Origin of the sequence: Pseudomonas sp. 3-2 (genome assembly GCF_019710535.1) — a bacterium.
Lineage (GTDB): Bacteria > Pseudomonadota > Gammaproteobacteria > Pseudomonadales > Pseudomonadaceae > Aquipseudomonas > Aquipseudomonas pharyngis.
Window position 1 is genome coordinate 6,332,892 of the sequence record NZ_CP081200.1, and the last position, 57,671, is coordinate 6,390,562.

Consider the following 57,671-nt stretch of genomic DNA (forward strand, 5'->3'; position numbering starts at 1 on the left):
CCAATCAGGAGATGCAGGTCTGCGCCAATGCGGTCGCGCTCAAGCACGACATCGGACTGGAACTGGGCCGGCGCATGCATGTTTCCTGCTACGGCATCCTCGGTTACGCGCTGCTGACCTGTGCCACCTTCGGTGACGCTTTGCGGCTGGCGATCCGTTATCCGGCGCTGCTGGGAACACTTTTCGAGCTGAGCCTGGAGGACGACGGCGAGCGCGTCTGGTTCGTTGCCGCCGATTACCGCGAAAGCCCGGCAATGGCGGTGTTCAATGCCGAGTTCTGCCTGGTGTCGTTGAAAGTCATCTGCGACGACCTGCTCGGCCATCCGCTGCCATTGCTGGCCGCTCGCTTCGAACACGCTGCGCCGGACTATCGCGACAGCTACGCCGAGCACTTCAAGGCGCCCGTGCATTTCGGCGCCAAAGACAACGCCTTCGCCTTCGACCGACGCTGGCTAGACCAGCCGCTGCCACTCGCCGACATCATCACCCATCAAGCCATGGCCGAGCGGTGCCGCAAGCAGAACATCGAGTTCACTGGCCGTCAGGCGTGGCTCGGGCGGATCCGTCAGTTGCTCAGCGCACAACTCAACGCCGCGCCGGGGCTGGAAGGTCTGGCGCAGCAGATGAACTGCTCGCCGCGTACATTGCGTCGGCATCTGAAGGACATGGGTTGCAGCTACCAGGAGCTGCTCGACGAACTGCGTTTCGAGCGGGCCAAGCAGATGCTTTGCGAGGATCAGTTACCGATCTACCGCATCGCCGAAACCCTGGGTTTCAGCGAGACGGCGAGCTTCCGTCACGCCTTCGTGCGCTGGAGTGGCGTGGCGCCGAGTCAGTTCCGACCACACGGTTAAACCTTCGAGGGGCGATATCAGGTCAGTATTTTTGGCCACATCAATCCCCTTTTGGCCTCTCTGGCCGTTCTCCGATTCGCCCCACGCCGCAACACTGGAGCCAACCGAATCAGCCCCTGCGGAGAACAACAAATGCTGACGATCTACTCTGACGATCACCACCTGCACCATGGCCGCTGCGAGTTGATCGACGGGCAACTCAAGCCTTGCTTCGAGATGCCGTCGCGTGCCGACCACGTGCTGCAACGGGTAAAAAATCAAAACCTCGGCCCGGTCGAGGCGCCGAAGGATTTCGGCCTCGGGCCGATCGAGCGCATTCACAGCCGCGACTACCTCGACTTTTTCAAAGGCGCGTGGGCGCGCTGGACCGAATTCAACACCGACGGCGATTTGCTGCCTTACACCTGGCCGGCGCGCACCCTGCGTCAGATCAAGCCGACCAGCCTGCACGGCCAGCTCGGCTATTACAGCTTCGACGGCGGCGCGCCGATCACCGCCGGCACCTGGCAAGCAGCGTACAGCGCGGCGCAAGTGGCGCTGACCGCACAAGCGGAAATCCAGCGTGGCGCCCGGGGTGCCTTCGCCCTGTGCCGTCCGCCGGGACACCACGCTGCCGGCGACTTGATGGGCGGTTATTGCTACCTCAACAACGCCGCCATCGCCGCGCAGGCATTCCTCGATCAGGGCCACAAGAAAGTCGCGATCCTCGACGTCGACTACCACCACGGCAATGGCACCCAATCGATTTTCTACGAGCGCAGCGACGTGCTGTTCACCTCGATCCACGGCCACCCGGAAGCGGAATTCCCGTTCTTCCTCGGCTACGAAGACGAACGCGGTGAAGGGGCCGGCGAAGGCTTCAACTTCAACTACCCGCTGCCGGCCGGTTCCGGCTGGGATGTCTGGAGCGCAGCGCTGGATCAGGCCTGCCAGGAGATCGATAACTACGGCGCCGACATCATCGTCGTGTCGCTGGGCGTCGACACCTTCAAGGACGATCCGATCTCGCAGTTCAAGCTCGACAGCCCGGATTACCTGGCGATGGGCAAGCGCATCGCGGCCCTCGGCAAACCGACCCTGTTCGTCATGGAAGGTGGCTACGCGGTAGAAGAAATCGGTATCAACGCGGTGAATGTGCTCGAAGGTTTCGAGCAATGAGCCGCTTCAAGTCCGCCACCTGATACCCCGACCCGCACACGCGGGTCTTTTTTTGCCTGCGATATTTATGTACCGCAACCGCTCCCGTCTCGCCCGCTACCTTGCTCGACCCGGCGCCGCTTCCGGCCGCCTGAGGTTCAATCAAGGAGATGGCCATGCCTGAAATCCCGACGCCCAGCGCTGTCGACGTACTGACCCAACTGGTGACCGGTCCGTCACTGTGGGAGGTCGCCACGAATACCTTGCGCCCGGCACTCAAGACCCTGTATCCGGAACTGGAGCTCGACCCGCGCCAGACCCTCGTGGTGACTCCGGTCTGGCAAATCGACGGAGATCGCGTGATTCCTGGCCGAAGCCGCTCCGAATCCCTGACCAATGTGCTGGTGCGTCTCGCACTTGGCGCGACCACCGTCACCTGGATCGATGGGGAGCATTACCTTGTCCGGCGCTCGACGAATGAGCAACCGGTCACGCTGGCGGTCAAGATCGATGCGCTCGCCCGCTTGATCAACGAACTCGCGCCACTGCTGTTCGTGGCTTATCAGGAACAACAGATCGATTACTGGAACGAACCCACAGGCCTGTCGCATCCGCGCTGGTATTCGTTGTCGGACGCCTTGCGTGCACTGTGGGACGTCAAGGATACAACCGACTGGGACGAACATCGGCTGGCCATGGCCCGGGCCGTTTTCGCCGATCCTGACAAAACGCAGCGCCTGCTACGGGACAAGTACAAGACCCGCGCGTACCTGATCGATGTCGACGCGGGTGACGAGGTGCAACGCCGCCATCTCCACGTCCTCGACACCGCCGTGCTGGTCGGCTCGGTAGCCGGGCGCACCCTGATCCTGAGCCACTCACTGCCGCTGGGTTTCCAGCGCTTCGACTCTTTCGAGGAGCTGGGCGAGGCTATCAGGAACGCGTATCCGGCAAAGGCTGTTCCGGTCTCGCTGAACTGGCGGCTGATCGAGCCGGAGGGCAATTTTTTTGATCGCCAGGCCTGCATTCTCATCGCTCTGGAAGCAGACGCCATCGGCGCGCTCGGGTCGCCGCCCTCGACCCGGCCGGGCGTTCTACCGCATCCGGGCACGCTCGGCAGACACACCGCAGAGCTGCCACCGCAACTCCAACCCCAGGCCGAGCACTTGCGACCACTGCTGCCGTCCTGGCTGGACCAGGCCAGGGCCGATGACCAGACCTGCTACAGCCGCCACCTGCTGGATCTGGTGCTGATACAACACCAGAACGCCGGCAAGACGTTCCAGAACGAAGTCCCCGACCTGCGCACTTTCACCCTCGAAGCCCTGAGCGCACAGATCCGCAGAGAACAACCCCAGACAAACGATGTAAGGGTCGACAACCTCGAAATCAGCATTACCAGCCTGGTGGTCTGGGGCACGTTCATGTGGCCGGGCAATACCGAGACCCTCACGCTGTCCCTCACCGATCTCGCCTTGCAGAATCTGGCCGGGCTGCCGCCGGGCAACAAAGTCGTGCGCTGCAAGGACGGCACTCCGGTGCCTGACTGGATGAGTGCCGATTATCTGGAAAGGCTCGTGACCACCGTCGACATCGGGGCCCGTTACCCGGCCATGCTGAAACGCTGCCTGGTCGAGGACAGCACGCGGGCCTCCACCCTGCAGCAGCTTTACACTCGACAGTTATCCGCCGAGCTGCCACTGCTGGCGTTGCAACACAAGATCCGTGGCGAAATGGATATCGACGAAAGAGGCTATCGGTACATTGTCGCTGCACTGGCCGACACCGCCAGCGAACGGCAAGTGGATGGGCAGCAGATCGTTGTCCGCCCGCTGGCTTTCATTGTCGGCCAGCGTCCGCGTGACATCGTTGCCAATATGTTCATCATCGGTCCGCGTCAGACCGATCAGGGCCCCTGCCTGCTTTACCGGCCTCTGCTCGATCCGCCACTGATCCAATACGCCAGCCCCGCCAACCTGCTATACGCAATCAAGCATTCACGCTCGATTCGCCAGGCGGTACTGGCCTGGTTGCCTGACGACGTGCGCTTCAATTACGAGCAGTACGTATTTCCCGCCAGGCTGCCTTCGATCTGGACGATTCCCCAATCGCTGGTCGATCCGAGCGCCGCCCTCGATATGAGCGGTCCTGTTTCGTTGGCCAGCGACGTGATCGAAGACCCGATTTTGCCAGCCCTGTTCAACGCCAATGTGCAAGCCATGCTCACCCAGTCGGACCGGCAGTCGGTATCCAACGCTGAAGCACGCTGGGCTTCGCTGAAGAATGGTGGCTGGCGGATTTTCAATGCGGCGCTGCCGTTCCTGGGGCGCAGCGTGGGGACGGCGGCGTGGATCTGGCAGATCATCGATGACTTGCAGGCAATGAATGACGCCGCCAATGAGGCTCCGGCCCGACTCGACTGGAGCGCGCTGGCCGACATCCTCCTGGCACTGGGCATGGTACTGGCCCACAGGGCCGCTGTTGGCAGAAGGCCGGTCCATGAATCACCGGCGTCGCCGCAAACCGTCGTTGAAACACCTGCCCGAACGCTATCCCCGGCCATCAAGGTGCTGCGCCTGCCGGACATCGGCGACCGCGAACTGTCCGCCAGCCATGACATCTCGGTCAACGCTATCGGCGCTCTGGACCGCTCGCAACCGGGGCTTGGCTCGCTGCTCGACAGCCTCCAGGTCCCCAGGCCCGAAGGCCTGGGTGATGCCCAGGGCGAGGGCCCGTACCAACACCTTCATGCCCATGGGCACGCCTGGTATGCAGCAGTCGGTCAGCGCTGGTTCGAGGTGATCGTGAATGACGACGAACGTGTCCAGATCAGCGATTCGCGCCAGCAGCCTGCGCGTACCGGGCCGCTGCTGACTCACAATGCCGACGGTCAGTGGTTCGTCGATCTTCGCCTGCGCCTCAACGGTGGCGGCCTGCGCAGCCGGCTCAGGAAACTGCAGGACGATAACCGGGCGCGGCTGATTCAGATGAAGGCAGCGCTCACCGACTTCGACGCCACCTTGCAGGCCAAACAGACCCAGCTCAAAGAGGTGCGTGAGGCCATGCTGCAGGCCACCCCCGATAACCGTCCGAGCGCCCGGGAGCAGTTTCTCGACACCCTGGAGGTGCAGATCAGGGCGTACGGTGAGCATATCCAGCAGCTCAAGGCCATGAACGTCGTCGAACCTATCCCCAATTACCGTACCGCCATGATCGAGCGGTTATCACTGCAGCTGTTTCTGGTGCAATCCTGGCTCGACGAACAATCGTCCGAATTCCGCAGCAGCCTGAGCACTACCCTGGCGTTGCTTGACGAGCCCTCGGCACCCTTGTCGGCAGAGCGCAACGCGCCTTTTACCAAAGCCAGTGACATGACCCAGGGCATGATCGACAAGATCGAATACGCCCGTAGCCGACTCGATGAACTGAGCCTGCTGGGCAGGGACGCCCTTGAAGTCACGCGAGACTACAAGGCGAAACTCCCCCGCTACACGATCGATGACCTCAAGCTGCTGCAAATCACGCTGGAGCAGGAGCTGTGCATCAGGCCGGACCTGACACAAGAGCCGGTCGATGCGCGGCTGGCGCTGGAAAACCTGATCGATGATGCGGCGCTGAACATCCAGAGTTCTCTGGAAGTGAGCAACGAGGAGAGTCTGCAAAATCTGAGTCAGCGGATCGAGACGATGAGCAATCTGGCCGAACAGTTCGTCGCTGTCGATCAGCGCTTTGCAGACCTGCTCGTCGAGTATCCGGAGCAACTGCTTGCCGATCGCATCGAACAGGTACGCCGGCGCGTTGCCGGATTTGCCGACAGGACGGTCGACCGGCTGGTGAACCTGCTGCGCGACAAACGACAGTTCGATCCCGTACCGGGCCCTTCGAAACCATCGACGGCGTCGGCCAAAAAGGTCATCAAGACCCGTTACAAGGGCACGGTCGTCGGTGAACCACGCAAGGACGCCAGTGGCCGGGAAACCGATCTGGTCGACGTGCGCGCGCCCCTGACGGGCAAGATCATCGCCACCTTTCACGAAAAGAGTCCGGGTGTCTGGCTCGAAAGGGTCACACCCAAACCCGTGTCAAAAGGACCGGCACCCAGCCTGCACCGCTGTATCGAGGAAGGCCAGGCACTGATCGATGGCCTGCCTGCCTTTCACCGGCGCGCGGAGGCCCACATCAACCGGGCCGCGCGCATTCCGAGCGAAATTCAGGATCTCTACTACCTGCATGCCGACCGGCTGCGCGAAGCGAGGGATGCAATCGACCGGGCCCTGACCGCGCGCAATCTCACCGATGATCGCAATGCCACGGCCAGCACCCTGAACAGAGAACTCGCCGATGCCGCCACCGCGCTTTATCAACGCGGCCAAAGCGCACGCATCCGGATCATCAAGCAGCAACCACCCACCGCGGCCCGTGTCGAATGGCTCAAGAGCAAGGGCCAGGTAGACATCTCGAAAGCCACTGCCCGGCAGCGGCTCAAGGGCTCCGGGAAGGGTTACCTGGACGAGTACGAGGTGCTCGATCACGAAACCCACGCGGTTCTGTGGTACGCGCACTTCCACTACAGCGGAATCAATGATCCGGTGACCGCCTTCAACGCCGCGCACCTGAAAACCGTAGAGCAACGCCGACTGGGTGGACGCTTCGATCCACGCACCACCGGCAACCAGGAACTCATCGCCATTTACCGCGGTGAAATCAATCGTGCGCAGGCCGCTGCGCTGTTCTTTTCCTGACGCCGGTGCGCCGGTGCCCGCGAATTTGGGGCATCGGCGCACCGGCATATATCTATGCACCGCCCTGCCCGATGCCCGCACGGATAACGTGCGTCGCATCAGGGCCGCCAGCCGCGCTGCCCTTTCACACGGGATCTGAACCATGACTGAAACCGCCGCCGGCACCACGCCTGCCTCTTCCCCGTTTTTGCTCGAACAGAGCCGGCTGATCGATCTGATCAGCCAGGGCCCGACGCTGAATCAGGTGGCCTCGACGCTACTGCAACAGGCGCTGGGAAAGCACTATGCACACCTGCAGATCGACCCCGATCACACCATGCTCGCCACTCCGGTTTGGCGCGACGATGAACAAGGGTTCGCGATCGAGTCTTTCCGGTTCGAATCCCTGACCCACGCGCTCATCCGACAGAGTGTCGAGAAAACCCGAGCGAACCTGATCGAAGGCGAACATTTCCTGACGGTCACGCCGGACGCCCAACCGGCCACTCACCTGGCCGTCGACATGGATGAGCTGACATCGCTGCTCAACGAGCACGCCGCATTCTTTTTCATCGCCTTCGCACAGCAACAACTCGACTACTGGAATGGAACCGGCGCACATCGCCCCCGCTGGCAGGAGCTGTCCGACACATTGAAAACCGCCGTGGACGTGCAATCCGCTGTTGGCTGGGATGCCGACGCCTGCGCCCTTGGGCAGTGGGTGGCCAACCATCCGGAAAAGCCCATGCGTCAATCGACGCTAAACGGATTCAGCCAGATCCGCGCCTGCCTGCTGGATATCGACCTGGTCGAGGGCTCGAACACCACCCACTTGACCATCGCAGGCGCGATCGTGCTGACCGCGACCGTCAAACAGCGCGAACGGTTTTTGATGTACACCATCGGCGCCGGCCACGAATCGTTTTCGTCCCTCGCCGAACTGGGAGAGTCACTGCCCGGACGCCTCGACCTGGACCTGAGCGGGCGCAGCCTCGAGTGGCGACTGGTGGAGCCGCAGGAGAACATTTTCGACAGTTGTACGTGGGCATTGGTGAACATTCAGCTGGACGACATCAAGGCCCTTGATCCCGCCAACCGCCCCGTCGTTCCGACTGCCCTTTCCTCGCCATCGCACAACAGGCATTTAAGCGGCAGGGACCATGCCCGGCTCAGCCAGTTGAACCGGGCCATTCCCAAGTGGCTTTACACAGGATCGATCCGTGATTTTCAGGCTTACACACGCTACATCGTCGAACTCGGAAGGCTTCATAAGGAGGAACCGAGTGATAACGTCGGACAGCCTCTGCTTTCGATCAAGTCCTACGCCCAACAACAGATGCGCGAGGCGATTGTCGCCGACAAGGCTGCCGAAGACGCCGCCTCGCTGCCGCTCGACGATCTGCAGATAACCGTCACTCACAGCTTCGAGGTTGCCGGCCTGACCCTGCCCAACCCGCTGGAGCAGGAACATCAGACCCTCGGCGAGTTCGCCCTTGAAAACACCACGCCGTATCTCGCCAGCGTCGCGTTCACCAATGGCCATGGCGTGCCGGCATGGTTGACCGTCGACTACCTGACGCAGATGGCAGAGCAGGTCGATATTGGAGGCCATTATCCGGCACTGATAAAAAAGGCACTGATCGACGACCCGCAACAGGCCACCCGCCACAGGGCCCGCTACCGGCGCCAGCTGCCGACCCTGTTGCCGCTGTTGGCCCTGGAGTGCAAGCTCCGGCATCGAGGCGATGTCGACGAGCGCGGTTACACGTATATCTGTCAACTGATGGCATCCATCAGCGCGGGGCAGTCCGACACCGAGCCCGGCGTGTACATCCGCCCTTTGGCCTTCAGGCCTCGATTCCGCTTGAGCAACGTGACCGACACGGTGGCCAACACGTTCATCATCGGGCCGCGCGAGCCGGAGCTGGGCCCCTGTCTGCTTTACCGGCCATTGTCGGACACCCCGCTGCGGCAGTTCGCTTCGCCGCAAAACCTGCTCTACGCCATTTATCAGCCTGGAGAGTTGCGAGACTCGGTGCTGGCCTGGCTGGCCAGCCCGTCGCTGAGTTTCGAATACGCCCAGTTTGTTTTTTCCAGCGGCATTCCGTCACCCTGGATCATTCCCCGGATGGCGTTCGAGCCCTTTATCCACTTCGACTTGATCGGCCCGATCGGACTGGACGATACGCCGCTGACCGGCGATATCCTCGACGCCCTTCACACTGCCAACAGCCAGGCGCTGGCCGAACTGGCCGACCGCCAGTCAGTCTCCAACAGCGAACGTCGGCGAGCCTTGCTCGCGAACAGCGGCTGGGCGGTGTTCAGTATCGCGTCCAATTTCATGGTTGGCGCAGCAGGCACCGCCGTGTGGGTCTGGCAAACCATCGAACAGATCCAGCAGGCAATCGATGCCCGGGAACAGGGAGACACACTGGTGGAGTGGCGCTCCGTCGGAGACATCCTGCTGACCCTCGGCATCATCCTGACGCAGCACATCGCCACGCTGCGCAGTCGTACGCCCCTGGCGCTGTTCGAGACCTCGGCTGAACAGACACTGGAAGAGATGCCCGCCGTTTCCGGTACTTTCCCGCCAACGCCGCCGACCATCCGTTTCAACGCAAACGCCATGACCGACGTGATTGCCCCGAACCATCTGTCGAGCGTCGAGCCAGGCACTCTGGTACGCCCGTCGACCAGCGCCGGATTCACGGCCATGCTGGAGCGTTTCCAAATACCCGAACCGGATCTGGACGGACATTCGATTTCCCCGGTCAGCCACCTCTACACCCTCGGCGACCGGCTATGCGCACGCGTGGGAGCGCGCTGGTTTCAAGTGACGGCCCCCGACAATGAACCGGTCTGCATCGTAGACCCGGCCGACCCTTCGCATACCGGCCTGGCCATCAAATTCGATGACACGCTGGGTGAGTGGCACTGGGACCCGAAACTGCGACTGCGCGGAGGCAGCCCGACCGGGCGAATCGAGGCGCTGCGGCGCGCCAAGGCGCAAAACAAGGAAAAAGCCTGGACGGCCCTTCATCAGTTCATGGCGCAGGAAGTGACCCGCAAAAACGCCGTGAGCAGCGCCCTGCTCGAGTTGCCACGGGACGGTTCCTCGAGTGAATTCGAACCCAGGGCCCAACGCTACCTGGCGTTGGCCGAGGCGCTGGGTGACGAATACACCCAGGCGCTCGGACACCTGGAAACCTGGCGTCAGAGCGGAGGCGGTGGCGTGTTCTATCAGTCCCAACTGATGCGCCTGACCGCAGAACAACACCGATGCCTGGGCGGTGCACTGCGCCTGCAGATGCGTGTCTATGCACAAATGACCGAAAAATTCGCCAACAGTGCAAGCACAGATATCTCCCTGTCACGGGACGAACAGATCGATATCACCACCCGAGCCACGGCACTGAGCGACCAGATGATCGCCCGACGGCAGGTTCTGCGTCAGTCGCTGGACACCCTGGGACAACTGGCGGGGATTTCGAGCAAAGTGGGGCACGATCTGGAACGGCTGCTTCCGGCGTTCACCGATCTGGACCTCAAGGCCAACGAAATCAGCATGGCTTACGAATGGTGCGTGCGCGAACAGCCCGGCCCGGCCATGGAAGATGCCCGAGAAGCCGTCAACCTCATCACCGGCAACGCTTCGACTGCCAGCCATGACCTGATCGAGCTGACCAGGGCTGAACCCGTCGCCGGCGGGCAGCGCCAACGAATCGAGCAATTGGCCCGCTTGAACGACCGCTTCGCCAGCCTCGCGCAAGAGATCGAGCAATTGCCCGCCGCCCACCCGGGACTGTTCGTGCAGGCGCGACTGGATCGCATCCATGAGCTGATCGGTGAATTCCATGCGTTGGCCGGAGCGCGTCTGGTCGCAGAACTACCGGAGCGCACCGAGCAGCCGGTCGTGTCCGTTTCGCAGCCGGGACCGTCGACGTCGAGACCCAGGGTGAAGGTCAGCAAGAGCCGCCCTCGTCAGGGCGCCAGCGAATCGTCACGCGAGAGCGAAGAGTCCGGTGCCATCAGGGAAATCCCCTTTATCAAACTGTCGCGTTCGCGGCTCCCCAAAAAATCCGATGCCGTCGATGTCATCGCGCGGGCATTGGAACTGAATCTGAAAATCAACGAGTTCAACCGTACAACCCGGGAAGATGCCAAACGTCCCGGCCGCATTCCAGCGGACATTCGTGACATGTTCGAACAGCAATCGGTCAGGCTCACGCAAACGGCCAGCGACGTCGACGCTGCGCTCGCAGCCCAGCAAAGGGCTGGGCGCCCCCCTCTGCCGGTGGCCTCTCTCAGTCAGGAACTACGCAACGGAGCGCAACGCACCCGGACCGAAGGTATCAGCACCTATGCCGCGATGCTCAAGCAACGCAAACCCCGGGAGGCGTACTTTCACTGGCTGTATGACAACGGGCTGGTGGAGGTGGTCAAGGATGAACGCGGACGCATCCGCACCCGGCAACGCGGGGATTATTTTCAGGAATACCGGATCCTCGACAAAGCCCGCAATAATGAACCGCTCTGGGTGGCGCATTTCCATTACGACGCCCTGAAGGACCCCGACGCGAAATACACCACCGCCCACCTCAAACCCGCCGAGCCCTACTTGCAAACGCTCGACGCGGCGACGCGGCAATCCTTGAGCACGTTCGATGCGGTCGAGAATGCGCTGCGTAAAATTGTCGATCCGGTGGTTCGGGACCTGTTCCTGAAGCCGCAGCCCCGCGACCCGGTCGACGATTGAAGTCACGTCGCAGGCTCACACCCGCCAGGCCCGGCGCAAACGGCCCAGCGCCGAATCGATCGCCGGCTCCGGGACGGCGGCGAAACCCAGCACCAGACCGGCTCGCCGATCGAGCGGGGTCAGCGAGTCGGGCAGCCAGTAGTTACTCAATCCGCTGATCTCAACCTCTATGCTGCGCGCCAGTTCGATCAGCTGGCGCTCGCGCTCGACGCTCTCCACCGGCACCGTCAAATGCAGGCCGGCGGAGACCGCGGGCAGCGGGCCGACACCCTCGACCTCCTGCGGCCAGCCACTCATCAAGGTGTCGCGCCGGCTCAGGGCGGCTCGGCGCATCCTGCGGATATGCCGCTGAAAATGGCCGGCGGCCATGAACTCGGCCATCACCGCCTGAGTGCTGACTTCGGAATGCCGTACGTCTACCGCGCGACGTTGCGAGAAAGCCTCGACCAGGCCCGGCGGCAACACCAGATATCCCAGGCGCAAGGCCGGAAACGCCACTTTGCCGAAAGTACCCACGTACAACACCCGTCCTTGCCGGTCGAGTGCAGCCAGAGGGGCCAGTGGCGCACCGGTGTAGCGGTACTCTCCATCGTAATCATCCTCGACGATCCAGCCCTGAGTGCGCTCGGCCCAGGCCAACAGTTCGAGACGACGGGCCAGGCTCATGACCACTCCGGTCGGGTATTGATGGGACGGCGTGACATACGCCACCCGGCAGTCTTCGGCGGCGGCCAGGGCCGTGCAGTCGATGCCCTCTTCGTCCACGGCAATGCCATGCAATCGACCACCGGCCAGCGCGAACGCATGACCCGCTGCGCGATAGCCGGGATTCTCGATGCCCACCCCGGCGCCCGGTTCCACCAGCAACTGTGCACAAAGGCTGATTCCCTGTTGTGCGCCACTGGTGATCACAATTTGTTCAGCCGAGCACTGCATACCCCGCGAACTGCGCAAATAAGCGGCAATCAGACCGCGCAGGCGCGCATCGCCTGCCGGATCGCCGTAACACAGCTGCTGCAAATCGGGTTTGCGCCAGAACGCCGCGTTCAGCTTGGCCCAGACGTCGAACGGGAACAGATCGAAGGCCGGAACGCCGACCCGGAATGCTCGCGGCGGACCGCTTGGTGGCGTCGGTAAATGGTTCTGTTCAAGCCGCTGCAACGCACCGCTGTGGATAACTTTGCTGGATAAATCACCAGTGGAATCTAACGAAATTGTGGATAAGGCTGTGGGTAAGCCTGTTGAAAACCCTGTGGATACTTTTGTGGATAGTTTTTTCGCGGGCGCCAGCGATTGCGGTAATTGCGCCACGTAAGTGCCGTCCCCGACCCGCCCTTCGATAAAGCCTTCGGCATACAACTGATCGTAGGCACGCACCACGCTGTTGCGGGAAATCGCCAGTGCTGCCGCCAGATCACGGCTCGCCGGCAACCGCGTGCCGCTGGCCAGGCGCCCGTCGAGTACCCGCAGGCGCAAGGCCTGGTAGAGCTGACGGCTCAGGCCTTTGCGGCGGTCGAGTTCGATACCGGCAGGGTTGAACGGCAGCGACAGTGTGGTCGGATCGGGCATGACAATGGACCTATGAAATTGGTCATCAATGGCTCTTACAACAGACCAATAGCCTGCCTACGATGCAGGCATTCGCCAAGGAAGTTTTCTCCATGTACACACCCCGCGCCTTTGCCATCGACGACCTGTCCCAACTGCACGAACTGATCCTCGCCACCCGCCTCGCCATATTGGTCAGCCACGGCGAGCAAGGCTTGCAGGCCAGTCATGTGCCGGTGCTGCTGCATCGTGAACAAGGTCCGAACGGTACGCTGTACGGGCATCTGGCCAAGGCCAATCCGCAGTGGAAAGACCTGCGCGACGGCGCCGAGGCCCTGCTGATTTTCCCCGGTGCCGATGCCTACGTCAGCCCGGGCTTTTACCCGAGCAAGGCCGAGCACGGCAAAGTCGTGCCAACCTGGAACTACGTCGCCGTGCACGCCTACGGTCACGCCGAAACCTTCAGCGATGGCGGTCGGCTGCTGGATATCGTCAGCACCCTCACCAATCGCCATGAAGCGGGCCGCGCCCAGCCCTGGTCGGTCGACGATGCCCCGGCCGATTACATCGACGGCATGCTCAAGGCCATCGTCGGGTTCGCCATTCCGATCGATCGCCTCGAAGGCAAGCGCAAGCTCAGCCAGAACCGCAGCGCCGAAGACATCGCCGGCGTGCGCGAAGGCCTGGCTGCCAGCTCCGACATCAACGATCAAACCCTCGCTCACTTGATGCGTTAAGGAAATCACCATGAGTCAGATCGATATCCGCCCGGTCAGCGCCGCCGATCACGCGGCCTGGCTGCCGCTGTGGCAGGCCTACCTGCGCTTCTACAACACTGAATTGCCGGACGCCGTCAGCGAGAGCACCTGGCAGCGCTTTCTCGACCCGAACGAACCGACCCACGCCGCCCTCGCCTGGGCCGGCGGCAAAGCGGTGGGCATGGTGCATTTCATCTACCATCGTTCGAACTGGAGCATCGAGAACTCCTGCTACCTGCAAGACCTGCTGGTGGAGCCGCAAACCCGTGGCACCGGCGTCGGTCGCCTGTTGATCGAACACGTCTACGCCACGGCCAAGGCCGACGGTTGCTGCAAGGTGCACTGGCTGACCCACGAAACCAATGCCACGGCGATCCAGCTCTACGAGCGCATCGCCGAACGCCCGGGTTTCATCCAGTTTCGCAAAGCCATTTAAGGAGCCACGCGCATGACCATTTCTCTCGCTGACTGGAAAGGCGTGCCGCCGCCCTCGACCACCCTGATCGAAGGCCGCTTCATCCGCCTGGAAAAGCTCGACCCGGCGCGCCACGGCGACGACCTGTTCAATGCCCTGCAAGGCCCCGGCGCCGACCCGAAGCTCTGGGATTACTTGCCCTACGGCCCGTTCCTGGAACGCAGTGCCTTCAATGACTGGCTGAACAACCACGCCGCCCACAGCGATCCGTATTTCTTCAGCGTCATCGACCGCGCCAGCGGCCAGGTGCAAGGCATCCTCAGCCTGATGTCGATCGTCCCGGCTCAGGGCCGCACCGAAATCGGCCACGTCACCTTCGGCGCCCCGATGCAGCGCTCGCCGAAAAGCACCGAGGCGGTCTACCTGCTGGCCAGGGAATCCTTCGCCCTCGGCTACCGCCGCCTGGAATGGAAATGCAACAACGGCAACGCCCGCTCCAAATACGCGGCCGAGCGCCTGGGCTTCAGCTTCGAAGGCGTGTTCCGCCAACACATGGTGGTCAAGGGTCAGAACCGCGATACCGCGTGGTACTCGATTCTGGATTCGGAATGGCCGGCGATTGCGGCCGGGTTCGAACGTTGGTTGAGCGATGAGAATCAGACGGCGGATGGGCAGGTGAAGGGGTTGGTCGAGTGCCGCGGTTGAGCCAGTGAACGTAGAAGAGCGCAGCCTGCGGCATCTCATTCAAGCGATGTCCAAGGCTGCGATTTCGACTCTGCACCACCGTCGGATCTGCAATGAATTGCAGATGAACGTCCAAATCTGAGGCCTGAACTGCAAAAGAATGCACATAGGCCGTACATCATTCTGTAAAAACCCTCCGCTATACAGGACGCCCCCGCTTATAACAAAAAGGACGTTCTGCCCATGCCCTTCCCGCCCCAGCGCCTGTCGCTTGCCATTGCCCTGCTGATCGCCACCAGCGCCGCCCACGGCAAGACCGTGCAGATCGACACCGCCACCACCGCGTCGCAAACATTGGGCGGTAAAGACACACTGACGATTTCGGCGCCGGGCAGCATCACCAACAGCGGCAAGGCTGTGAGCCTCAAGGACGGCACCAGCGGCGTCGGTGTGATCATCAATAACGCCGGCAAGATCATTTCCAGCGGCGGCCGGGCTATCGACAGCAGCGGCGATCTGACCCAGGCACGCAACTACGCGATCTACAACCGCAGCGGCGGGCAGATTCTCGGTTCCAACGACGCGATTCGCATCGACAGCAACTTTGTCAGCGGCAGTCTGTTGATCGACAACAGTGGCACCATTCGCTCGACCACCGGCCAAGGCCTCGATCTGGATGCGTTGCGCAGCGACGGGGTAAAAACCACGATCATCAACCGCGCGGGCGGGCTGATTCGTGGCGACGCCAGCGACGGCATGAAGACCGGCGCCAATGCGACCATCAGCAACTACGGCGAGGTCTCCACCGGTGACTCGCACAACGCCGACCAGAAATTCGACGGCATCGATATTGACACCGCGACCGGCGTCAGCGTGACCAACTACGGCGTGATTTCCGGCGGCCGCCATGGCATCACCACCGACCTGGGAGCGACGCTGGTCAACTACGGGCAGATCACCGGGCGCAACGGCTCCGGTTTCGGCTCCGATGGCGACGGCACGGTGATCAACCACGGCACCATCACTGGCGCGTATTCCGGGCTGCAACCCAATGGCGACGGCGACGGCGTGGACATCGACAAGATCGCCCACATCGAAAACTACGGCACCATCCAGGGCGTCGGCGCCGGCGGTGTGGACAAGGGTGGTTTCGCCAATGGCAGTGAAGGCATTGCCCTGGGCGGCGGTTACATTCTCAACGCCAAGGATGCACTGATCAGCGGCGCCAACAGCGCCATTCTGGTAGATGACGGAAGCGGCGGTGCAGGGCTGGCGGCCACCACGCTGGAGAACTACGGCACTATCCAGGGCCTCAACGGCTTCGGCGTGAAATTCGTCGGAGAGTTCGCCGACAGCGTGATCAACGGCGGCACGATCAGCGGCAGCAACGGCCTGGCGCTGGACCTGGGTGGCGGCAATGACAGCCTGACCCTGCGCAGCGGCAGCCGCTTTGTCGGCGTGGTCGACGGTGGCAGCGGATATGACCGCGTGGTGATGGACGACGCGGCGGGCGGCAGCTTCGGTGCCAGCCGCAATTTCGAATGGCTCGAGATCAAACAAGGCGCCTGGACGCTCACCGGCAGCGGCGACTTCAGCGACGGCGGTGCCGTGCGCAACGGCGCCACTTTGGTCAACCAGGGTGGCATCGCCGGCAACCTGACCGTGGACGCCGGTGGTGTGTATGCGGGTGGTGGTTCGGTGGGCAACCTCAACGTCAATGGCACGTTGCGCACCGACACCCGCCTCGGCACCGCGACCATCGTGCACGACTTGAACATGGGCGGCGCATCCACCCTCGCCTACGGCGTCAACGCCGATGGCAGCAGCGCACCGGTTCAGGTTGGCGGCACGGCCAACCTCAACGGCGCGACGCTGGCGGTCAATCCCGGTAGCGGCACTTATCCGTGGCAGAGCCATTACACAGTGCTGCAGGCAGCGCGGGTCAACGGCACGTTCGGCGCGGTCACCAGCGACTACGCGTTCCTCACGCCGACCCTCGCCTACACACCAACGCAGGTCGACCTGACCTATACCCGCAATGACGTGGCCTTCAATGAATTCGCCGCCACCGGCAACGGCAGCAACGCCGCCAACAGCCTGGCCTCGATCGGCAAGAACAATGCGCTGTACAACGCCCTGCTCAACACCACTCAATCCAGCGCGGGCGCGGCCATCGAGCAACTGGCCGGCGCCAGCAACGCCAACCTCACCAGCGCCACCCTCGGCGCCAGCAGCCAGGTTGGCAGCAGCATGCTCTCGGCCATGCAGCAAATGGGTGGCAGTCCCGGCTTGATGGTCGGTCTTGATCAGCGTGATACGCCGATCCTCGCGGCTAACGGCGTTCCGTCCGAAGCTCGAAACCTTAATGACCCGAATGCCCGGGGCCGGCTCTGGCTGCAGGCCATCGGCGGCTACGGCAAGCTGGATGGCGAACACGGCAGCAGCGGTCTGGAACAGCGCACCAAGGGCAGCGTGCTCGGCGCCGACTGGGCGCTGAATCCACAATGGCGACTGGGCGTGCTCGGCGGCTATTCGAAGACCGACCTGGACGCCACCGGCGTCGACGGCAATGTCGAGAGCTGGCACGCCGGCGTTTACGCGCTGCATCAAAACGGCCCGCTGGCCCTGCGCCTCGGCGCGGCGTACAGCGGCCATCAGGGCGAAAGCAAACGCACCATCGCATTCAATGGTTTCAGCGATCGTCCCAAAGGCGATTACGACGCCGACAGCCAGCAAGCCTTCGCCGAACTCGGCTATGCCATGGGCACTGGCCGGCTCAGCGCCGAACCGTTCGCCAGCCTCGGCTACCAGCGCTATCACCGCGAGCGCTATCAGGAAAAGGGCGGCGCGGCGGCCTTGCAGGTCGACAGCCAGACTCAGGACAACTTCAGCAGCACCTTCGGCGTGCGCCTGGCGCACCTCGGCTCGCTGGACAATGGCATGAGCCTGACCCCGCGCATGGCCGCTGGCTGGAAGCACACCTACGGCGATGTCAGCAGCTCGACCCGTCAGGCCTTCGTCGTGGGTGGCACCGCATTCAGCGTCGATGGCAGTTCACTGGATCGTGACAGTCTGGTGCTGGAAGCAGGGCTGGATCTGGGCGTTTCGGCACGACATACGCTGGGGCTGGGATACAGCGGCGAGATTGGCAGCAACAGCCGTAATCACGGGTTGATCGGGCAGTGGCAGATGAGTTTTTGAGATTTCGCCAATCCGGATTTCAGCGGGCGTTGTAGGTAAAGGCGTCTGGTCGATCGGGTAATCATGGCGGGTTCATTACCTGCCAGCGCCCGGGCTACAAAAGCAGGCGTCATCGCCTGCATCCGACTCGGAATTGCCCGGCATCGGAGGACCGGCGTCGACTTTTACAGTTTGGCCTCATTTCACCTGAGGCGAACGGAATGCCCATTCAATGCAAATACAAGCTCCAACATCTTGTCCTGGCGGTTGCGCTGGCAGTCGGTTGCGTGGAATTTTCTCTGGCGGAGCAGTCGGAGCCCGACGTGCCGGTGGTGAAAGAGGTGAAACCCAAGAACCCGCGCAAACCTAAGGACAAACCTACTCCACTCAAGGTCGCTGAAGAAACAACGCGTGAGGAAAGGATCGCTCCACCCTTGGAAAAAATCCCCGTCAGCACCGAGATTCCCGTGGTACCCGCTCACCCAGCCGACGACATTCCATCCAAAACAGTCGCCACGACAGAGAGTGGCAGCGCGCTCGAAGAAAGCCTGGAAAAACCAGCGCCCTTACCGGAACCGGTCCTGGCCGAAACGCCCGCAGCTCAACAAGCCCCAGTGGCTGACCAGCCACCGTCAACGGACTCCCCTTCACCACCGGGCAACTCAGCCATTGCGGCCGTGCTCGCCGCCGACGAAACCACGGCCGCCCTTGCCCTCGATCAACTGGCCGGTGGCAGCAACGCCAACCTCGCCAAGGCAACCTTGAGCAGCGTCACACCGGTCAGCGCCAGCTTGCTGTCGGCCATGCACCAACTCGATAACCTGCATGACAATCAACCAAACGCACCCCGCCACGCAGCCGGAAACGCTGAGAGCGGCAGGGTCTGGCTGCAGGCCCTCGGCCACAGCGGGAAACTGGATCGCGATGTGAAGCCCATGCAGCATTCCACCAAAGGCCTGCTGCTAGGTGCGGACTGGCGCCTCGACGAAGAATGGCGCCTGGGCTTGATGGGCGGCACCTCCGACACGCGCATGGACAGCAAGGAACTGGACGGCGATCTCGACAGTTGGCACCTCGGTGCCTACGCCTTGCGCCAGACCGGTCCGTTGTCACTTCGGCTCGGCGCAGCCTGGAGCAACCATGAAGGCAGTACCCGCCGCGAAGTCGCGTTCGGCCGCTTCCATGACCGACTGAAAGGCAACTACCAGGCCAGCACCCAGCAAGTGTTCATCGAGTCGGGATACAACCTGGGTCGGGCCAACGTCAGCATCGAGCCATTTGCCAGCCTCGGTTACCAACGCTACCAGCGCGACGGCTACACCGAGAAAGGCGGTGCGGCGGCGCTCAAGGTTCATGCTCAATCCCAAGGCAACTTCAACACCACCGTCGGCCTGCGCATGGCGAAAGTCAGCACGCTGGATAACGGCATGCGCCTCACGCCACGATTCAGCGCGGGATGGAAACATGTTTATGGCGAGACCGACACCAGTACCCGACAACGTCTGGTCACCGGTGGCCATGACTACACCGTTTATGGCGCAGAGCTGGACCGCAACAGCCTGACGCTGGACACCGGGCTTGATCTGGCCGTCTCGGCCAACCACACACTCGGTATTGGCTTGTCGGGTGAGATCGGTACCGACAACCGAAACCACGGCGTATCAGGCCAGTGGCGAATGGCGTTCTGAGCCCAGACTGGCTGCTGCCGCACGTTGCGGCAGCAACTTGAAGGCAAAAAAAGGGGAGCACATGCCCCCCCGAGGTTTAAAGCGTTGTATCGAGGCCGTTATCTCAGCCTTCGATCTCGATCAGGATTTCGCCCGGGTTCACCCGGTCGCCCTTGGCAACGTGGATGGCAGTAACCTTGCCGGCAATCGCGGCCTGGACTTCGGTCTCCATCTTCATCGCTTCGGTGATCAGCACGGCCTGGCCCGCCTTGACGGTGTCGCCTTCCTTGACCAGCACATCAACGATGTTGCCCGGCATGGTGGTGCTGACGTGACCCGGTGCCGAAGCCTGCTTGCGCTTGCTGCTGCCGCCGCCGACGAATTCGTTGAGCGGTTCGAACACCACTTCTTCCGGCATGCCGTCGATGGACAGGTAGAAGTGACGCTTGCCTTCAGCCTTGACGCCAACACCGGTGATGTCCACGCGGTAGGTTTCGCCGTGAACGTCAATGACGAACTCGGTCGGTACGCCTTCGCCGCCGGCCGAAGCCACCTTGCCCGCTTCCGGGATCGGCAGCAGCACTTCCGGGGTGAGGGTGCCGGCGGCACGCTCTTCGAGGAACTTGCGGCCGATGTCCGGGAACATGGCGAACGTCAGCACGTCTTCTTCGGACTTGGCCAGTGCGCCGATATCGGCACGCAGCTTGGCCATTTCCGGCTTGAGGAGGTCGGCCGGACGTACGTCGATCACCTCTTCGCTGCCAATGGCCTGACGACGCAGCTTCTCGTTCACGGTGCCAGGCGCTTTGCCGTAACCGCCTTGCAGATAGAGCTTCACCTCGTTGGTGATGGTCTTGTAGCGCTCGCCGGCCAGCACGTTGAAGAACGCCTGGGTGCCGACGATCTGCGAAGTCGGGGTGACCAGTGGCGGGAAGCCGAGGTCTTCGCGCACGCGCGGGATCTCCGCCAGGACTTCGCCCATGCGGTTCAGAGCACCCTGCTCTTTCAACTGGTTGGCCAGGTTGGAAATCATCCCGCCCGGCACCTGGTTGACTTGAACACGGGTGTCGACGGCGGTGAATTCGCTTTCGAACTGGTGGTACTTCTTGCGCACGGCGTAGAAGTACAGGCCGATTTCCTGCAACAGCTCCAGGTTCAGGCCGGTATCGAACTCGGTGCCTTTGAGCGCAGCGACCATGGACTCGGTGCCAGGGTGACTGGTGCCGGAGGCGAAGCTGGAGATTGCGGTGTCGATGTGGTCGGCACCGTTTTCAATGGCCTTGAGCTGGCACATGGCTGCCAGGCCGGCGGTGTCGTGGGAGTGGATGAACACTGGCAGCGACTGCTCGGCTTTCAGTGCACGCACCAGCTCACCGGTGGCGTATGGGGTCAACAGACCGGCCATGTCCTTGATCGCCACCGAGTCGCAACCCATGGCTTCCATTTGCTTGGCCTGGGCGACGAACGCGTCGATGGTGTGCACCGGGCTGGTGGTGTAGGCGATGGTGCCCTGGGCATGTTTGCCGGCAGCCTTCACCGCTTCGATCGCCACGCGCAGGTTCCGCACGTCGTTCATCGCGTCGAAGATGCGGAACACGTCGATGCCGTTGACCGCGGCCTTGGCAACGAACGCCTTGACCACGTCATCGCTGTAATGGCGGTAGCCCAGCAGGTTCTGCCCGCGCAGGAGCATTTGCAGACGGGTGTTGGGCAGCGCGGCGCGCAGTTGGCGCAGACGCTCCCACGGGTCTTCTTTCAGGAAGCGCACGCAGGCATCGAACGTCGCGCCGCCCCAGCATTCCAGCGACCAGTAGCCGACTTTGTCGAGCTTGTCGCAGATCGGCAGCATGTCTTCGGTGCGCATGCGGGTGGCGAGCAGCGATTGGTGAGCGTCGCGCAGGATGGTATCGGTGACAAAGATCTTCTTGCTCATTCTTGTATTCCTCACAGGCCTGCGTGGGCGGCGATGGCGGCGGCGATGGCCAGGGCCAGCTCTTCGGGTTTGCGCTTGATCGAGTAGTTGGTCAGTTCCGGATGGCTTTCGACGAAGCTGGTATTGAACTGGCCGCTACGGAATTCCGGGTTGCGCAGGATTTCCTGGTAGTACGCGGCGGTGGTCTTCACGCCTTGCAGACGCATGTCGTCGAGCGCGCGCAGACCACGGTCCATCGCCTCTTCCCAGGTCAGCGCCCAGACCACCAGTTTCAGGCACATCGAGTCGTAGAACGGCGGAATGGTGTAGCCGGTGTAAATCGCCGTGTCGGTACGCACGCCAGGGCCGCCGGGGGCGTAGTAGCGTGTGATCTTGCCGAAGCTAGGCAGGAAGTTGTTTTTCGGGTCTTCGGCGTTGATCCGGAACTGCAGGGCAAAACCGCGATGCTGGATATCTTCCTGCTTCACCGACAGCGGCAGGCCGGAGGCGATGCGGATCTGTTCGCGGACGATGTCGATCCCGGTGATTTCTTCGGTGATGGTGTGTTCCACCTGCACCCGGGTGTTCATCTCCATGAAGTACACCTCGCCCTCGGCGAGCAGGAACTCCACGGTGCCGGCGTTCTCGTACCCGACAGCCTTGGCCGCGCGCACCGACAGGTCGCCGATGTAGGCGCGCTGTTCCGGGGTCAGCTGCGGGCTCGGAGCAATTTCGATCAGCTTCTGGTTGCGGCGCTGGATCGAGCAGTCACGTTCGAACAGATGCACGACGTTGCCGAAGCTGTCGCCGAGGATCTGCGCTTCGATGTGCTTCGGATTGACGATGCATTTTTCCAGGAACACTTCCGCCGAACCGAAAGCCTTGGTGGCTTCGGAAATAACCCGGGGGAAATTCTGTTCGAGTTCTTCGCGACTGTTGCAGCGACGGATACCGCGACCGCCACCACCGGAGGTGGCCTTGAGCATCACCGGGTAACCGATGCGGTCGCCCTCGCTCAACGCTTCTTCGATGCCCGAGACGTTGCCTTCGGTGCCCGGCGTGACCGGTACGCCGGCCTTGATCATGCTGCGGCGTGCTTCGGTCTTGTCGCCCATGCGGCGGATGACTTCCGCCGACGGGCCGATGAATTTGATCCCGCGTTCGGCGCAGATGTCTGCCAGCTCGGCGTTTTCCGAGAGGAAACCGTAGCCGGGGTGCAGCGCATCGCAGCCGGTTTCCACGGCCAGGTTCACCAGCTTGCGCGGGTTCAGGTAACCGGCCAGTGGCTCGGCACCAATGCTGTGGGCCTCGTCCGCACGCTTCACATGCAAGGCATGCCGGTCGGCGTCGGAATAGATCGCGACCGAACGGATGCCCATCTCGGCGCAGGCACGCACGATTCGTACGGCAATCTCACCACGGTTGGCGATCAGGATCTTTGTTATCACTTGGAGGTTCCCTTGAGCCGGTGGCACCACGACCTGCTAGACCCAGGTCGGCACGTGACCAAATGTTTCAATCTGGTCTCGGCCCCACACTAGCGCTGACAAGGGATTAACAAAAATGAATAAAAATTGGGTCAGGCATAAGTAAAGACTTATAGTCATCGCATCAGCCAATGGCCAGAGTCGGTAGAAAATGCGTAAGTCCCTGATGCGTATGACATTGCGTCAATTGCAGATCTTCAACGAAGTGTGTGATTTACGTTCCTACAGCCGCGCGGCCGAGGAAATGTCGCTCACGCAACCGGCCGTCAGCCTACAGATTCGTCAGCTCGAAGAGCTGATCGGCCAGCCATTATTCGATTACGTCGGCAAAAAACTCTACATGACCGAGGCCGCCGAAGCACTGCAGCGCGCCAGCCGGGACATCTTCGGCCGCCTGGAAAACCTCGACATGCAGCTGTCGGACATGCAGGGTTCGCTGCAGGGCCAGTTGAAACTGGCGGTGGAATCCAGCGCCAAATACTTCGTGCCGCACCTGTTTGCGGCGTTCAAGCGTCAGCATCCGGAAGTGAACCTGCAACTGACGGTGGTCAACCGTGGCCAGGTGATTCGTCGACTCTCCGACAACCGCGACGATCTGGTGATCATGTCGATGGTGCCGCAGGACATGGGCCTGGAATTCCTGCCGTTCCTCAACAACCCGATCGTTGCCGTGGCGCGTCCCGATCATCCGCTGGCGCACATGGGCCCGCTGCGCTTGCAGGACCTCGAACCATACACCCTGCTGATCCGCGAGCCCGGTTCGGGCACGCGACTGGCCTGCGAGGAGTATTTCAAGGAGAAGCGCGTGCACTTCACCCAGACCCAGGAAGTGGCGTCGGCCGAAGCCCAGCGTGAATGCGTGGTGGCGGGTCTGGGCCTGGCGCTGTTGACGCGCCACGCCCTGAACCTGGAGCTGGCGACCGGCGGCCTGGTCGAGCTGCCGGTCGAAGAGTTGCCGCTGTTTCGCAGCTGGTGCCTGGTGCAAGCCAAAGCCAAACGGCTGTCACCGGTGGCCCACGCCTTCCTGGCGTTTATCCGCAGCGAACGGGTGCAGATCAGCGCGCTGGTTGAGCGCTTCGACGGGAAGCTGCCGGCGCTGCCTGCCAGTGATTGATGTCCTCGGGAAAATCGCCGATTTCGGCCTGAAGCTGGCGGAGTTCGAAGCGATCTTCGATAGCGCGGCGAAATTCCATGCGGCGCTGGTCTTCCTGCTGACGACGGGTTTTCGCGGCGCTGTTGCGTTCTTCGTAAGGCTGAGCCATTTCGAGTCTCCCAAGGCGATTACGGGAGTTTCACGATAGGCCCGGGGGATGACGGTTTGGCTTCGTCGGGGTTACAGGCAGATGAAGATTGCCTTCACCCCATCACTATCAGTCATCCAGCGCTTTCACCGATTTTGGCGACAGCCGCAAGCTGCGCAGGCTGCGCTTGACGCTCTTGAGGTGGTTGACCAGGCTCGGCCCGCGCGCCATGGCCACGCCCATCGCCAGCACGTCGATCACCACCAGGTGAGCGATACGCGAGGTCAGCGGGGTGTAGATTTCGGTGTCTTCGTGAACGTCGATCGCCAGGTTGACGGTCGACAACTCGGCCAGCGGTGTCTGGCTCGGGCACAAGGTAATGAGCGACGCACCGCTCTCGCGAACGAGGTTGGCGGTGATCAGCAAATCTTTGGAACGGCCGGACTGGGAAATGCAGATCGCCACATCGGTCGGCTTCAGCGTCACCGCTGACATCGCCTGCATGTGCGGGTCGGAATACGCCGCTGCCGTCAGCAGCAGACGGAAGAACTTGTGCTGCGCATCCGCCGCCACCGCACCCGACGCACCAAAACCGTAGAACTCGACGCGCTGGGCCTGGGACATCAACGTCACCGCCCGTTGCAGCTCCAGAGGATCGAGCTTCTCGCGAACCTCCATCAGCGTGTGCAACGTGGTGTCGAAGATTTTCAGGCTGTAGTCGGCGACGGAATCGTCTTCATGGATCGCGAACTGACCAAAACTGGCGCCGGCCGCGAGACTTTGCGCGAGCTTGAGTTTCAGATCCTGGAAACCGGAGCAACCAATGGCACGGCAGAAGCGCACGATGGTCGGCTCGCTGATGCCGACGCTGTGGGCGAGGTCGGCCATGGAACTGTGCATCACTGCCGCAGGGTCAAGCAGCACGTGGTCGGCGACCTTGAGCTCCGACTTGCGTAACAGGTGACGTGACTGGGCGATGTGTTGCAGCAGATTCAAGGGGCTGGACTCTTGTTATGGAAAGATGTGCTTTGGCCAGATGCCAGGGATGTAGCAAGCTTGTAGTTATACTACATGAATCGGCTTTTTGCCTGCTCAATGCGTAACCGGATCCCCCCGGATCAGGCGACATGCGCTGCATGTAGCCCTTACAGCGGTTTTTCCTGTTCACGCAGCAACGCAGCAAGGCCGACCGCCTCCACCGGACGACTGATCAGATAGCCCTGCACCTCATCGCAACCTTCAGCTTTCAGAAACGCCAGTTGCTCGGATCGCTCGACACCTTCGGCGACCACTTTAAGTGACAGCCCATGAGCCATCGCAATGATCGCCCGGGTGATCGCCGCGTCTTCGCTGCCCTCGCCCAACCCGCGGATAAAGGCCTGATCGATCTTCACGTAATCCACCGGAATCCGCTTCAGATAGCTCAGCGATGAATAGCCGGTGCCAAAATCGTCGATGGCCAGTTTCACCCCCAGATCCCGCAACTGCTGGAACGTGGCGATGATGTGTTCGACGCTGTCGAGCAGCTGGCTTTCGGTCAGTTCCAGTTCGAGGTAGTGCGGCGCCAGGCCGGTTTCTTCCAGCACCTGGCGCACCAGACTGACCAGTTTGCCTTGGCGCAATTGATGCACCGACAGGTTCACCGAAACCCGGATCGGCGCCAGCCCCTGACGCTGCCATTCACACGCCTGCCAGCAGGCCTGACGCAGGACGAATTCGCCGATCGGCCCGATCAGCCCTGTTTCTTCGGCCAGACCGATGAAATCCCCCGGTGGCACCCGGCCCATGGTCGGGTGATCCCAACGCACCAGCGCTTCGGCTGCATTGAGACGGCCGGTCGCCAGGCACAGTTTCGGTTGATAGAAGACGTTGAGCTGCTTGTCCTCGATGGCTTTGCGCAGCTGGTTTTCCAGTTGCAGGCGCTCCAGCGTGCTGGCCTGCAGACTGTCGGTGTAGAACTGGAAGTTGTTGCCGCCCAGGTGCTTGGCATGTTGCATGGCCATGTTCGACTGGCTGACCAGCGCGGAAATCTCCCGGGCGTTGTCCGGCAGCATGCTGATGCCCATCGAGGCGCTGACCACCAGCTCATGCCCTTCCACGGTCAACGGCAGGCGCAGCTTGCTCGACAGTCGCGTGGCGACCCGCGCCAGGCTCGACAGGTTGCCGTAGGCGTCGAACAGTACCGCGAACTCATCGCCGGACAGCCGGGCGATGGTGTCGGCTTCCGGAAGAGCATTGACCAGACGCCGGGACATTTTTTGCAGCAACTGGTCGGCAATCTCGTGGCCAAGGCTGTCGTTGAGCAGCTTGAAGCGATCCAGATTGATGTGCAGCAGCGCCAGACTCCGGCGCCCGCCCTGCCGCACGCGCTGATGGGCTTCGTGCAGGCGTTCGCGGAACAGCGAGCGATTGGCCAGGCCAGTGAGCTCGTCGTAGTGGGTCAGGTAGCGCATGCGCTCTTCGGATTCGCGGCGCGCCGACAGATCGGCGAAGAAACCGACGATATGGCTCACATTTCCCCGACTGTCGCGCACGGCATTCAGTTGCAGCCATTGCGGATACAGCTCGCCGTTCTTGCGGGTTTCCACCAGTTCGCCCTGCCAGCTGCCGTGCTGCTCCAGCGCGTGGCGGATCGCGACGTAATGACGGCGGGCGTCGCGACTGCACGGCAGTTCGACAACGTTGCGTCCGAGCATGTCGTCGATGTCATATCCGGTGACGCGGCTGAAGGCCTGATTGATGGCGATCAGCGAGTAATTCGGGTCGAGGATCACGATGCCTTCGCTGGCAGCCTCGAACACCGTCGCCGCCAATTGCTGTTGGGCTTCCAGGCTTTTGCTGACGCTGATGTCACGGCGGGTGCCGACCATGCGGATGACGCGCCCGCTCTCGTCGCGCTCCACCGCCCGTCCACGGTCTTCGATCCAGACCCAGTGACCGTCGCCGTGGCGCACGCGGTATTCGATCTGATAATCCTCGGTGCGCCCCTTCAAGTGCTCGGTCAGCGCGCGTTTGAGCGGCGGCACATCATCCGGGTGCAGCCTTGGTCGCAGATGCCTGAGCAGCCCGGTGACGTACTGCGGGTCGAGGCCGAACAGTTCCTGAATCTGTGTGTGGTGAACCTCGTCGGTCTGCAGGTTCCAGTCCCACAGCCCCAGCTCACTGGCCTTCAACGCCAGGGCCAGGCGCGCCTCGCTTTTGCTCAGCGCCTGGTTGGCGACATCCAGCTCTCGGCTGCGCTGGGCGACCCGATCCTCCAGCTCGACCTGCGCCTCGCGCAGCTTGCCCTCGGCGCAACGCCGCTGCTCGATTTCCTTCGCCAGCTCCTGATTGAGCTGTTCGCTGCGGGTTTGCGTTTGTTGCAGGTGCTCGATCAGGTGCTGGTTCTGGAAGCGCCGCAGCAAACCGCGATCGATCAGCCGATTGACCTGCCACGCCACCACGCTCAGGGAGCCGAGCAGGATCAGCCCGAGCCAGCCCCAACCCCGCGCCAGTTCGTCACCGCCCCAGAACAGGTAGCCGATGGCCGGCAGCAGGCACGGCAAGGTAAAGGAAAGAAACGCCGGAATGCTCACGGCGTAGGCCACGCTGGCCGACAGGGTTGCGGCGCCGATCAGGCCGAACACCCAGGCCTGCTGCATGAAGTTGTCGGCCGGGACCAGGGCGATGCCGGCGCCGGCCAGGGTCAGGCCGGTCATGCTCGAGCCGAGCAGGAACATGCGCCCCCAGATCGGCTGGGCCTGGCGATCGGGAATCGCCGAGTCGAACGCGGCGACCTGAATCACCCGCAACGCCACCAGCGACAACAGCCACACCAGCCAGACGCTGACCACGAAGTAACGCTGCGGGCTCCAGAGCAGAGCGGCGCAGACCAGACCGTTGATCAACATGAACAGGGTGGGCAGCAGCGAACCCTGATAAAGAAGGCGCGTGCGCTCGACCGCCATCTGGGTGGCGTAAAGCTTGCGGATCACCCGAGGTTCCACAGAGGGGCCCGACAGGTCGAAGCTGAGGGTCATAGGCAACGTTCTTGTTCTTATAAGTGTGAGCATGCGCCCGGAAACGTGGACGGAGCATACACAAGCCGAACCACTTGCCAAACTGCCCCAGATCATAATTTCACCGAAACTTTTCCGCCGCCCAGCCCCCACCAAAGCCCTGAGCTCAGGCGGGCCAACGCCTGTAGCCGGTGACCGACCGGTCGTCACGGGCAGCACTTTCATCGGCTAATGCAAAGCTCGGTTTGCCCGGGCCTGCGGCGCACCCTAGAATGCCCCGATGCGCGATGATCTCTCCCTTCTGCTGAACTCCCTCAACGATGCCCAACGCCAGGCCGTAGCGGCTCCCGTTGGTCGTCAATTGGTCCTGGCCGGTGCCGGCTCCGGCAAAACCCGAGTGCTGGTGCACCGTATCGCCTGGTTGATCCAGGTCGAGAACGCCTCGCCCCACTCGATTCTGTCGGTGACCTTCACCAACAAGGCCGCTGCCGAGATGCGTCACCGCATCGAACAATTGCTGGGCATCAATCCGGCCGGCATGTGGGTCGGCACCTTCCACGGCCTGGCGCACCGCCTGCTGCGGGCGCACTGGCAGGAAGCCGGGCTGAGCCAGACCTTCCAGATTCTCGACAGCGACGACCAGCAACGCTTGGTCAAGCGGGTGATCCGCGAGCTGGGGCTGGACGAGCAACGCTGGCCGGCCCGTCAGGCCCAATGGTTCATCAACGGGCAGAAAGACGAAGGTCTGCGTCCGCAACACATTCAAGCCAGCGGCGATCTGTTCCTGGCGACCATGCGCGGCATTTATGAAGCGTACGAGGCGGCATGCCAGCGGGCCGGCGTCATCGATTTCTCCGAACTGCTGCTGCGCGCCCTCGACCTGTGGCGCGACCACCCGGGCCTGCTGGCGCACTACCAGAAGCGTTTCCGACACATTCTGGTGGACGAATTCCAGGACACCAACGCCGTGCAGTACGCCTGGTTGCGTCTGCTGGGCAAGGGCGGCGACAGCCTGATGGTGGTCGGCGACGACGACCAGTCGATCTACGGCTGGCGCGGCGCGAAAATCGAGAACATCCACCAGTACTCTTCCGACTTCCCGGATTCGGTGACCATCCGTCTGGAGCAGAACTACCGCTCCACGGCCGGCATCCTGAAAGCCGCCAACGCCCTGATCGCCAACAACACCGGACGTCTGGGCAAAGAGCTGTGGACCGATGGTGGCGACGGCGAAGCCATCAACCTCTACGCCGCGTTCAACGAACACGATGAAGCACGCTACGTTGTCGAAACCATCGAAAGCGCGCTGAAAACCGGCCTGGCTCGCAGCGATATCGCGATTCTCTACCGCTCCAACGCCCAATCGCGCGTTTTGGAAGAAGCCTTGCTGCGTGAACGCATTCCGTACCGCATCTATGGCGGCCAGCGCTTCTTCGAGCGGGCGGAAATCAAGAACGCCATGGCCTACCTGCGTTTGCTGGAAGGTCGCGGCAACGATGCGGCGCTGGAGCGGGTAATCAACGTCCCGGCGCGCGGCATCGGCGAGAAAACCGTCGAAGCGATCCGCGACCATGCACGCCACAGCGATGTGTCGATGTGGGAAGCCATGCGCCAGCTGGTGGCCAACAAAGGCCTGACCGGTCGCGCCGCCGGTGCACTCGGTGCGTTTATCGAGCTGATCGAGAACCTCGCCGCCAAGTGCGCCGAGATGCCGTTGCACCTGATGACCCAGACCGTCATCGAGCAATCCGGACTGATCGCCTACCACGAAGCGGAAAAAGGCGAGAAAGGCCAGGCCCGGGTAGAAAACCTTGAGGAACTGGTCAGCGCCGCGCGCAACTTCGAGAACACCGAAGAAGACGAAGAGCTGACGCCACTGGCGGCATTCCTCGGCCACGCGTCGCTGGAGGCCGGCGACACCCAGGCCGACGAGCACGAAGACAGCATTCAGTTGATGACCCTGCACAGCGCCAAGGGCCTGGAATTCCCTTACGTGTTCCTGGTGGGCATGGAAGAGGGCCTGTTCCCGCACAAGATGAGCCTGGAAGAGCCTGGACGCCTTGAGGAAGAACGGCGTCTGGCCTATGTCGGCATTACCCGGGCAATGCAGAATCTGGTGATGACCTATGCTGAAACCCGACGCCTGTACGGCAGTGAAACCTACAACAAGGTGTCGCGTTTCGTACGGGAAGTACCGAAAGGCCTGATTCAGGAAGTGCGTCTGTCCAACAGCGTCAGTCGGCCGTTCGGCGGCAACCAGTCGATGGGCGGCAGCAACCTGTTCAGCGGCAGCGAGATTCCGGAAACCGGCCTGAGCCTCGGCCAGGCTGTCCGTCACTCGATCTTCGGCGACGGCGTGATCCTCAACTTCGAAGGCGCCGGCGCCCAGGCCCGAGTGCAGGTGAACTTCGCCGAAGGCAGCAAGTGGCTGATGCTCGGGTACGCGAAGCTGGAAGCCATTTAAGGGCAGCCCGTCGTTGCTCATCGTTCCCACGCTCTGCGTGGGAATGCATCCCGTGACGCTCTGCGTCACTGTGGACGCGGAGCGTCCATGGCGGCGTTACCACGCAGAGCGTGGGAACGATCGGACACGAACACTGGAGGCAACACCATGGGCTCGGGCTTCTTTTCCTCCTGGACGTTCTGGGCCCTGCTCTCGGCGACTTTCGCCGCACTGACGGCCATCTTCGCCAAGATCGGCATCGAAAACGTCAACTCCGACTTCGCCACCCTGCTGCGCACAATCGTCGTATTGGTCAGCCTGGCCTTGATTTTGTACGCCACGGGCCAATATCAGTCCTTGGGATCGATCTCCGCCAAGAGTTACCTGTTCCTGCTGTTGTCGGGCCTGGGTACCGGCGCTTCGTGGCTGTGCTACTTCCGGGCGTTGAAAGTCGGCCCGGCGTCGCTGGTCGCCCCGGTGGACAAGCTCAGTGTGGTCTTCGTGGCGGTGCTCGGGGTGATCCTGCTGGGCGAGAAACTCGACCTGCGCCAGTGGGGCGGCATCGGCCTGATCACCGCCGGTGTGGTGATGCTGGCCTTGCGGCGCTGATCCATTTCCTGCTGAACCTATCTCCTTTTCCTACACACAAAAGTACATGGCCTTATTGCCCCGACCGAGCTGAACGTAACCTGTCAGGCAAAAGCCCGAAACACTCTCTCGCTAGCCAGTAACACTTCAGCTGTGCAACATGGCGCGCGTGTCTCCACAAACGGGAATTCCCTTTATGAAACGTTTTCTTAGCATCGCCATGGCGTTGTGCATCGGCCTGACGATGAGCCTCGACGCCAACGCCAAGCGCTTTGGTGGTGGCAAAAGCGCCGGCGCTGCGCCGACGCACCAGACCAGCCAGATGGCTCCTTCTTCCCCAGGCATGGGCGGCGCTGCGGCGACCGCTGGTGCTGCCGGTGCTGCGGGCGCTGCGGCCAAGGCCGGCGGCGCTTCGAAATGGCTCGGCCCTCTGGCCGGCATCGCGGCCGGTGGCCTGCTCGCTTCCATGTTCATGGGCGGCGGCTTCGAAGGCATGCAGATCTTCGACATCCTGATCATGGCCGTGATCGCGTTCGTGATCTTCCGCTTCATTGCCGCCCGTCGCCGCAAACAGCAGGAGCAGTTCGCTCCGGCCGGCGCGCCGATGCAGCGTGAAGTGTTCGAACAGAAACCAGCGGCGATGGGTTCGATCTTCGGTGGTTCGGCGGCGCCTGCTGCCGCCCGTCCGGTGATCAACGCACCGGCCTGGTTCAACGAACAGCGCTTCCTCGAAGCCGCCCGCAGCCACTTCCAGGCGCTGCAGCAGCACTGGGACGCCAACGAAATGGACAAGATCGCCGAGTTCGTGACCCCGCAGATGCTCGAGTTCCTCAAGCGCGAGCGCGCGGAACTGGGCGACGCGTTCCAGTCCACCTACATCGACAACCTCCAGGTACAACTGGATGGCGTGGATGACCGTGCGGACAAGACCATCGCTACCCTGACCTTCAACGGCGTGTCGAAGACTTCGCGTTTCGACCAGCAGGGTGAAGTGTTCAGCGAAAGCTGGAACATGGAACGTCCACAGGGCGACAACCAGCCTTGGCTCGTCGCCGGTATCCGCCAGAACGGCTGATCACCTCCGACGTTTTACTCGCTGCAATAAAAACCCCGGCCTCGGCCGGGGTTTTCTATTTCGCGGTTGCATCTATAGCGAGCTACTGTATAAACCGGCCCATATAAACCGCGCCATTCAAGCAAGAGGATCCCGGACGTGGAAGAAATCATCGAACAACTGCGCGAAGCCAACGAACCCGTACCGGTTCCTTTGGAATTGCCTGACGAAGACCAGTTGGTGGAAATCGAAGAAGAACTCTTCATCAACATCCCGTTCGTCTTCAAAGAGTTTCTGCTGACCGTCAGCGACGTGGTTTACGGCAGCCTGGAGCCGGTGACCGTCACCGACCCGCAATCCCACACCTACCTGCCGGACGTCGCCGCCAACGCCTGGGATGCCGGCGTGCCGCGCGACCTGATCCCGATCTGCCAGGACGGTGACGACTACTACTGCGTCGAAGAAGACGGCACCGTGGTGCTGTGGTCGGGTGAAGAAGAACTGATCACCGAAGAGTCCTGGGAATCGGTCTGGCACTGGGCGCGGGACGTCTGGCTGGAAAGCTGAAACGCCCCATCCCATGGGTGGTCAGTGCCCCGACGGCTCCTTGTGGTTGTCGAGGGTTTCCAGCAAGGCCACCTGCATCCGCGTGTGCACCCGGATGAACCAGCGCCAGAGCAGCGCCGCCACGGCGGCCGCGACCACGGCGATCAGCACCAGCAACTTGTTGGTCGGCAAGATACTGGCCGACAAGGCTGCCAGCAGCAGGAAAATCACCAGCAGCGAGATGATCGGGATCACTTCGGCGATCACCCGGCGCACTCGCTGCGTGTGACGCCCGGCCATTTCCGGTTTCACGCCCATCTCGGCCAATAGCATCGACAGCGCCTTGAGCTTGCGATAGGCCGCGATCAGGAACGGCAGCGACACCAGCAACGCCCCACCCCAGATCAACGCTTTCTGCCAGCTCGGATCACTGATCCAGTCCTGCATCCAGATCGAGAGGCGCCCGGCAAAGAAAGCCCCGGCAAAGAAGATCGCGATCACCAGCGCCAGATTGACCCCGACCTGCAGCAGGATCCGCCGGATCATCGAGGCCAGCATCGCGCCCTCACCTTGCGGCTGAATGCTGCGTAGCCACTCGCCGTACATCCCGAACACTCGACCGAGGCGTTGCGGCATGGCGGCGGACAGCTTGATCGACAGCGGATCGGCAGCCCGAATCAGGTACGGCGTCAGCAACGTGGTAATCACCGAAACCGCCACGGCCACCGGATAGAGAAAGTTGCTGGTGACCTGCAGGGTCATCCCCAGCGCCGCGATGATGAAAGAAAATTCGCCAATCTGTGAAAGTCCCATCCCGACCCGCAGTGAGGTTCGCCCGTCATTGCCGGCGATAAACGCACCGAGCCCGCACGACAGCATCTTGCCCAGCACCACGGCGACCGTGATCACCGCGATCGGCCACGCGTACTGCAGCAGGATCATCGGGTCGAGCATCAGGCCGATGGCGACGAAGAAGATTGCGCTGAAGAGGTCGCGAACCGGCTCGATCAGGCGCTCGATTTTCAGCAGTTGCCGCGACTCGGCCATGATCGCGCCGATCAGGAACGCCCCCAGCACCATGCTGTACTCAAGCTTGACCACCAACAGGCAGAAACCGAAACACAGGCCCAGCACCGTAATCAGCAGCATCTCGTTGCTTTCGAATTTGGCGACGTAAGCCAACAGACGCGGCACCAGCAGGATGCCGACCACCAGGGCGACAATCATGAACAGCGAGAGCTTGCCGACAGTGGAAAACACTTCGCCGGAACTCACCGTGCCGCTGACGGCGATGCTCGACAACAAGGCGATGATGCCAATGCCGAGAATGTCCTCGACGATCAGCACGCCGAAGATAAGCTGCGCGAAGCGCTCGTTTTTCATCTTCAGGTCGTTGAGCGCCTTGACGATGATGGTGGTCGAGGAAATCGCCAGGATCGCGCCGAGGAACAGCGAATCCATGGTGTTCCAGTCGAACCAGCGGCCGATTTCGTAGCCGATCCAGATCATCAGGACAATTTCGAGGAATGCCGCGATGAATGCCGTGGCACCGACCTTGAACAGTTTGCGCAGGCTGAACTCCAGGCCCAGGCAGAACATCAGGAAAATCACCCCCAGCTCGGCGAGGGTCTTGATGGTTTCTTCATCGTGGATCAGGCCGAACGGCGGTGTATGCGGGCCGATGATGAAACCGGCGACGATGTAGCCGAGCACTACCGGCTGCTTGAAGCGATGGAACAGCACGGTCACCACACCTGCGACCAACATGATCACCGCCAGATCCTGAATAAAGCTGATGGCATGCATGGTGTGGGCTCCTTGAATGACGAGGCTCACGCAGGCATCGGAAATGTCTGGGTGAGCTGAGTAAAAATCCGCTTTGGGTGTAGGAATCGCCCTTGGGGAGGCGCTTTTGCAGGGTAACACCGCGACTTCCGGCTGAAAGGCGGTGCAATATATGGAAACAGATCGATTCGGGCGTGACGGCGGCCAGTTGCCTGGCGTCCCGATAACGGTGCTTTTGAAAAGCGACCAGGCACCCGCAGAGGTGTTTCTTCCAGCAACCCTGCCTTGACCCGTGAGAACGTTATGGAACCCGGAAACGCCCAGCTGTCGATGACGGTACTGATGACCCCCGACATGGCCAACTTCTCTGGCAATGTCCACGGCGGCACCCTGCTCAAATACCTCGACGAAGTGGCCTACGCCTGTGCCAGCCGTTATGCCGGCCGCTACGTGGTAACCCTGTCGGTGGATCAGGTGATTTTCCGCGAGCCGATCCACGTCGGCGAACTGGTGACTTTCCTGGCGTCGGTGAACTACACCGGCAACACCTCGATGGAAGTCGGTATCAAAGTGGTGACCGAGAACATCCGCGAGCGCTCGGTGCGCCACACCAACAGCTGCTTCTTCACCATGGTCGCGGTAGACGATCAGCGCAAACCCGCCGCCGTACCGCCGCTGCAACCGCAGAACAGCGAAGACAAACGCCGCTACATGCAGGCGCAGCAGCGCCGGCAGATCCGCCAGGAGCTGGAAAAGCGCTATCAGGAAATCAAGGGCGACGCCTGATCAGCCCTTCGATCTACGGCGCTCTGTAGATAGCTTTCGCGAGCAAGCCCGCTCCCACATTTGGAATGCGTTCCCCCTGTGGGAGCGGGCTTGCTCGCGAATGGGGACAACTCGGTCTTACAGACTGATCGGCGTGGCTTCGAACTTCACCCGCGGATGCGCAATCCGGTCCTGCGCCCGCACAAGTTGCAGCTCGTAACTGGCGCAGGCCTGGGTTTCCAGCAGCACTTCATGCACCGCTGCTGCGGTGAATTCAAAAGCCGCCACCAGGCTGTCACCGAGCAGCACTCTCGCCAGGAACAGACCGGACGTCAGATCGCCCACCCCCACCGGCTGACGCGGAAACGCCAGCAGCGGACGCCGCAGATGCCAGCTGCCCTCGGCCGTCACCAGCAACATTTCAAAGCCATCCGCCGGTTTGCCCGGATAATCCAGATGCTTGACCAGCACCGCTTTCGGCCCACGCGCCAGAAGCGCCCGCGCCATCGCCAGGCAATCGAACAGCGACTGCGGCTTGCGCCCGGAGAAGCTGTCCAGCTCCAACTGGTTCGGGCACATGAAATCCGCAACGGCAGCGGCCTCCTCCAGCAGGAAGTCACTGACTTCAGCAGGAACGCTGCAGCCCTTTTCCGGATGCCCCATCACCGGGTCGCACAGATAAAGGGCTTTCGGGTTGGCCGCCTTGATCCGCTCGATGCCACTGAGAATCGCCCGCCCCTGCGCCGCACTGCCGAGATAACCTGACAGCACCGCATCACAATTGCCCAGCTCACCGATCGCGGCGATGCCCTCGACCAGCTCGGGGATCCGGTGCGGTGCCAGCACTTCACCGGCCCACTGGCCGTACTGGGTGTGGTTGGAGAACTGCACCGTATTGAGCGGCCAGACATTCACCCCGACCCGCTGCATCGGAAAAACCGCAGCGCTGTTGCCGGCGTGGCCGAACACCACATGGGACTGGATGGCGAGCAGATGAGGCGTACGTTTCATTCGGGTTTTTCCGTAAAACGATTGAAATTCAAGCCGCGCAGTATGCGACGAAACGCAGCCTGTACGACAGACCGGCGACGCAGTTAAGCTGACGCCATCATTTGGAGTTTCGTATTGATGCTCACCCTGGAAAACATTTTCGTGCTGATGCTGGTCGCCGCCGCCGGTGCGTGGCTCTGGCACAACCACGGCTTGCGCGAGCGGGCGCTGGAGCGGGTTAAACAGCATTGCGTGAATGTCGGCGTCGAGTTGCTCGACGGTAACGTGGCGCTGAAGAAGATCGGCCTGATCAAGGACGCCAGCGGTCGGCGACGTCTGGCCCGGGTCTACAATTTCGAATTTACCGTGACCGGCGAAACCCGACATAACGGCACGATCACCCAGTTCGGTGCGCACAGCGCACAGATCGAACTGGCGCCCTACCCGGCGCCATTCGATGACACACCGCCCGTGGTGGAAGTGACCAAGCCGCGTGGTGAAGTGATCGAGCTGAGCCAGTGGCGTCAGGAACACACCAAGTGGAAGCCTTGAATCAGCTCGCCTGAAGCCGACACCGGGCCAGCCCGGCCTGTAATTCACCGACCGCTTGCGGCTCGTCGAAAATCAGCTCGATCCGGCAATCCTTGCGCCATTCACTGGGCAGCCAGCTGAGCTCGGCATTGTCCAGCGCATTGGCTGACTGCCAGCCGACCGGGCTGTGAATCACCAGTTTGGCCCGGCGCCAGTTCAGGCTTTTCAGCCATTGGGTTATCCCCGACACATCGAACACCTGGCTCGGATGCCAGCGCCAACCGATGCTCCAGCCACCCTCCTGCGCCTGACTCAGGCAGATCGGCAACGCCGGATCGCTCCAGATGGCCGGGATTTGTGCCAGCCCCTGAGGCACGACCAACTTATCAACACCTGCCTGCGCCTGTACGGCCAGCCCCGGCAGCTCGCTGAGCGACAACATCGCCTGTTGCGTCCAGATCAGTCTGACAGGCGGCAACTGTCGGGTGATTCGCTTACGTGTGGGCTCGTCGAGGTTTTCTGCCTTGTTCAATAGCAGCAGACCCGCACTGGACAAAGTTTCCTGCTGCGCGTCCGGCAGCGGTTTGCCCGCGGCAAGGGCCTGGGCGTCCAGCACCAGCACGCAAGGTTGTACGGCGAGTACGCCTTGCCACGGCGCCTCGTTCAGCTGCTTCAGCAACTGCACCGGATGTCCGAGCCCCGAGGGCTCGATGAACAAGCGATCCGGCCGTGCCTTGCGCAACAATCGCCCCAGACCGATCTGGAACGGCGCACCGTTCACACAACACAAACAGCCCCCGGCCACTTCGCCCAGTGCGATACCATCGGCGTCGCGGGTCAGCAGCGCAGCGTCGAGCCCGATCTGGCCGAACTCGTTGATCAGCACCGCCCAGCGCTCGCCCGCCGGTCGCTGGGCCATGAGCTGGCGGATCAGGCTGGTCTTGCCCGCACCCAAGGGGCCGGCGATGACGTGGGTGGGAATGTTCTGCAACATGTTCAAGGTTTTCTGGAGGTCGAAGATGCGGTGGATGGGATGGTCGTTGCTGCTGACGCTGGTGTCGAGCGAGGCTTTGGCACAGGCCTGCGTGGTGCACAGCCAGGCGGAGCGGCTCGACGTGAAAGTCTGCCAGCAGAACCGCAACATCCCGGAAAAACTGTTCAACGACGGCTTCTGCCAGCCGACCCTGGCCGGGCAGAAAGTCGAGGTTCAATACGTCAACCAGTGCCCCGCTGGCGCGTTCGGCGTGTGCAGCAACGCGCAAGTCGCCAATATGCCTTATCGCCAGGATATCCACTATTACGGCGTGGCCACCGATGCGGCGTATTTGCAGCCCTATTGCGAGGCCCAGAGCCAGGGGAAGTGGCTCAAGCCCTGAGGCGCTATCCGAGCCAGTCGAGGGTCAGCATCAGTCGCCGCTCTCCCGGCGTCGGTTGTGGCGAGCGATGGATCAGGCCGAAACCTTCGTTGCCGTGCCATTTTTCGCCCTTGAGCAATGCCACTTCGCCCCGATTCAATTGCTGAATCCGTGACGTCTCCTGGGGCTCGGCTTGCGGTTGTCCCAGTTGCCGACGGTCCATCTGCCCTTCCCTTAACCATTCACTGCCGACACCGGCGTACGTGGTGATCAACCGCACCGGCACATGATCGACGTGAAAACGCGGACACATGGCCTTGTCCAATACCCGCAAGCGCAAGCCGATTCGCCGCGCGCCCAGCAGGCACGCGAAGGCGCTGACCAACCATTTCAGATCGGTGATAAACCCTTCGTAGCCCTCCAGGTCGCGAAAACCGCCGGCCAGTCCCGTGAGATCCGGTTCTGCGTCTTCGTCCGGCAATTCCAGGCACAGTGCCTCGGCGTAGGGTTCGTTCAGAGACAACAACAAGTCCGCAAACTCGGCAATGTGCAGCGGAAGCTGGCGTTGCCAGACCGCGAGGTTGATCTCGTCGTCAAGAATGTCCGCCAGCGCCTGCGGGGTCTGGCCGAACGATTGATGACGTGTACTGCTTGGCAGCGGTTTCAGGGCGAGCATCAGGCCACCTCTTCGTGCCAGGAGCCAAACGGATCGCGCAGTTGTAGCCAGCCTTGAGTACCGAGCGCCATTTCATCATCGGTCAGCAGGCAATCATCCAGTTCCGACGACAGCTGTGCGAAATCGATGTTCTGCCCGATAAACACCAGCTCCTGACGACAGTCGCCTACGCTGGCGATCCAGTTTTCCATGATCGCGGCGGTACTTTCCTGATCCTGCGGCCACTGTTCTTTTGGCACGAAGCGCCACCAGCGCCCGGCGAAACCGTGGCGCATCAGGCCACCTGCCTGAGACCAGCTACCGGCGTCGGTGGGTTTGCTGGCCAGCCAGAAGAAGCCTTTGGAGCGCAGCAGTTTGCCGTTTACCCAAGGACGATCGATGAAGTCGAAGAAACGCTGCGGATGAAAGGGCCGGCGCGCCCGATAGGCCGTGGATGCGATGCCGTACTCCTCGGTTTCCGGCACATGTTCGCCACGCAATTCCTGCAACCAGCCCGGGGCCTGGGCGGCTTTTTCGAAGTCGAAACGACCGGTATTGAGAATTTTCTCCAGCGGTACCTCACCCATGACCATCGGAATGATCTCGGCCTGAGCGTTGAGGCGTCTGAGAATGGCCATCAGCTCTTCCCGCTCGCGACTGCTGATCAGGTCGATCTTGCTGATCAGCAGGACGTCGGCGAATTCGATCTGTTCGATCAACAGGTCGGTGATCGAGCGCTCATCTTCTTCACCGAGGAATTCGCCACGGGAGGCGAGATTTTCGGCGGCCTGGTAGTCCGGCAGGAAGTTCATGCCGTCGACTACAGTGACCATGGTGTCGAGGCGTGCGATGTCGGCGAGGCTTTGCCCCTGCTCATCACGGAAGGTGAATGTCTCGGCCACGGGTAACGGCTCGGAGATTCCGGTGGACTCGATCAGCAAATAGTCGAAGCGGCCTTCGCGGGCCAACTGACTGACCTCTTCCAGAAGGTCTTCACGTAACGTACAGCAGATACAGCCATTGCTCATTTCGACGAGCTTCTCTTCAGCACGGTTCAGGCTGACATCACGCTGGACTTCGCTGCCATCGATGTTGATCTCGCTCATATCGTTGACGATAACGGCGACGCGCAAATCATCTCTGTTACGTAGTACGTAATTCAAAAGTGTACTTTTTCCGGCGCCGAGAAAGCCGGAAAAAACGGTCACGGGAAGTCGGGAAGACATTGGATAAACCTCATCAGACGGTCGCTAAACAGCGCTGGAGGCTCTCGGGGACCTGCGTTCTTAGGCTTCCATGAGATCACCAGGGAAGCGGACGCTTGAAATGGAAGCCACGGAAAGCCTTGTCCGATTAATGTTATAGTATAACAACAAGATCAATCCACTCTCTTCTTGCCCAAAGTGACAAAGGGCCGGAAGCTGTAATCAGGTCGTCGCCGAGTTGCGTCATGAAAACCGCGTTGAAATACTCATTTATCTGGCTGGCATTGCTGACGCTGAATGCCGAAGCACAAGTGCCGGGGCTCGCCAACTGCACGCGCAGCGCAAACCTTTTGGCGTGCATCGATGGCAACGGCAACGCCTACAGCGTCAACACCGTCGGCAGCACGATTTACCTGCGCGGATTTGAAAAAGCGGGAAACCGCTACTGGGCACAAACCAACAGCCGCTACGGGCAACTGACGTTCTTCACCGGCATCGCTTCCGATGGGGAAGCCTGGGTTGGCTACAACCGGCGCGTGGGCTGGACGACAATCAATCGGTTCTCCAGCTCCGGCGGCAGCAGCGCAAAGTTCACCTGCAGCCGGATCACCGGCTGTTAAACCCGCGATCCTTTCTGCTCTTGTTGCCAGGCCATGTAGCTGTCGACAGGTGGATTCTTCTGGAAATAACGCTGCAAGCCCTCAAACAAACCGTCTGCTACGGCCTGCTGGTGACGCGCGGTCACCAGACGCTGACTGTCCCGCGCGTTAGAAATGAACCCGGTTTCCACCAGGATTGACGGCACATCCGGCGATTTCAGAACGGCAAATCCAGCCTGTTCCACGCGCTTTTGGTGCAGCGTAGTGATGCCGGCCAGACTGCCCAGCACTGTGCTTCCGAGTTGCAGACTGGCAGCGATGGTTGCGTTCATCGACATGTCGAGGATCACGCCAGCGAGCATCGGATCCTTGTCCTTGAGATTGAGCAGACTGGTGGCGCCAAGCAGATCCACACCGTTCTCACGCTGCGCCATGAACCGCGCGGTGGCGGACGTAGCGCCACCTTCGGACAAGCAGTACACCGACGCCCCGGAAGCCGTCAGACGCGGCGCAGCATCGGCATGCACCGAGATGAACATGTCAGCCTTGTGCTGACGCGCGATCTCCACACGCTTGCGTAACGGGACGAAGAAATCGTCGTTGCGAACCAGCTTCACATCAAAGCCTTTCTCTCGTTTGAGCCGACGTGCAAGCAGTTGCGCAATGGACAGAACTACATCCTTTTCGCGCTCGCCTTTGGCGCCAATGGCACCCGGGTCTTTTCCGCCGTGCCCTGGGTCGACCACCACCATGATGTCGCGCTTGGGGTGAGATTTTCCCTGGGGTGTTTCACGTGGAACGCTCGCCGGGAGCCCTGCTGAAGCAGTCATCAAGTCCAAAACCAAGCGATGTCCTTGCCCATCCTGAGGCGCCAGCAAGAATGAATTGAGCTGAACCGGACTGCTTAAATCCAGCACGATCCGGGTGTTCCCTTGGCCAAAATGGCCGGAGCGAATCGAATGAATAGGGGTGCCGGATAAGGCCAACTGGCTGAAATCTCCATTCAGGCTGGCACCGCTCAAATCGATGATCAACCGTTCCGGTGCACTCAAGGTAAACGTCTTGTAGCTCACGGGACCACTCAGACCGAACACCAGCCGAAGCTTGTCATCCGAACGCCAGAGCCGCGCATTGCGTATCTGCGTGGCGGACACCGAAAAAGGCAAAACAAAGGCCGCGCTGGCCAGCATCAGGTTGAGCAAATGGCGTCTGTGCATATGAAAGCCTGTTCATGAAAAACGCATCGTGGTTTGAATTGTTATAATGTAACATTAAATTCAATCACCATGATGGAACTGCTCATGAACGCGCTGACTTTGCCGGATGTCGCGGCTCAAGCCGCCCGCCAGGCCCTGCCTCTCGAATGGGTGGGGATGTGCGGCATCGCATTACCTGTGTTTATCGAAGGCCAACGCCTGGCTGCCAAAGCGGATGCAGGCGTCAGCCTGGATGATGGAGACGCACGAGGCATTCACATGTCGCGGCTCTATCTGGGGCTGGAAGCGCTAGAGCAGCAGAACCTTTCTCCCGCCCTTTTGCGAAAAGTTCTGCAGCGTTTTCTCGATAGCCACGAAGATCTGTCCGAAGCCGCCTATCTCAATATCCACACCGATTTACTACTGAGAAGGCCGGCATTGATCAGTCCTTTGGCAGGATGGAAATCTTATCCCGTCACTGTTTCAGCCCACCTGAAAAGCAAAATGTTCCACGTGGAACTGAAAATGGAGGTGGCTTACTCGTCGACTTGCCCGTGTTCTGCAGCATTGGCGAGGCAACTGATCCAGCAACAATTCATCGACGACTTTGCCAACAAGCCACTGCAGCACGCCGACGTGTTGGCGTGGTTGGGTTCGACCCAAGGCATCGTGGCCACACCTCACAGCCAACGCAGTACCGCACAGCTGCATCTCCACCTGGATGAATTCGTCGACGAACTACCGCTGACGTCCATCATCAACGACGCCGAAGCAGCCCTCGGCACCGCCGTGCAAACCGCTGTGAAACGCGCCGACGAACAGGCCTTCGCCCTCGCCAACGGCCAGAACCTGATGTTCTGCGAAGACGCTGCTCGACGCCTGAATCTGGCCCTGCGTCGTTCAGCCGGTATCAGCGAGTTCCACGTCCGAGTCATCCACGCCGAAAGCCTTCATGCCCACGATGCGGTCGCCGAAAGTCACTGGCGCCGGGAGCAGCCATGATTCGTTGCCAGAACCTGAGCTGGGGAACACCCGGCCAACCGCTCACTGCGCCTCTGAACCTTCGGCTGGAAAGCGGCAGCCTGACCGCAATCATCGGCGTCAACGGCAGCGGCAAAAGCAGCCTGCTCAAAGTTATCGCCGGATTACAGCGACCGCTGGCCGGCAAAGTCGAACTGGGTGTTCCACGCCAAAGCGGTTTGTCCTTCCTGCCTCAGCAACAGCATCTGGATCGACAGTTCCCGATCAGTCTTCAAGAGTTGGTGGCCGCCGGTTTCTGGGGGCGACGACTGTCATCGCAACTCAGGGCCCAGCGTCTCGAATCCGCACTGGAAGACTGGCATCTGAGCGGTCTGGAGCATCGTCCCCTGATGGCTCTCTCCGGCGGAGAACTGCAACGCGCCCTGCTGGCCCGATTGAGTCTGGTCGACACTCCGTTGCTGCTGCTCGACGAACCCCATGCCGCGCTCGACGAACTGGGGCAGAAACTGTTGTGGCAACACCTGCACGCCTGGCATGAGCAGGGACGAACCTTGGTCGTGGTTTGCCATGACCTTGCCGCCGTGCGCCAACACATTCCACAGACCTTGCTGATCAAACAGAACGGCTGCGCATTCGGCAGCAGCACCGACCTCATCCAGCAAACGCCTCACACGCAGGTGGCTTGATGCTGACGCTCAGCCATTTATGGCAGCCGTTCCACGAGTTCGTCTTCATGCGCCGGGCCCTGCTCGGCGGTCTGGTCCTGGCGTGCAGCACGGCGCCACTGGGCGTGTTTCTGATCCTGCGCCGGATGAGCCTGATTGGCGACGCCGTTGCCCACGGCATCCTCCCTGGCGCCGCGTTGGGGTTCTGGTTCGCCGGGCTGAGTCTGCCGGCGCTGACCCTCGGCGGACTCGGTGCCGGCCTGAGCATGGCCGGACTCGCCGCGTGGATCACCCGCCGTACCGGCCTGCGCGAAGACGCCAGCCTCGCCGCGATCTATCCCATCTCACTGGCCAGCGGCGTGCTGATTCTCGGCATCGCTGGCAAGCGACTCGATTTGCTGCACCTGCTGTTCGGCTCCGCTTTGGCGGTCGATGGGCCGACCCTCAACGGCATGCTGTGGGTGTCGGCACTCAGCCTGATGGCCATGGCGCTGATCTACAAACCCTTGCTGCTCGACACCCTCGATCCGTTTTTCCTGCGCACGGTCAGCCGACTCGGCCCCGTCGCCCATGGCGTGTTCCTGACGCTGGTGGTGCTCAATCTGGTGATCGGTTTCCAGGCGATCGGCGCCTTGATGGTAGTCGGCCTGATGATGCTGCCCGCCGCCGCTTCACGCTTCTGGAGCCGACGCCTGCCGGTCCTGATTGCCATCGCCGCGCTCATCGGTTGCGCATCGGTATGGCTCGGCCTGTTGCTGTCGTTCTACTACTCGCTGCCCAGCGGACCGGCCATCGTGCTGGTCGCCGGTGGCGGTTACCTGTTGTCCGTGGTGTTCGGACCGGTGCACGGTCTGTTGCGCCGCCCGCCTTTGCTCACATCCCAATGAGGTGTTTCCCGATGCGCGCTCTACTCGTGCTGTTCAGCCTGATGCTGTCGATGTCGTTATCGGCGGCGGAAAAACTGCCGGTGGTCACCAGTTTCAGCATCCTTGCCGACATGGTGCATCAGGTCGGCGGCGAGCATATCCAGATCACCAACATGGTCGGCCCTGACGCCGATGCCCACACTTACGAACCGACGCCGGATGACGCCAAGGCCCTGCTCAAGGCGAAACTGATCGTCAAGAACGGGCTGGGCTTCGAGCCGTGGCTGGATCGGCTGGTCGCCAGCACCGACACCAGAGCTCCGGTAATCAGCGCCAGTCGCGGCGTGATTCCGCGCTCGCTGGATGAGGACGGCGAAACCGTCCCCGACCCTCACGCCTGGCACAACCTGGCAAACGCCGAACTGTACGTCGCCAACATCACCAAGGCGCTGATCGCTGCTGACCCGACAAACAAAGCCGACTACGAGCGCAACAGCCAGGCCTACCTGAAACAGATCTACGCCCTCCTCGCCCAGGCGAAAACCAAGCTCGGTTCATTGCCGCCGGGTAACCGCAAGATCGTCACCAGCCACGACGCCTTCGGTTATCTCGGTCAGGCCTACGGCATCGACTTCATGGCGCCACAAGGTCTGTCCACCGAACGCGAACCCTCCGCTGCCGAAGTCGCCGCGCTGATCACCCAGATTCGCCAGGCCAAGGTCAAAGCGGTGTTCATGGAAAACATCAAGGACGCACGCCTGCTCAAACAGATCGCCGACGAAAGCGGCGCACACATCGGCGGCACGCTGTACTCCGACGCCCTCGCCACCAGAGGACCGGCCAGCACCTTCACCGGGCTGTTCGAATACAACCTCAACACCCTCTACGAAGCCCTGAGCCAACCATGATTCGAAAAAATCCTTCCGGTGATTTGCCGCAGATTGCCGAGTCTGCCTACGTCGATAAAACCGCGATCATCTGCGGCAAAGTCATCATCGGTGAAAACGTGTTCGTCGGCCCGTACGCGGTGATCCGCGCTGATGAAGTGGACGCCACGGGCGAGATGGAACCGATCACCATCGGCGCCAATTCGAACATTCAGGACGGCGTGGTGATCCACTCCAAATCCGGCGCGGCGGTGACCATCGGCGAATTCAGCTCTATCGCCCACCGCTCGATCGTGCACGGCCCATGCACGGTCGGAGACCGGGTGTTCATCGGCTTCAACAGCGTGCTGTTCAACTGCGTCGTGGGCAATGGTTGCGTGGTGCGGCACAACTCGGTGGTCGACGGCCGGGACCTGCCGGACGCGTTCTACGTGCCCTCCACCACCCGCATCGGCCCGGGCACCGACCTCTCGCAATTTCCGCCAGTGAGCGTCAGCGCTTCGGAATTTTCCGAAGACGTGGCGCGCACCAACGTCGACCTGGTGCGCGGCTACAAAGCCTTGCAGAACGAGTTCTGAATCATGAGCAGTGTGTTGATTCGCAATGCGCGGCTGGTGAACGAGGGTCGTGAATTCGACGCCGATCTGTTGGTCAGCCACGGGCGCATCGTCAAGATCGCCGGCAGCATCGAAGGTGAAAACGCGACCCGGGAAATCGACGCCAACGGTCAATGGCTGCTGCCGGGAATGATTGACGACCAAGTGCATTTCCGTGAGCCGGGTGCGCCGGCCAAGGGCAGCATCCACACCGAGTCCCGTGCGGCGGTGGCCGGCGGCATCACCAGTTTCATGGACATGCCCAACACCAACCCAGCCACCCTGACCCTTGAAGCGCTGGCCGACAAAAAGCGCCGGGCAGCAATCAACTCGGTGGCCAATTACGGTTTTCACTTTGGTGTCAGTCAGGACAATCTGGACACGGTCGCGGCGCTGAATCCGAGCGAAGTGGCGGGGGTCAAAGTGTTCATGGGCGCGTCCACCGGCAACATGCTGGTGGACGACCCGCACACCCTCGAGCGCCTGTTCGCTGAAGTGCCGACGATTCTGCTGGCCCACTGCGAACACACCCCGAGCATCGAGGCGAATGCCGCGAACCTGCGCGAACGCTTCGGCAACCAACTGCCGCCCGATGCCCACGCGCAGATCCGCAATGCCGACAGCTGCTTTCGTTCATCGTCTCTGGCGGTGGATCTGGCCAAACGTCATGGCACTCGCCTGCACGTCCTGCACCTGACAACGGCCCGCGAGCTGGCGTTGTTCGAAGAAAAACCGCTGTCGCAAAAACGCGTCACCGCCGAAGTCTGCCTGCATCACTTGCTGTTCGATGACCGTGACTATCCGAACCTTGGCAACCTGATCAAATGCAATCCAGCGATCAAGTCCCAAGCCGATCGTGATGCCTTGCGTCAGGCACTGCTGAGCAATCGACTGGACGTGATCGGCAGCGATCACGCACCGCACACCTGGGCGGAAAAGCAGCAAGCGTATGAACAGGCTCCGTCTGGACTGCCACTGGTGCAACACGCGCTGCCGGCGCTTCTGGAACTGGTGGCGGATGGCGTATTGCCGATCACCACGCTGGTGGCGAAGACCAGTCACCGGGTGGCGGATCTGTTTGCCATTCCGGATCGCGGTTATTTACGTGAAGGGTATTGGGCGGATCTGGTGTTGGTTCAACCGGAGCCTGGGGGTGTCGCGGTGTCCCGCCAACCGGTTCTGTCGCAATGCGGCTGGACGCCGTTCGCTCAGCGCAGCTTTCGGCATCGGGTCAGCACGACGATGGTGTCGGGGCAGATCGCGTGGCATGACCATCGGATCCATGACAACTGTCAGGGATTGCCGCTGCGGTTCATGCGCTGAAAAAAACCGCCTCCACTCGATGTGGAGGCGGTTTGATTTACGCTCTCGGTTTGACGGTGCCGCAATCCTGCCCCAGCCAGACCGCCCGGGTTTCCAGACTGCCCTTCTGGTTGATCCCGATGGCGTTGAAAGTGCCGTTGGCGACGGTGGTGAACTCACGATCACTGAGGAACGTCGCGACGCCGGTGCCCTGGGCTTTCGGGCAACTGAAGCGGAATTTCCACTGGTTGCCGACGCGCTCGGTGATCTGCTGTTTGCAACCCGACTGCGGGTCCGCCAGCGGGATATCGTTGGTTGCTACCTGCTGTGGCGTCAGGCAGGCGCGGATGCCCTTGCCACCGATGTTGATCCCCTGCTTCTCCAGTTCCGCCCGCTGCTGCGGGGTGATCTGGCCCTGAATCTGACCGAGGATCGATTGCACATCCATCACCTGATCATCGACCTTCACATTGCTCGACGTCATTTCCCACAACCCCGGCTGCAGCATTTGCGCCTGAGCAACCACCGGCAAGGCCAAACCCAGGCCCAGCGCCAAACCCAGCAGACGAACGTTCATTGAAAAACTCCTGATCAGTAGTGGCCGTTAGACGCCGGCCGCCTGTTTCGGTTCATGGCGGGCGCTGGCGTCTTGAAAACAAATAGCGACAATCGCCATGGAACATGGTCTGTTAAGCATTGAATCTTCAGGAGCAAGGTTGCCCCATGGATTATTTCGGACCGCACATTTTCGGTTATCTGATCGCCCTGATACACACCCTCGGCTCGATCGCCGCGATCCATGCCGTGTTGACCGTCCGCACCGCCCAAGGCTCGATCGCCTGGGCGCTGTCGCTGATCTTCATTCCCTACCTCACCCTCATTCCTTATCTGGTGTTCGGCCGCAGCACCTTCGATGGCTACATCAAGGCCCGCCGCCAGGCCAACGAACAGATGCGCCTGGCGATTTCCGAGCTCAACTGGCGGCCCTGGGTGGAAGAGGCCCTGACCGCCCGGGCCTCGAATGCTTACGACTCGTTGCGCGCAATGCCGAAGCTGGGGCGCATGCCATGCCTGGCCAACAATGAAGTGCGATTGCTGATCAATGGCGCGGCGACCTTCGAGGCGATTTTCCACGCAATCGACCAAGCGCGGAAAGCCGTACTGATCCAGTTTTTCATCATTCACGACGATCGCCTCGGCCAGCGTTTGCGTGACCTGTTGCTGAAGAAAGCCGCCGAAGGTGTGGTGATTCATTTGCTCTACGACCGCATCGGCAGCCACGCCCTGCCCCACAGCTATGTGCAGGCGCTGCGCGATGGCGGCGTCGAGGTCAAGGCGTTCGCCACCCGCAGCGGCTGGCTCAATCGGTTCCAGGTGAATTTCCGCAACCACCGCAAGATCGTGGTGGTCGACGGGCTGATCGGATTTGTCGGCGGCCACAACGTGGGCGACGAATACATGGGTGAAAAACCACCGCTGGCACCGTGGCGCGACACTCACGTCCAGGTGCGCGGCCCGGTGGTGGCGTGCATGCAGGAGTCTTTTGCCGAAGACTGGTTCTGGGCCGCGCGGTCATTGCCGCCGCTGATCCTGCCGGACGCTTACCCGGATGAAGGCGTGCTTTGCCAATTGCTCGCCAGCGGCCCGGCGGATGCCTACGAAACCTGCTCGCTGTTCTTCGTCGAAGCCATCCACGCCGCCGCCGAGCGCGTGTGGATCACCAGCCCCTACTTCATTCCCGACGAAGCCGTATTCGCAGCATTGCGCCTCGCCGTATTGCGCGGGGTCGACGTGCGCCTGTTGCTGCCTTCGCGCCCCGACCATCGCATCGTCTACGCCGCCTCCAGCCTGTATGCGTTCGAAGCGGTACGCGCCGGCGTGCGGGTATTCCGCTACGAACCGGGGTTCCTGCATCAAAAAGTGGTGTTGATCGACAGCGAGATCAGCGCCATCGGCAGCGCCAACCTGGACAACCGCTCGTTCCGGCTGAATTTCGAGGTGATGCTGCTGACCGTCGACAGCGAATTCGCCGCCAGCGTGGAACAGATGCTCAACGATGACTTCGCCCAGGCCTACGAAGTCGCCAAAGAAGAAAGCCGGGAGATCCACCGCCTGCAACAGGTCGGTATGCGGATCGCCCGGCTGATTTCACCGATCCTCTAGGTTCAAGGGTGGTAGATGTCGTCCCTCGTCCACGGCAGTTCATGGCTGCCATCGGCATGGGCCTTCACGGCGAGGATCTGGTGCAGGTTGATCCAGCCGCGAGCGAACGCATAAGCGCAGCCTGCCAGGTACAGACGCCAGATACGCAGCGCCTGATCCGGCACCAGTTTCGCGGCGGCTTCAAGGTTGTCTTCCAGCCGTTCGCTCCAGTGGTCCAGGGTACGCGCGTAGTGCAGGCGCAGACTCTCGACATCGACGATCTCCAGACCCGCTTCGCTGATCTCGGCCGAGATCATCGCCAGGTGCGGCAGCTCGCCGTTGGGGAACACATATTTCTCGATGAAATCCCCGGCGCCGCGCCCCACAGGGCGGCCATCGGTGTGCTTGGCGGTGATGCCGTGGTTCATCACCAGACCGCCCTCTTTCACCGCGCCAAACAGGGTTTTGCAGTATTCGGCGAGGTTGGCGTGGCCGACGTGCTCGAACATGCCGACGCTGACCACTTTGTCGAAGCGCCCATCCTGGGGCAGATCGCGGTAGTCAAGCAGTTGCAGTTCGATCTGGTCTTCCAGACCTTCAGCTTTGACCCGCTCACGGGCCAGCGCCAGTTGCTCTTTGCTCAGGGTGATACCGAAGACCTTGGCGCCGAACTCTCGGGCGGCATAACGCGCCAGTCCGCCCCAACCGCAACCGACGTCCAACAGATAGTCGCCGGGCTGCAGGCGCAGCTTGCGGCACAGGTGCCGGAACTTGGCTTGCTGGGCTTGCTCCAGGGATTCGCTGCCGGTTTCGAAATATGCGCAGGAATACGCCATGTCGCTGTCCAGCCACAGTTGGTAGAACGCGTTGGACAGGTCGTAGTGATAGGAAATGGCTTTGGCGTCGGTTTCCTTGTCATGCACGGTGCGCACCGGCTGACTGTCTTCGTCCTCGTCGAGCAGCGCCGTGCTCAACTCATCGCACACCCGGATGACCTCGCTGATCGAGCCCTCCAGTTCGAGTTTGCCCTCGACGAACGCCGCCCCCAGCGCGTCGAGACTTGGATGGGTCAACTGGGACACCATCAACGGGTCCTTGACCACGATGGTGACACTGGGCGTCGGGCCCAGATTGAATTCATGGCCGTCCCAGAGTCGCAGGCGAAGCGGAAGCTGCAGATTCTGTAAGGCCGGTGGAAGTTGCGCGAGCATGGAATATCCCCCTGGTTTCAGACGTCTGATCTGAGGGTAGACCATCCTTGAAAATTAGCAGGCTATCGATTTGATAGTCGCCGACTATCAGCCTCAGAGGCTATCATCGCGCTGTCATCCCTGGTTCAGTGCGCCTTCTCAAATGACTGCGAGAGCGGCGCACAGTTCGAAAATTGATCAGTCCGACGCTTTCAGCTTCAGCAGTGGTTCCTGAAAACGCAGCAGGCGTCCGGCATTGCCCAGCACCAACAGCGTGCTCAGGTTGTGCAGCAACGCGGCGATCATCGCCCCCGCCGCACCGAGCCAGCCGAAGGCGGCGAAAACCACGATGGCCAGCGTCCAGCCCAGGCCGATGATCACGTTCACCTGCAAGGTCCGTCGGCACTGGCGGCTCAGGCGCACACAGGTGCCGAGCCGACGCAGGTCGCTGCCGATCAGCACGATATCGGCGGATGCCAGCGCAATATCCGCGCCGCCCGCGCCCATCGCCACACCCACGACACCCGCCTTGAGCGCCAGCGAATCGTTGATCCCGTCGCCGACCACCATCGGCCGAAAGCCGTTGTCGATTTCCTTGAGCACTCGATTGAGTTTGTCTTCGGGCAACGCCTGGGCTTCGACTTCGTGCAGGCCGACATCCTTGGCCAGTGTCTGCGCGACGCTTTGCCGGTCGCCGGTCAACAGCAGTTGCCGCCCCAGCCCGAGGTCACGCAGTTCACTCAGCGCAAATCGTGCTTCCGGTTTGACCGTGTCGGCCAACAACAGCCAGGCAAGGAATTCTCCGTTCAATGCCAACCCGGCAATCGGGCCATCGTGGTCGGGGATGGCGGTGGTCGGGATGCCCAACTGCGCAAACAGCTCCGGACGCCCGAGCGCTGCTTCGCCTTGCGCAGTTCCGGCGACCACGCCCAACCCCTGCCGCTCATGAATATCGGTCAGCACCAGCACCTCTTCCGCGCTGACCAGTCCGGCCAGCGCGCGGCTGACCGGATGGCTGCTAGCCGCACCCAGGCTTGCAGCCAGCGCCATCACCGACCCGTGATCTGCTCGCGGGCTGTTGATCGACTGCAAGCGCAGCGTGCCGTACGTCAGGGTGCCGGTCTTGTCGACCACCAGCGAAGTGAGATCGGCCAGCTCCTCAAGGAACGCAGAACTGCGGATCAGAATCCCGTGCCGCGCCGCCACCGCCACCCCGGCAATCGCCGTGGCCGGCGCCGACAACACCAGCGCGCATGGGCATGCCGCCACCAGCACCGCGAGCATCGCCTGCGCATCGTTGGTGATAAACCAGGTCACCGCCGCGAGCAGCAACACCAGCACCATGTAGCTGCCGGCATAACGTTCGAGCAACCGGGTGATCGGTGGCTTGGAGCGTTCGGCGTTCTGCATCAGCGCGATGACCTTGCCGAGGGTGGATTCATCCCCGGTACGGGTCACTTCGATTCGCAGCAGCCCGTCGAGGTTGATCGCACCGCCGAACACCGCCATGCCGACGCCCGCCTCCATCGGAACCGACTCACCGGTGATCGACGCTGTATCGAGGCTGGCCTGGCCGGACAAAACCCGACCGTCCGCCGGCACTCGATCCCCGGCGCGCACTTCGACTTTGTCGCCGGCCTTGAGCGTGCCGTTGTCGACTTCGATGATCGAGCCGTCCGCCTGCACCTTGCGCGCGTGGCTGCGGGTCAATTGGCCGAGGGCATGAATCGCTTCCTGGGAACCGATCACACTGCGTTCTTCCAGCACGTGGCCGAAGATCATGATGATCGGCAACAGCGCCGCCGTGAGCAGATCGCCCGTGGCCCAGGCCCCGATCATCGCCAAAGCGATCAACTGATCGGTGATGCCGTGCAGGCTCGGATAACGCAGGCTGAACCACGCCGAACGCATTACCGGCACCGCGACTAACAAAGAAGCAAATCCGAGCAGCAACTGACTGACGCCCGTCTGTTCCGGCATCAACCAGCGCCAGATCAGCCCCAGACCGAGCAAGCCGAGGGCGAGCATCGCCAAGGTCAACTGGCGCGCGGCGCGGCGTTGCTCGGCCGAGGACAACAGGCTCGGTGCGGTGGTGGTGGCAGTCATTTGCTGGCTCCCTGAATGATCAGGCGTGAATCGTCTTTCGGATCGACCGTGGTGACCGAGCCGGCCTGACCGAGAATCTTCGGCATCCGCTCGCGGTACAGACGCAACAGCATTTGCGGGTCCGTGCCCTGCTGTTGCGCCTTGGCCAGGCTCAATACCGTCGCCGTGTCGGCGGAGGCTTTGGCCAGGCGCTCACCGGCCTGGGCGTGGGCGACTTGCAGCGTGCGGTCGGCTTGCTCGTTGGCGGACTGAGTGAGCTTCTCGGCCTCGGTGCGGGCATTGGCGACCGCTTTGTCGGCTTGCTGGCTGGCGGTGAGGACCGCGTTGAACGCACTCACCGCCGGCTCCGGCAGACTCGATTGCACATCGACCCGCGCCACTTCGATGCCGATGCCCTGACCGCTCGCCTTCAACTCGGCCAGACGTCGATTGATGCCTTGCACCAGATCGCCACGTAACCGTTCGCGACGTTCGGCCGCCTGATTGTCAGCGCCGATCAACTCCGGCCGCGCCACCAGAATCGTGTCCAAGTCCCGCGCGGCCGTCAGCGCCACCGCGCTGCGTGTCACCAATCGATCCAGCGCCGGTAGCACGTGCTCGCCTTGCAGCACGAAGTCATAGGGATCGGTGACCTTGTAGAACACCCGCACATCCAGCTGCACCACACCGGCGTCACCAGTGAGCAGATAACCGGAACCGGCCAGCGCATCACTCAGCGGCGTGGCGAAGGTTGCCACGCGATCCGCCTGCAGGGCCTGATCGCTGCGCAGCAAGTTTTCCACCCTGCGCTCGATCACCCGATCCGCCGCCGGCAACAAAACCACCTGTTCAAACGGCTGCGGCCAGGCCAACAACAACCCGGCATTCTGAATGCGATCCAGCGCTCCGAAATGCAAAACCACCGCTCGATTTTGCGGGTCGATCTGCCGGACATTGGAAAATGCCCAAGCCAATGCCGCGAGCACGGTTACCGCATACAGCGCGAAAAACGCCAGACGTCCCGCTTGAATCCACGGACTGTTCAGCGAATGTGTTCCACGTGGAACTTCATTCATGGCTGCGATCCGCTTTTGTTGTCGAGATTCGGCGGACCGTCGACCAACACCCGGAACGGCGCGGCGTCGGTGCGCAGGATCAGTTTGGTGTCTGGCGAAACGATGGTGCCAAGGGTGTCCAGCGAGCGCAGCAAGTTGTACAGCTGCGGTGAGCCGGCGTAAGCGCGCCCATAAATCTGCGCCGCTTCTACCCGCGATTGGGCTTCGATATCGGCAGCTTTCACCGTGGCATCGGCTTGCACGATTCGCGCATCGCGTTCGGCGGCGGAGCGGATTTGCGCTGCCTCTCGCTTGCCGATGGCCGTGCGCTCGGTGGCGATGGTTTCACGCTCGGCACGCATCCGGTCAACCGTTGCAGTGAGGGTCACCGATGGCAATGTCAGCCGTTCGATGCCCACCTGCACCACCCGCACGCCGTAAGTGGCGAGCAGCTGCTGATCGATTTGCTGGCGCAGCTGCGCTTCAAAATCGGCGATGCGTACCTGGCTGGCATCGGTATTCACCAGATTGGCCAGATCGAAACTGCTGGCCGTGGTTTCCAGTGCCGAGCCGACAAACGTCCGGATCTGCCGCGCCGCTTCGTCCGGCTGGTTCTGCACGGCGCGCATGAAGCGCTGCACGTTGTCGGGATCGCCCTGCACCTGCCAAGCCACGTACGCCTGAACGATGATGCGCAAACCGTCGCGGGTGCCGACATCCTGCAAGCCGCTGGAGGTCGTGCGCAAACGCAGATCCACCGGAATCGCCGCTTCGAACGGCGCCGGCCAGCGCCAGCTCAGCCCCGGTTCCAGTAGCACGCGGGACGGATTGCCGAAACGAGTGATGACCGTGGCTTCACCGGAACGCACTTGCACCAGACTCGCCGCCGCGATGGCGAACGCCACCAGCAACGCTGCCCAGCCCATGCGTTTCCACGGAAAAGGCCCCGCCTCTTCCGGCGCACCGTGATGATGGTGATGATGCCCGTGATGGTGATGACCGCCGCCATGAGCATGATCGTGGCCGCTGTGGTCATGGTGATCGTGAGTGTGCGACTGGCTCAATGGGTGGCTCCTGGCTGAGCGGTGGTGCGCGCCGGATCTGCCGGCAGCGTGAACGTACGCAGGTCGATGGTCGGTGCGTTACTGCTGCCGCCCAGGCGATGGTCGAGTACCAACAGTTTGGCTTTGCTCAAACCCTGGCTGAGTTGGCTGAGATATTGCTCCAGCACGAAGGCTTGGCCGGCGCTGGCGTAGGCTTTTTGTTCGGCGCTGAATTTCAGATCCGCCGCCCGGGCCGTGGCGTTGATTTCATGGGCGTTGGCACTGGCCTGATCCCGAGCGAGGCTGGCCTGCAACTGCGCTTGGTTACTCGCTTCGGCGGCAGCGCCGCGCTCGCGGGAGATCAACGCCTGAGCGCCGATCTGCGCCGCTTGCACGCTGTGATAGGCGTTGGCCGCCCCGGCCGGCGGGTGTATCGCTTCGACCACCGTGGCGAGAATTTCCACGCCGCTGTCGAGTTTCTGCAGATCGCTTTGCACGGCGCGGCCGATTTCTTCGGCGAGTCCGGTCCTGTCCTCGCCAAGCAAACCGTCGAGTGTGCGCGAGGCAAAGTCATGCACCAGAATCCGGCTGGCGGTGCTGCGGATCAGCGTCGGCACATCGGCGCTGTTGTAGGTGGCGGCCAGTGCGGCTTGATCGCTCAGGCCGATGCGGTAGACGAAGCGCACGTCCATGTTGACGATCTGAAAGCTCTGCTGATCGCCCCGACTGCTGGCGATAACCTGAGACTTGTCATTGACGTGACTGGCGTCCCACAAACGGTTGGCGGTGAGTGGCGCCGGGCCTTCTGCCGGATCCAACTGCACGGGTGCCGGGTTTTCACCGACGCTGGTCGCCAATTCATGGACCACGCCGTTCTCGACATTCAGCACACGCCCCAACGGCCAGGGCAAACCCGCATGCAGCCCCGGCCCGAACACCTGCACCGGTTTGCCGAAGCGCTCGTAAATCCCACGGTTTTGCATCGGAATTTCGTGAAGGCCGGTGAGCAACCAGCCCACCGTTGCCACCAGCACCAACACCGGCAAGAACGCCCGGCGCATGTAACTGAAGGCCCAGATCTGGCGCAGATCGATGCCGAAGCGGTTGTGCAATTCGTGCTGCAACGCGAGCAGAGGTTGTGGCGGCCAGCGCAGCAGATCGGCGACGAAACTGCGGGCCAGCAGCACCGGTTCGAGTTGTTCGCGGCGCGGGCTGAACAGCGACAGCAGCGCACGCAACAACAACTCCAGGGCAACCAGTCCCGGCAGAATGCCGATCAATACCGCCAGACGCACCGGCCAGATTGCACTGTCACTGGCGAACAACAGGCACAACGCGCCCAGCACCAGACTGAAGATTGCCACTCGCGTCAGCTGCGCCAGCGCTCCGGCCTCGGGCCATTGCGCCGGATTTTCCTGGGCCAGCTGTCGCTCCAGCACCAGCAGACAGAACGCCAAGAGCAACGCGATGGCCGCACCGACCGTGGCGGACACCCCCACACCCGCCGCCGGCAGCGTCAGATTCCACGTCTGTTCGATGCTCAGCAGCACCAGCAACGACCACCCGCCAAGCCACAACGTGGACGCGCCGATCTGCCCGAGCAGATGCAGACTGCGCTGGCTCATCCGATCCAGCAGCCGCTCGTACCAGCCGTCCGGCGCAGGTTCTTCAGCAACCGTCACCGGCACCACGGGATTGATCACCCGCGCCCGCCATTGCGTCACCCACCACGCCGATTGCAGCCCCGCCACCAGCACCAGCAGGGCCGCGCTTTGATTGACCAGCAGCGCAGGCCACAGCGATTGCGGCGCAAACAGCCCGACAAAAAACGCCAGCACCCACCCTGCCCCGGCCAATGCACCCAGACCGATCGCCAGGCGACGCAAACGTCGGCCCTGCGTTGCCGCTTGCTGAAAGCGCGGCAACCCGGTCACCGGCGTGGCTTCATCCAGATCGACTTGCATATCCCCCCAAACTCTTTGGCTCACTGCACATATCGTTACGATATAACGAAAGTCGTGAAATATTTGTACTCATTTGCATCATTCAAAGATGGGCAACCTGTCGCTTGCCTGAAGCCTTGACCGAAATGTCTGGAAACGCACATATTACGTTCGTAATTTTTAGCACGAACTACTTTTACCGATCCGCATCCTTCAGCCAGGAGTAAGAGCATGAGCAACTATGACGTGGTGATTCTGGGCGGTGGTCCCGGCGGTTATAACGCAGCGATCCGCGCCGGCCAGCTGGGCCTCAAGGCCGCGTGCGTCGAGGGTCGCGCCACGCTGGGTGGCACCTGCCTGAACGTCGGCTGCATGCCGTCCAAGGCGCTTTTGCATGCGTCAGAGCTCTACGAAGCGGCGCTGGGAGCGGAGTTCGCCAACCTCGGCATCGAAGTCAAACCCACGCTCAACCTTGCGCAAATGATGAAACAGAAAGACGAAAGCGTGAGCGGCCTGACCAAAGGCATCGAATTCCTGTTTCGCAAGAACAAGGTCGACTGGATCAAGGGCTGGGGCCATATCGACGGCCCCGGAAAGGTCAGCGTGACCGGCGATCAGGGCAGCCGGATCGAGCTGACTGCCAAGGACATCGTCATCGCCACCGGCTCCGAGCCCACTCCCCTGCCCGGCGTGGAGATCGACAACAAGCGCATCCTCGACTCCACCGGCGCGCTGTCCTTGAGCGAAGTGCCCAAGCATCTGGTGGTAATCGGTGCGGGCGTGATCGGCCTCGAACTCGGCTCGGTCTGGCGCCGACTCGGCGCGCAGGTGACGGTGGTGGAATAC

General features: G+C 61.8%; 44 protein-coding genes (2 of these 44 cut by a window edge). 26 read left to right on the forward strand and 18 right to left on the reverse strand.

Annotated features, from left to right (window positions below; genetic code table 11):
• The 4 genes from K3819_RS28890 to K3819_RS28905 all read left to right on the forward strand — a co-directional run.
• Positions 1 to 854: the 3' portion of an AraC family transcriptional regulator gene (locus K3819_RS28890; RefSeq protein ID WP_085612425.1), read on the forward strand. The gene continues 145 nt to the left of window position 1, outside the view; the window shows 854 of its 999 coding nt (coding positions 146–999); the start codon falls outside the window, past its left edge; its stop codon occupies positions 852 to 854.
• A 132-nt stretch (positions 855 to 986) separates the two neighbouring features.
• Positions 987 to 2,012: a histone deacetylase family protein gene (locus K3819_RS28895; RefSeq protein WP_085612426.1), complete on the forward strand. Its 1,026-nt coding sequence runs from the start codon at positions 987 to 989 to the stop codon at positions 2,010 to 2,012.
• A gap of 155 nt (positions 2,013 to 2,167) precedes the next feature.
• Positions 2,168 to 6,733: a dermonecrotic toxin domain-containing protein gene (locus K3819_RS28900; RefSeq protein ID WP_221398357.1), complete on the forward strand. Its 4,566-nt coding sequence runs from the start codon at positions 2,168 to 2,170 to the stop codon at positions 6,731 to 6,733.
• A gap of 142 nt (positions 6,734 to 6,875) precedes the next feature.
• Positions 6,876 to 11,468 (forward strand): dermonecrotic toxin domain-containing protein, encoded by a 4,593-nt coding sequence (locus K3819_RS28905; protein WP_221398358.1) that lies wholly within the window; start codon positions 6,876 to 6,878, stop codon positions 11,466 to 11,468.
• Positions 11,469 to 11,483: 15 nt separating this feature from the next.
• On the opposite strand, the gene K3819_RS28910 is transcribed toward K3819_RS28905, so the two are convergent.
• Positions 11,484 to 13,037 carry a PLP-dependent aminotransferase family protein gene (locus tag K3819_RS28910; RefSeq protein WP_085612429.1) on the reverse strand — a complete coding sequence of 518 codons (1,554 nt, stop codon included), beginning with the start codon at positions 13,035 to 13,037 and terminating at the stop codon, positions 11,484 to 11,486.
• A 92-nt stretch (positions 13,038 to 13,129) separates the two neighbouring features.
• On the opposite strand from K3819_RS28910, the gene K3819_RS28915 reads away from it, so the two are divergent.
• The 5 genes from K3819_RS28915 to K3819_RS28935 all read left to right on the forward strand — a co-directional run bounded on the left by K3819_RS28915 (position 13,130) and on the right by K3819_RS28935 (position 19,741).
• Positions 13,130 to 13,753, forward strand: coding sequence for an FMN-binding negative transcriptional regulator (locus K3819_RS28915; RefSeq protein ID WP_221398359.1), 624 nt, complete (start codon positions 13,130 to 13,132; stop codon positions 13,751 to 13,753).
• Between the two features lie 10 nt (positions 13,754 to 13,763).
• Positions 13,764 to 14,210 carry a GNAT family N-acetyltransferase gene (locus tag K3819_RS28920; protein WP_221398360.1) on the forward strand — a complete coding sequence of 149 codons (447 nt, stop codon included), beginning with the start codon at positions 13,764 to 13,766 and terminating at the stop codon, positions 14,208 to 14,210.
• Positions 14,211 to 14,222: 12 nt separating this feature from the next.
• Positions 14,223 to 14,894 (forward strand): GNAT family N-acetyltransferase, encoded by a 672-nt coding sequence (locus K3819_RS28925; RefSeq protein WP_221398361.1) that lies wholly within the window; start codon positions 14,223 to 14,225, stop codon positions 14,892 to 14,894.
• Positions 14,895 to 15,116: 222 nt separating this feature from the next.
• Complete coding sequence (locus tag K3819_RS28930) at positions 15,117 to 18,074, forward strand: autotransporter domain-containing protein (RefSeq protein ID WP_221398362.1); 2,958 nt, start codon at positions 15,117 to 15,119, stop codon at positions 18,072 to 18,074.
• A gap of 593 nt (positions 18,075 to 18,667) precedes the next feature.
• Positions 18,668 to 19,741 carry an autotransporter domain-containing protein gene (locus K3819_RS28935; protein ID WP_409348314.1) on the forward strand — a complete coding sequence of 358 codons (1,074 nt, stop codon included), beginning with the start codon at positions 18,668 to 18,670 and terminating at the stop codon, positions 19,739 to 19,741.
• A 103-nt stretch (positions 19,742 to 19,844) separates the two neighbouring features.
• Here the strand turns inward: K3819_RS28935 and oadA are convergent, their stop codons facing one another.
• Together oadA and K3819_RS28945 are read right to left on the reverse strand one after the other, a co-directional pair.
• Complete coding sequence (gene oadA / locus K3819_RS28940) at positions 19,845 to 21,653, reverse strand: sodium-extruding oxaloacetate decarboxylase subunit alpha (protein WP_039765069.1); 1,809 nt, start codon at positions 21,651 to 21,653, stop codon at positions 19,845 to 19,847.
• Positions 21,654 to 21,664: 11 nt separating this feature from the next.
• A complete protein-coding gene (locus K3819_RS28945) occupies positions 21,665 to 23,080 on the reverse strand; it encodes an acetyl-CoA carboxylase biotin carboxylase subunit (RefSeq protein WP_007954255.1) in 1,416 nt (471 codons plus the stop codon).
• Positions 23,081 to 23,270: 190 nt separating this feature from the next.
• Between K3819_RS28945 and K3819_RS28950 the strand changes: the two genes are divergently transcribed.
• Entirely contained in the window at positions 23,271 to 24,233 is a 963-nt protein-coding gene (locus K3819_RS28950) for a LysR family transcriptional regulator (protein ID WP_039765068.1), read from the forward strand.
• Here the strand turns inward: K3819_RS28950 and K3819_RS28955 are convergent.
• The 3 genes from K3819_RS28955 to K3819_RS28965 all read right to left on the reverse strand — a co-directional run bounded on the left by K3819_RS28955 (position 24,175) and on the right by K3819_RS28965 (position 28,379).
• Entirely contained in the window at positions 24,175 to 24,381 is a 207-nt protein-coding gene (locus K3819_RS28955) for a PA3496 family putative envelope integrity protein (RefSeq protein ID WP_007954251.1), read from the reverse strand. The genes K3819_RS28950 and K3819_RS28955 overlap by 59 nt on opposite strands.
• A 108-nt stretch (positions 24,382 to 24,489) precedes the next feature.
• Positions 24,490 to 25,356, reverse strand: coding sequence for a transcriptional regulator HexR (gene hexR, locus K3819_RS28960; protein ID WP_007954250.1), 867 nt, complete (start codon positions 25,354 to 25,356; stop codon positions 24,490 to 24,492).
• Between the two features lie 149 nt (positions 25,357 to 25,505).
• A complete protein-coding gene (locus K3819_RS28965) occupies positions 25,506 to 28,379 on the reverse strand; it encodes a GGDEF domain-containing phosphodiesterase (protein ID WP_221398364.1) in 2,874 nt (957 codons plus the stop codon).
• A gap of 259 nt (positions 28,380 to 28,638) precedes the next feature.
• On the opposite strand from K3819_RS28965, the gene uvrD reads away from it, so the two are divergent.
• The 4 genes from uvrD (at position 28,639) to K3819_RS28985 (ending at position 33,010) form a co-directional block, all read left to right on the forward strand.
• Entirely contained in the window at positions 28,639 to 30,822 is a 2,184-nt protein-coding gene (gene uvrD / locus K3819_RS28970; protein ID WP_007954248.1) for a DNA helicase II, read from the forward strand.
• Between the two features lie 147 nt (positions 30,823 to 30,969).
• On the forward strand, positions 30,970 to 31,410 hold the full coding sequence (locus K3819_RS28975; protein ID WP_064379739.1) for an EamA family transporter: 441 nt from the start codon (positions 30,970 to 30,972) through the stop codon (positions 31,408 to 31,410).
• Between the two features lie 175 nt (positions 31,411 to 31,585).
• Positions 31,586 to 32,464, forward strand: coding sequence for a Tim44 domain-containing protein (locus K3819_RS28980; protein ID WP_085612436.1), 879 nt, complete (start codon positions 31,586 to 31,588; stop codon positions 32,462 to 32,464).
• 138 nt (positions 32,465 to 32,602) lie between these two features.
• Positions 32,603 to 33,010: an SMI1/KNR4 family protein gene (locus K3819_RS28985; protein ID WP_007954245.1), complete on the forward strand. Its 408-nt coding sequence runs from the start codon at positions 32,603 to 32,605 to the stop codon at positions 33,008 to 33,010.
• 21 nt (positions 33,011 to 33,031) lie between these two features.
• Here K3819_RS28985 and K3819_RS28990 read toward each other — a convergent pair whose 3' ends face one another.
• Positions 33,032 to 34,795, reverse strand: a complete 1,764-nt coding sequence (locus K3819_RS28990; RefSeq protein ID WP_064379734.1) for a cation:proton antiporter — start codon at positions 34,793 to 34,795, stop codon at positions 33,032 to 33,034.
• A gap of 282 nt (positions 34,796 to 35,077) precedes the next feature.
• Here K3819_RS28990 and K3819_RS28995 point away from each other — a divergent pair, with 282 nt between their 5' ends.
• A complete protein-coding gene (locus tag K3819_RS28995; protein WP_003229693.1) occupies positions 35,078 to 35,560 on the forward strand; it encodes an acyl-CoA thioesterase in 483 nt (160 codons plus the stop codon).
• Positions 35,561 to 35,677: 117 nt separating this feature from the next.
• Here the strand turns inward: K3819_RS28995 and pdxY are convergent, their stop codons facing one another.
• Positions 35,678 to 36,550: a pyridoxal kinase PdxY gene (gene pdxY, locus K3819_RS29000; RefSeq protein WP_039765058.1), complete on the reverse strand. Its 873-nt coding sequence runs from the start codon at positions 36,548 to 36,550 to the stop codon at positions 35,678 to 35,680.
• A 117-nt stretch (positions 36,551 to 36,667) separates the two neighbouring features.
• On the opposite strand from pdxY, the gene K3819_RS29005 reads away from it, so the two are divergent.
• Positions 36,668 to 37,081: a DUF3301 domain-containing protein gene (locus K3819_RS29005; RefSeq protein WP_221398365.1), complete on the forward strand. Its 414-nt coding sequence runs from the start codon at positions 36,668 to 36,670 to the stop codon at positions 37,079 to 37,081.
• Position 37,082: 1 nt separating this feature from the next.
• On the opposite strand, the gene K3819_RS29010 is transcribed toward K3819_RS29005, so the two are convergent.
• Positions 37,083 to 38,054, reverse strand: a complete 972-nt coding sequence (locus K3819_RS29010; protein WP_221398366.1) for a GTP-binding protein — start codon at positions 38,052 to 38,054, stop codon at positions 37,083 to 37,085.
• Positions 38,055 to 38,079: 25 nt separating this feature from the next.
• On the opposite strand from K3819_RS29010, the gene K3819_RS29015 reads away from it, so the two are divergent.
• Entirely contained in the window at positions 38,080 to 38,436 is a 357-nt protein-coding gene (locus K3819_RS29015; protein WP_221398367.1) for an NADH:ubiquinone oxidoreductase, read from the forward strand.
• A 4-nt stretch (positions 38,437 to 38,440) separates the two neighbouring features.
• On the opposite strand, the gene K3819_RS29020 is transcribed toward K3819_RS29015, so the two are convergent.
• Entirely contained in the window at positions 38,441 to 39,091 is a 651-nt protein-coding gene (locus tag K3819_RS29020; RefSeq protein ID WP_221398368.1) for a DUF1826 domain-containing protein, read from the reverse strand.
• Entirely contained in the window at positions 39,091 to 40,296 is a 1,206-nt protein-coding gene (gene zigA / locus K3819_RS29025) for a zinc metallochaperone GTPase ZigA (protein WP_221398369.1), read from the reverse strand. Before zigA ends, K3819_RS29020 begins: the two co-directional genes overlap by 1 nt.
• Before the next feature lie 224 nt (positions 40,297 to 40,520).
• Between zigA and K3819_RS29030 the strand changes: the two genes are divergently transcribed.
• Complete coding sequence (locus K3819_RS29030; RefSeq protein ID WP_064600551.1) at positions 40,521 to 40,895, forward strand: hypothetical protein; 375 nt, start codon at positions 40,521 to 40,523, stop codon at positions 40,893 to 40,895.
• On the opposite strand, the gene K3819_RS29035 is transcribed toward K3819_RS29030, so the two are convergent.
• Complete coding sequence (locus K3819_RS29035; protein ID WP_221398370.1) at positions 40,892 to 42,091, reverse strand: N-acetylmuramoyl-L-alanine amidase; 1,200 nt, start codon at positions 42,089 to 42,091, stop codon at positions 40,892 to 40,894. The two genes, K3819_RS29030 and K3819_RS29035, sit on opposite strands and share 4 nt — an antisense overlap.
• Positions 42,092 to 42,175: 84 nt before the next feature.
• Here K3819_RS29035 and folE2 point away from each other — a divergent pair, with 84 nt between their 5' ends.
• The 6 genes from folE2 to K3819_RS29065 are packed head-to-tail and all read left to right on the forward strand — an operon-like array spanning position 42,176 to position 47,388.
• A complete protein-coding gene (gene folE2, locus K3819_RS29040) occupies positions 42,176 to 43,072 on the forward strand; it encodes a GTP cyclohydrolase FolE2 (protein WP_085612443.1) in 897 nt (298 codons plus the stop codon).
• Positions 43,069 to 43,737: a metal ABC transporter ATP-binding protein gene (locus K3819_RS29045; RefSeq protein ID WP_085612444.1), complete on the forward strand. Its 669-nt coding sequence runs from the start codon at positions 43,069 to 43,071 to the stop codon at positions 43,735 to 43,737. The genes folE2 and K3819_RS29045 overlap by 4 nt, the downstream gene beginning before the upstream one ends.
• Positions 43,737 to 44,603, forward strand: a complete 867-nt coding sequence (locus tag K3819_RS29050; protein WP_085612445.1) for a metal ABC transporter permease — start codon at positions 43,737 to 43,739, stop codon at positions 44,601 to 44,603. The genes K3819_RS29045 and K3819_RS29050 overlap by 1 nt, the downstream gene beginning before the upstream one ends.
• An 11-nt stretch (positions 44,604 to 44,614) precedes the next feature.
• Entirely contained in the window at positions 44,615 to 45,490 is an 876-nt protein-coding gene (locus tag K3819_RS29055; protein ID WP_221398371.1) for a metal ABC transporter substrate-binding protein, read from the forward strand.
• Positions 45,487 to 46,047, forward strand: a complete 561-nt coding sequence (locus tag K3819_RS29060) for a carbonate dehydratase (RefSeq protein ID WP_085612447.1) — start codon at positions 45,487 to 45,489, stop codon at positions 46,045 to 46,047. Before K3819_RS29055 ends, K3819_RS29060 begins: the two co-directional genes overlap by 4 nt.
• Positions 46,048 to 46,050: 3 nt before the next feature.
• Complete coding sequence (locus K3819_RS29065) at positions 46,051 to 47,388, forward strand: dihydroorotase (RefSeq protein ID WP_221398372.1); 1,338 nt, start codon at positions 46,051 to 46,053, stop codon at positions 47,386 to 47,388.
• A gap of 37 nt (positions 47,389 to 47,425) precedes the next feature.
• Here K3819_RS29065 and K3819_RS29070 read toward each other — a convergent pair whose 3' ends face one another.
• Positions 47,426 to 47,944, reverse strand: a complete 519-nt coding sequence (locus K3819_RS29070; RefSeq protein ID WP_007954220.1) for a DUF3617 domain-containing protein — start codon at positions 47,942 to 47,944, stop codon at positions 47,426 to 47,428.
• Between the two features lie 146 nt (positions 47,945 to 48,090).
• Between K3819_RS29070 and cls the strand changes: the two genes are divergently transcribed.
• On the forward strand, positions 48,091 to 49,530 hold the full coding sequence (cls, locus tag K3819_RS29075; protein ID WP_085612449.1) for a cardiolipin synthase: 1,440 nt from the start codon (positions 48,091 to 48,093) through the stop codon (positions 49,528 to 49,530).
• Positions 49,531 to 49,532: 2 nt separating this feature from the next.
• On the opposite strand, the gene cfaB is transcribed toward cls, so the two are convergent.
• From cfaB to hflK (K3819_RS29100), 5 genes are all read right to left on the reverse strand, one after another.
• Entirely contained in the window at positions 49,533 to 50,720 is a 1,188-nt protein-coding gene (gene cfaB / locus K3819_RS29080; RefSeq protein ID WP_039765033.1) for a C17 cyclopropane fatty acid synthase CfaB, read from the reverse strand.
• A gap of 177 nt (positions 50,721 to 50,897) precedes the next feature.
• Positions 50,898 to 52,805, reverse strand: a complete 1,908-nt coding sequence (locus K3819_RS29085) for a heavy metal translocating P-type ATPase (protein WP_221398373.1) — start codon at positions 52,803 to 52,805, stop codon at positions 50,898 to 50,900.
• Positions 52,802 to 53,860: a protease modulator HflK gene (gene hflK / locus K3819_RS29090; protein WP_064600576.1), complete on the reverse strand. Its 1,059-nt coding sequence runs from the start codon at positions 53,858 to 53,860 to the stop codon at positions 52,802 to 52,804. The genes K3819_RS29085 and hflK (K3819_RS29090) overlap by 4 nt, the downstream gene beginning before the upstream one ends.
• Positions 53,857 to 54,903 carry a protease modulator HflC gene (gene hflC / locus K3819_RS29095; RefSeq protein WP_085647127.1) on the reverse strand — a complete coding sequence of 349 codons (1,047 nt, stop codon included), beginning with the start codon at positions 54,901 to 54,903 and terminating at the stop codon, positions 53,857 to 53,859. The genes hflK (K3819_RS29090) and hflC overlap by 4 nt, the downstream gene beginning before the upstream one ends.
• A complete protein-coding gene (hflK, locus tag K3819_RS29100) occupies positions 54,900 to 56,846 on the reverse strand; it encodes a protease modulator HflK (protein ID WP_221398374.1) in 1,947 nt (648 codons plus the stop codon). The genes hflC and hflK (K3819_RS29100) overlap by 4 nt, the downstream gene beginning before the upstream one ends.
• Before the next feature lie 210 nt (positions 56,847 to 57,056).
• Between hflK (K3819_RS29100) and lpdA the strand changes: the two genes are divergently transcribed.
• Positions 57,057 to 57,671 carry the start of a dihydrolipoyl dehydrogenase gene (gene lpdA, locus K3819_RS29105; RefSeq protein WP_221398375.1) on the forward strand. The gene runs 786 nt beyond the window's last position, so only the first 615 of its 1,401 coding nucleotides appear in the window; it begins with the start codon at positions 57,057 to 57,059; the stop codon falls past the right edge of the window.

What these genes read in the sequence shown, in the direction of transcription:
- K3819_RS28965 (WP_221398364.1), bottom strand. Translation starts at nt 28,379, where the DNA reads ATGACCCTCAGCTTCGACCTGTCGGGCCCCTCTGTGGAACCTCGGGTG.
- oadA (WP_039765069.1), bottom strand. Translation starts at nt 21,653, where the DNA reads ATGAGCAAGAAGATCTTTGTCACCGATACCATCCTGCGCGACGCTCAC.
- K3819_RS28955 (WP_007954251.1), bottom strand. Translation starts at nt 24,381, where the DNA reads ATGGCTCAGCCTTACGAAGAACGCAACAGCGCCGCGAAAACCCGTCGT.
- uvrD (WP_007954248.1), top strand. Translation starts at nt 28,639, where the DNA reads ATGCGCGATGATCTCTCCCTTCTGCTGAACTCCCTCAACGATGCCCAA.
- K3819_RS29060 (WP_085612447.1), top strand. Translation starts at nt 45,487, where the DNA reads ATGATTCGAAAAAATCCTTCCGGTGATTTGCCGCAGATTGCCGAGTCT.
- K3819_RS28995 (WP_003229693.1), top strand. Translation starts at nt 35,078, where the DNA reads ATGGAACCCGGAAACGCCCAGCTGTCGATGACGGTACTGATGACCCCC.
- K3819_RS29010 (WP_221398366.1), bottom strand. Translation starts at nt 38,054, where the DNA reads ATGTTGCAGAACATTCCCACCCACGTCATCGCCGGCCCCTTGGGTGCG.
- K3819_RS29015 (WP_221398367.1), top strand. Translation starts at nt 38,080, where the DNA reads ATGCGGTGGATGGGATGGTCGTTGCTGCTGACGCTGGTGTCGAGCGAG.
- zigA (WP_221398369.1), bottom strand. Translation starts at nt 40,296, where the DNA reads ATGTCTTCCCGACTTCCCGTGACCGTTTTTTCCGGCTTTCTCGGCGCC.
- K3819_RS29030 (WP_064600551.1), top strand. Translation starts at nt 40,521, where the DNA reads ATGAAAACCGCGTTGAAATACTCATTTATCTGGCTGGCATTGCTGACG.
- K3819_RS29020 (WP_221398368.1), bottom strand. Translation starts at nt 39,091, where the DNA reads ATGCTCGCCCTGAAACCGCTGCCAAGCAGTACACGTCATCAATCGTTC.
- K3819_RS28990 (WP_064379734.1), bottom strand. Translation starts at nt 34,795, where the DNA reads ATGCATGCCATCAGCTTTATTCAGGATCTGGCGGTGATCATGTTGGTC.
- pdxY (WP_039765058.1), bottom strand. Translation starts at nt 36,550, where the DNA reads ATGAAACGTACGCCTCATCTGCTCGCCATCCAGTCCCATGTGGTGTTC.
- K3819_RS29085 (WP_221398373.1), bottom strand. Translation starts at nt 52,805, where the DNA reads ATGACTGCCACCACCACCGCACCGAGCCTGTTGTCCTCGGCCGAGCAA.
- K3819_RS29065 (WP_221398372.1), top strand. Translation starts at nt 46,051, where the DNA reads ATGAGCAGTGTGTTGATTCGCAATGCGCGGCTGGTGAACGAGGGTCGT.
- K3819_RS28925 (WP_221398361.1), top strand. Translation starts at nt 14,223, where the DNA reads ATGACCATTTCTCTCGCTGACTGGAAAGGCGTGCCGCCGCCCTCGACC.
- hflK (WP_221398374.1), bottom strand. Translation starts at nt 56,846, where the DNA reads ATGCAAGTCGATCTGGATGAAGCCACGCCGGTGACCGGGTTGCCGCGC.
- K3819_RS29045 (WP_085612444.1), top strand. Translation starts at nt 43,069, where the DNA reads ATGATTCGTTGCCAGAACCTGAGCTGGGGAACACCCGGCCAACCGCTC.
- K3819_RS28910 (WP_085612429.1), bottom strand. Translation starts at nt 13,037, where the DNA reads ATGCCCGATCCGACCACACTGTCGCTGCCGTTCAACCCTGCCGGTATC.
- K3819_RS29050 (WP_085612445.1), top strand. Translation starts at nt 43,737, where the DNA reads ATGCTGACGCTCAGCCATTTATGGCAGCCGTTCCACGAGTTCGTCTTC.
- K3819_RS29055 (WP_221398371.1), top strand. Translation starts at nt 44,615, where the DNA reads ATGCGCGCTCTACTCGTGCTGTTCAGCCTGATGCTGTCGATGTCGTTA.
- K3819_RS29035 (WP_221398370.1), bottom strand. Translation starts at nt 42,091, where the DNA reads ATGCACAGACGCCATTTGCTCAACCTGATGCTGGCCAGCGCGGCCTTT.
- K3819_RS28915 (WP_221398359.1), top strand. Translation starts at nt 13,130, where the DNA reads ATGTACACACCCCGCGCCTTTGCCATCGACGACCTGTCCCAACTGCAC.
- K3819_RS28950 (WP_039765068.1), top strand. Translation starts at nt 23,271, where the DNA reads ATGCGTAAGTCCCTGATGCGTATGACATTGCGTCAATTGCAGATCTTC.
- cls (WP_085612449.1), top strand. Translation starts at nt 48,091, where the DNA reads ATGGATTATTTCGGACCGCACATTTTCGGTTATCTGATCGCCCTGATA.
- hflK (WP_064600576.1), bottom strand. Translation starts at nt 53,860, where the DNA reads ATGAATGAAGTTCCACGTGGAACACATTCGCTGAACAGTCCGTGGATT.
- K3819_RS28920 (WP_221398360.1), top strand. Translation starts at nt 13,764, where the DNA reads ATGAGTCAGATCGATATCCGCCCGGTCAGCGCCGCCGATCACGCGGCC.
- K3819_RS28930 (WP_221398362.1), top strand. Translation starts at nt 15,117, where the DNA reads ATGCCCTTCCCGCCCCAGCGCCTGTCGCTTGCCATTGCCCTGCTGATC.
- cfaB (WP_039765033.1), bottom strand. Translation starts at nt 50,720, where the DNA reads ATGCTCGCGCAACTTCCACCGGCCTTACAGAATCTGCAGCTTCCGCTT.
- K3819_RS28905 (WP_221398358.1), top strand. Translation starts at nt 6,876, where the DNA reads ATGACTGAAACCGCCGCCGGCACCACGCCTGCCTCTTCCCCGTTTTTG.
- K3819_RS28980 (WP_085612436.1), top strand. Translation starts at nt 31,586, where the DNA reads ATGAAACGTTTTCTTAGCATCGCCATGGCGTTGTGCATCGGCCTGACG.
- folE2 (WP_085612443.1), top strand. Translation starts at nt 42,176, where the DNA reads ATGAACGCGCTGACTTTGCCGGATGTCGCGGCTCAAGCCGCCCGCCAG.
- K3819_RS28900 (WP_221398357.1), top strand. Translation starts at nt 2,168, where the DNA reads ATGCCTGAAATCCCGACGCCCAGCGCTGTCGACGTACTGACCCAACTG.
- K3819_RS28895 (WP_085612426.1), top strand. Translation starts at nt 987, where the DNA reads ATGCTGACGATCTACTCTGACGATCACCACCTGCACCATGGCCGCTGC.
- K3819_RS29005 (WP_221398365.1), top strand. Translation starts at nt 36,668, where the DNA reads ATGCTCACCCTGGAAAACATTTTCGTGCTGATGCTGGTCGCCGCCGCC.
- K3819_RS29070 (WP_007954220.1), bottom strand. Translation starts at nt 47,944, where the DNA reads ATGAACGTTCGTCTGCTGGGTTTGGCGCTGGGCCTGGGTTTGGCCTTG.
- K3819_RS28975 (WP_064379739.1), top strand. Translation starts at nt 30,970, where the DNA reads ATGGGCTCGGGCTTCTTTTCCTCCTGGACGTTCTGGGCCCTGCTCTCG.